This is a genomic window from Streptomyces sp. NPDC026301 (assembly GCF_055567935.1).
Genome location: NZ_JBVHPN010000002.1, coordinates 110,552 through 167,153 on the forward strand (window position 1 = coordinate 110,552; position 56,602 = coordinate 167,153).

The window sequence follows — 56,602 nt, forward strand, 5'->3', positions numbered from 1 at the left end:
GACGAGTTCGCCCTGCACCGCATCAAGCTGGCCAAAGAGGAAGCGCCGACTTGGTTCCAGGGCATCGGCGAGGCGTAAGAGCCGTACGTCCGGGGCCCACGCCGCGGTGTCAACGTGTCACACGGTTACCGGGCTCTCGTACTGATTGGCGGCTCGCCGCTCCGAGGCGGCGCCGTGGATGCCCGTACCACCAGCTTCGGGTCCAGTACCGCCTCCTGCGGCTCCACCCCCTGTCCTTCGAGCCGTTCGACGACGAAGCGCACGGCGCGCTCGGCCAGCAGGGCCGGGTCCTGGCGGACCGTTGTGAGGCCGATGGGCATGAGGTGGGACAGGTGGCTGTCGTCGTAGCCGACGACCGAGAGGTCGTCCGGTACGTCGATGCCGGCCCGGGTGAATGCCATCAACAGGCCCAGCGCGCAACGGTCGTTGCCCGCCAGGACGGCCGTGGGCAGGCTGTCCTCCGCCAGTAGCAGACGGGCCGCCGCGACGCCCGCGTCCTCCGTGTGCCGGCCGGGCAGGACGCGTGTTTCGGCGGCCAGGCCGTGCCGGCGCATCGCCGCGCGGTAGGCGCGGCGGCGCTCGGCCGAGCCCGGGTCGCGGCCGCCGTCGACATGGACGATCCGGCGATGGCCGAGGCCGATGAGGTGAGCCATGGCCTGGCGTACCCCCTTGGCCTCGGCGGTGTGCACATTGTCGATGCGGGCGCCCACGATGCGACGGCCGACCGATGCGGCGACCGTGCGCTGCCCGAGAGCGTCGAGGTAGGCGGGATCCGAGGCGGGGCCGAGCAGGATCAGCGCCTCGCAACGGTGGCTGAGCAGTGCCTCGACGGCCTTCTGCTCGGAGCGGCCGGGGGCGTTGGCGGACAGCAGTACGTCATAGCCGCGCCGTTCGGCCTCCGGGTAGACGGCCTCGACGAGGTCGGCGTCGAAGGGCTGGTGCACGGTGAGCAGCACGCCGAGCGTCCGGCTGCGGCCCCGGGCGAGCAGCCGGGCGGCGTTGTCGGGGCGGTAGCCGAGCTCGTCCGCGACGCGCCGCACGCGCTCGCGGGTTTCCCGGCTCGCCCCCGGGCGGTCGCGGAAGACGAGGGAGACCAGGGCTCTGGACACCCCTGCTTTCTCCGCGACGTCGGACATGGTGGGGCGCCGCTCGCCTGATATGTCCATCTTTGCCCCATCCTTTCGAGCTGCATCACGCGGGAAAGCTCTGCGCAACGACCTATTGACATGACATTTGCGCGAGGGCAATCATACTGCGGACTAGAGCGCGCTAGTAGAGCGCGACAGCCACTGTCGTCGGCCCACTGTCATCGCCTACTGCCCTCGCCCACGGATTCCCGGTCCGAACCCACGGGGCCCGAGGAGTGAGGGGGCGAAGGCGCCGTCGATGTACTGCCCGTCGCCGTCCGTGCCCGCGTCCGCCCGGCCGACTGCGGCCTTCCGGAGCCCGACACCCGATCGATCGGTAGGAGGTGGCCATGGACGTCAGGGACGACGCGATGGCCCACACCGCACCACCCGCCCGCACAGGAGACACACCGCGCCCCGTGACACGCCGGCTGCGGGTCGTCACCGTCATCGCCACCTTCGGTGGACTGCTCTTCGGCTACGACACCGGCGTCATCAACGGCGCACTGCCGTACATGAAGGACGACCTCGGCCTCACTCCCCTCACGGAGGGCCTGGTCACCAGCTCTCTCCTGCTCGGCGCGGCCCTGGGGGCGGTCGTCGGCGGAAGGCTCTCGGACGCCCGAGGCCGGCGCCGCAACATCCTGTTCCTCGCCGTGCTGTTCTTCGCGGGGGCGCTGGGCGCCACACTCGCGCCCGACACCGCAGTGATGATCGCGGCGCGCTTCGTGCTCGGCCTCGCGGTGGGCGGTGCGTCGGTGACCGTGCCGGTGTATCTCGCGGAGGTCTCGCCGGCCGAGCGCCGTGGCGCACTCGTCACCCGCAATGAACTCATGATCGTCAGCGGGCAGTTGCTGGCGTTCACCTCGAATGCGGTCATCGCCCACGTCGGCGGCGAGTCCGGCGGCGTCTGGCGCTGGATGCTGGTGATCGCGACAGTGCCCGCCGTGGTGCTGTGGTTCGGGATGCTGGTGATGCCGGAGAGTCCGCGCTGGCTGGCCGCGCAGGGCCGCTTCAACGACGCCTTCGAGGTACTGAAGCAGGTCAGGTCCGAGCAGCGGGCCGAGGCCGAGCTGGGCGAGGTCACCGCGCTCGCCGTCAAGGACGAGCAGGAGAAGCTGGGGGGCTGGCAGGACCTCAAGTCCACCCCGTGGATCCGCCGGCTGATGTGGGTGGGCTTCGGCATCGCCGTCGTACAGCAGATCACCGGCGTCAATACGATCATGTATTACGGCACGCAGATCCTCACCGACGCCGGGTTCGCCGCGGAAGGCGCGCTGACGGCGAACATCGCCAACGGCGTGATCTCCGTTCTCGCCACCTTCGCCGGCATCTGGCTGCTCGGCCGGGTCAACCGTCGACCCATGCTGATGGCCGGTCAAATCGGTACGACCAGCGCCCTGTTGCTCATCGGCGTCTTCTCGTACACCATGCCGGCGGGCGACGGACGTGCCTACGCCGTGCTCGCCATGACCGTCACCTTCCTCGCGTTCCAGCAGGGCGCGATCTCCCCGGTCACCTGGCTGATGCTCTCGGAGCTCTTCCCGACGCGGATGCGGGCCTTCGGCATGGGCATCGCCGCCGTGGTGCTCTGGCTGACCAACTTCGCGATCGGGCTCGCCTTCCCCTCGCTGGTCTCCGGGGTCGGCATCTCCCGCACCTTCTTCATCTTCGTGGCGTTCGGCCTCCTGGCTCTCGCCTTCGTGAAGCGGTACGTCCCCGAGACCAAGGGCCGCTCCCTGGAAGCCCTCGAAACGGAACTCCGCAACCGCTACTCCTGAATTCCCGCCCTCGGGCCCGCGAGGCGGCGGTCGACCGGGTCCGCCTGTGGCTTCGCCTGGGAGGAACGCGCCCGCGAATCCTCCGCTTTCCTGCCCGACCGCGAATCCTCCGCCTTCATGCCCGACCGCGAATCCTCGCCTTCATGCTCGACCGCATCACCAAGGAGCTTGTGCGATGAAACTGGGTATCTACACGGCGATCCTGCACGACCGGCCCCTCGAAGAGGCACTGTCGGCCATCGCCTCACTCGGACTGACCGGCGCCGAGATCAACGCGGGCGGCTTTCTGCCGGCCCCGCATCTGCCGGTCGACATGCTGCTGTCCGGAGCGTTGACCCCCGAGGCCTATCTGAAGCCGTTCGCCGATACCGGCATCGAGCTCACCGGACTCAACGTCAACGGCAATCCGCTGGACCCCGACCCGGTGGCGGGCCCCGCGCACGCCGCCGACCTGCGGCGCGCCATCCAGGTGGCGGGCCTGCTCGGGATCCGTCGTGTCGTGACCATGTCCGGGCTGCCGGCCGCCGAGGCGAGCGGCACCACCCCGGCCTGGAACGTCAACCCCTGGCACAGCGCCTTCCTCGACTCCCTCACCTACCAGTGGGACACCGTCGCCGTCCCCTTCTGGCGGGAGATCGAGGAGCTGGCCGCCGCCCACGGGGTGCAGGTCTGCATCGAGATGCACCCGCAGAACCTGGTGTTCAACCCGGCGACCTTGAAGCGGCTGGTCGAGCGCACCGACGCGACCCACATCGGCGCCGAACTCGACCCCAGCCACCTCTTCTGGCAGGGCATCGACCCGGTGGCGGCCATCGAGGACCTGGGTTCTCTGGTATTCCACGCCGCGGCCAAGGACACCCGGATCAACGCGGACCGGTGCCGGGTCAACGGCGTCCTGGACGACCGCTTCACCAAGGTCACCGCCAACCCGGTCGGACTCGGCGGCCACCACACCCTCAACCGCTGGCCACAGGACTCCAGCTGGGACTTCGTGGCGGTGGGACGCGGCCACGACGAGGCGTTCTGGGGCCGCTTCCTGGACGCACTGCGGCGGGTCGACCCCGACATGGCGGTGAACATCGAGCACGAGGACATGGAACTGGGGCAGATGGAAGGCCTGGAGGTGGCGGCGCGGACGCTGCTCAACGCGTCAGGAATTCCAGCGGTTCGCAGGAATTGCCAGTAGTTGCCAGTAGTTTCTCGTGTCCCGGGGAAAGTCGGCGATGCATTCCGGCCCGTGGGAAATGCGCAGGTGCCCAGGGGCTTCCGCGCGTCCGTTTCGTATGGTGGCGCAGTGGTGGGGCGCTCGCATGTGGAGTGGGGGAGTCGCTGGTCAGTGGGGGTGTGGGGCCGCCATGCGGGTGAAATCCGGGGGCGGTCGCACCGTTCGGGAGGAAATGCCGGCCCGTGGTCCGCGGCGCGGAATCCGTTTCGGTTCGGGGCGGGCGGTTACCCACGACGTATGGCACGGATAACGCGACCGGGGGGCCGGGAGGGCCCCGCTCGCCGCGCCGGTGAGGGCCCCGGGGAACCGACGGCCCGCATACCCGAGGCGCGGCACGAAGCAGGTACGGAGCCGGTTCCGCGCTCGGAGCAGGCCGACCGGCCGGGACCCGATCCGCTCGTCAAGCGGGCGGCGCCCGACGAGCCGACAGAGCTGCCCAAGAAGTCCTGGTGGGCCGTGCTGCGCGGCACGGTCAAGGAATTCAAGGACGACGAGCTGGCCGACCGGGCGGCGGCGCTGACGTACTACGGCGTGCTCTCGTTGTTCCCCGCGCTGCTCGTACTGGTCTCCCTGCTGGGCCTCGCGGGCGAGTCGGCGGGGCGGCAGGTGCTGGACACGCTGCACCGGCTGGCGCCCGGTTCCGTACGGCAGGTGCTCACCAACGCCGTGACGCAGCTGCAGGGCAACGCCGGGGTCGGCTCGCTGGTGGCGGTCGTCGGCCTGCTGGTCGCCCTGTGGACGGCCTCGGGGTATGTGGCGGCGTTCATCCGCAGCTCCAACGCCGTCTACGACGTCGCCGAGGGCCGCCCGATATGGAAGACCCTGCCGCTGCGGCTCGCCCTGACGGTGGTGCTGATGTTGCTGACCATCGTCAGCGCGCTCATCGTGGTGTTCACGGGCGGGCTCGCGCGGCAGGTGGGCACGGCGCTGGGCATCGGTGACACCGCGCTGATGGTCTGGTCGTTCGCCAAGTGGCCGGTCCTCGTGGTCCTGGTCACGACCATGATCGCGATCCTCTACTGGGGCGCGCCCAACGCGAAGGGCCGCGGCGCTCGATGGGTGACCCCCGGCAGCTTCCTGGCCCTGGTCATCTGGCTGCTCGCCTCCGCGGGCTTCGCGGTGTACGTGGGGAACTTCTCCTCCTACAACAAGACGTACGGGACCCTCGCCGGCGTGATCATCTTTCTCGTCTGGCTGTGGATCACCAATCTGGCCATTCTGCTCGGCCTGGAATTCGACGCGGAGCTGGCCCGCGAACGGGCGGTCGCCGGTGGCCATCCGGGCCAGGAGGAGCCGTACGTGGAGCCGCGCGACACCACGAAGTGGAGCGAGGAGGAACGCCGGCGGGCCGAGGCCCCGGGCGAAGCGTGATCCGCACAACGCGGCCACGGAAAGGCAGGTGATCGGTGATGAGTACTGCGGAGAAATCGGTGACGGACACTTCCGGGAGGACTTCCGGGAACCGGACGACGGTGCGCGGTACGCCCACGTATCCGTCCACGGAGCCGCAGCCGCAGCCGCAGCACACCGAGGAGTCGGTGGGCGAGCTGGTCTCCCGCGCCTCGCAGCAGCTCTCGCAGCTGGTACGCGAGGAACTGCAGCTGGCGCAGGCGGAGATGGCGCGGAAGGGCAAGCGGTTCGGCCTCGGTGGCGGGCTGTTCGGCGGCGCCGGCGTGATCGGCTTCCTCGCGCTGGAAGCCCTGGTGGTCGCCATGATCGCCGCCCTCGCGCTGGTACTGCCGGTATGGGCGTCGGCCCTGATCATCACCGGCGCACTCCTGGCGCTCGCCGGAATCCTGGCGCTGACCGGCAAGAAGCAGGTCGCCCGGGCGACCCCGCCGGCGCCCGAACAGGCGATCGCCGGCGTCAAGGCCGACGTCGCCGAGATGAAGGAGAAGGCCCACCGATGACCGGTAAATCCCAGAACAAGCACGCGTCCGAGTCCCCCACACCGGAGCAGCTGCGGGAGCGGGTGGAGCACACCCGCGAGGAGCTGGGCCGGACCGTCGAGGAGCTGGCCGCGAAGGCGGACGTGAAGGCGCGGGCGAAGGAGAAGGCCGGCGACGCCAAGGCCAAGGCGCAGGACAAGGCCGACGACGCCAAGGCCAAGGTCCAGGACGCCGTCGTGCACTCGCGGGCCCGGATCCAGGACAGGACCGCCCACGCGGCGCAGCGGGGTCCCGTTCCCGTGCTGGTCGTGACCGCCGCCGCGGTCCTCGTCTGGCTGCAGGTACGCCGGCATCAGCAGGGCGGCCGGGCCGCGCAGAGCGGTCACCGCCTCAGTGGGGCCGGCCGTCGCAGTACCCGTACCAGGAGGACCCGATGAACGCAGCGAAGATCGCGTACACGCCCGTCGGGGTGGCGCTGGGCGCCCTCAGCGGCATGATCGCCGGGGCGCTGTTCAAGCAGACGTGGAAGCGGATCGGGCACGAGGAGGACACCCCGAGCGCGAGAGATGAGGACCGTACCTGGAAGGAAGTGCTGCTGGCGGCGGCGCTGCAGGGTGCCATCTTCGCCGTCGTCAAGGCGGCCATGGACCGCAGCGGAGCCACCGCCACGCGCCGCATGACCGGGACCTGGCCGGGCTGAGACACGCGCCGCATGACCGGCCGGTGGGCGAACCGGAGGCCGGTAGGCACTCCGGACGCCTCCGGGATGCGGCCGGCCCGGAGAGCTGGTTCGCTGGGAGGGCCCCGTTTTTCTCGGGCGTGGTGTCTCGGACGTGGTGTCTCGGACGTGCAAGGAGTGATCATGGGCATGGACGGTGAGGTCGGCGGCCGGATCCGGCAGATGCGGGACAAGGCGAAGGAACTGTCGCAGGCCGCGGAACAGGCCAGCGATCCGCAGGACCGCAAGCGGCTCCAGGAGAAGGCGCGCAAGCTGGAGAGCCAGGCGGAGCAGGAGTCGAGCATGGGCAGCGGGGACATCTTCCCGATGCAGTGATGACGGCCGCCGCCCGGCGCGCAGCGGCCCCCGCGTGACGGAAGCGTGGCGGGCTGCCCGGCGGGAGGTCTTTTCCATCCTCTACAGTCACGTCCGTCCGCCACACCCGTGGCGGGCGGACGTTTCCGTGAGCGCGCCGCGCGCCGAGTCCGTGAGTGACGCAGGCCGCCCCGCAGCGTCACCCCATCGCCTTCCCGCAAGGACGGAACTTGAGCGCCATCACCATCGGACAGGCCGTCGTTCTCGGCATCGTGGAGGGGGTGACCGAATTCCTGCCCGTCTCCTCCACCGGGCATCTGAAGATCACCGAAGGGCTGATGGACATCCCGGTGGGCGACAAGGCCGTCGTCGCCTTCACCGCCGTGATCCAGGTCGGCGCGATCGCCGCGGTCTTCGTGTACTTCTTCCGCGACATCGTGCGGTTCCTCACCGCGTGGGGCCGCGGCCTCGCCCACCGCGACCAGCGGGACAACCACGACTACAAGTTCACCTGGTGGGTGATCTGGGCGACGATCCCGATCGTGATCGTCGGGCTGGCCGCGAAGCCGCTCATCGAAGGGCCGCTCGCCTCGCTGTGGGTCGTCGCGGGGTCGCTGATCGTCGGCAGCGGTGTGATGTGGGCGGCGGACCAGATGGGCCGGCACAAGCGCGGCGAGGAGGACACCACCTTCAAGGACGCCATGCTCGTCGGCTGCTCGCAGATCCTCGCGCTGCTCTTCCCCGGCTTCTCGCGCTCCGGCGCCACGATGTCCACCGGGCTGATCCTGGACCTGGACCGGGTCGCCGCCACCCGGCTGTCGTTCTTCCTCGGCCTGCCCTCGCTGACCGGCGCCGGCATCTACGAGCTGAAGGACGCGGTCGGCGGCGGGGTGAGCGTGCTGCCGCTCGCGGTGGGCACGGTCGTCTCCTTCGTCGTCGCGTACGCCTCGATCGCGTGGCTGCTGAAGTTCGTCGCCAAGCACTCCTTCAACGCCTTCGTCGTCTACCGGCTGATCATCGGCGTGCTGCTGTTCGGCCTGCTCGGGGCGGGTGTGCTGAACGCCTGACGGTGGCAGCGGCTAGGCTGGGAAGAGCGGTGATCATGTGCACATGCCAGAGGCCCGCCTCTCCACGCCCCAGCCCTCCACGTCTCCTCCCTCCATGCTGAACGAACCGGTCGACTCCGACGTCGATCTCCACGCCCCGCCGCGCCGCGCCCCACGGCGGCCGCGGCAGGGGCCCGTCGTGGCCGCCGTCGCGCTCGGCGGCGGCGTCGGAGCGGCGGCGCGCTACGGCGCCGCGCTCCTGTGGCCCACCCCCGCCGGCGCCTTCCCGTGGACGACGCTGGCCGTCAACGTGCTCGGCTGCGCGGTCATCGGCGTCTTCATGGTCGTGATCAGCGAGGCCCGGTCCGCGCACCGCCTGCTCCGCCCCTTCTTCGGTACCGGCGTGCTCGGCGGCTTCACGACCTTCTCCACGTACGCCGTGGACATCCAGCGCCTGGTCGCGCACGGGGCGGCCGCCACCGGCCTGGCGTATCTGGCACTGACCCTGCTCGCGGCCCTGGTGGCGGTGTCGACCGCCGCCGCAGGCACCCGCCGTGTCATCTCCTGGAGGCAGCAGTGAGGCTCACCGGCTCCGTCCTGCGCGTCACCGTCCTCGTCGGCGAGAACGACACCTGGCACCACCGGCCGGTGTACTCCGAGATCGTGCACCGGGCCCACCGTGCGGGCCTCGCGGGGGCCTCCGTCTTCCGCGGCATCGAGGGGTTCGGCGCCTCCTCGGTGATCCACACGAGCCGGCTGCTGTCCCTGAGCGAGGACCTGCCGGTGGCCGTCGTGATCGTCGATGCCGAGGACCGGGTACGGGACTTCCTGCCGCAGCTGGACGAGGTGGTCGGCGAGGGGCTGGTCGTCGTCGACGCGTGCGAGGTCGTCCGGTACACCGGCCGCGACCGCGGTGAAGGGGGCCGTGCGCGGTGAACTGGCTGCTCGTGATCGTCGGGGCCATGGCCGGGGCCCCGCTGCGCTACCTCACCGACCGGGCCGTCCAGTCCCGCCACGACACGGTGTTCCCCTGGGGCACCTTCACCGTCAACGTCGTCGGCTGCCTGGTACTGGGGCTGGTGACCGGCGCGGTGACCGCCGGCGGGGCGTCCTCCCAGGTACAGCTGCTGCTCGGCACCGGCCTGTGCGGCGCGTTGACCACGTACTCGACGTTCTCCTACGAGACGCTGCGGCTGGCCGAGGGCGGCGCGCGCTTCTTCGCCGTGGCCAACGCGGCGGGGAGCGTGGTGGCCGGCCTCGGCTCCGCCTTCGTGGGCGCGGGGGGGGGGGGGGGGGGGGGGGGGGGGGGGGGGGGGGGGGGGGGAGGGGGGGGGGGGGGGGGGGGGGGGGGGGGGGGGGGGGGGGGGGGGGGGGGGGGGGGGGGGGGGGGGGGGGGGGGGGGGGGGGGGGGGGGGGGGGGGGGGGGGGGGGGGGTTGTCCCCCCCCCCCCCCCCCCCCCCCGCCGCGGTTTCGGACAACGAAAAACCCCCGGTCCGGATCTCTCCGGGACCGGGGGTCCTCTGTGCGCGAGGGGGGAGTTGAACCCCCACGCCCTTTCGGGCACTGGAACCTGAATCCAGCGCGTCTGCCTATTCCGCCACCCGCGCATGGGTGTTGTCGTTCGATTCTCTCACCGGGGATCCGGGCCCTTCGGTCCGGGTCTTCGGCGGGAGCGCCTTTCGACATGGAAAACATTAGCACGCTGCGAGGGGTGCCTTCACACCCGTTCTCCGCAGGCCACCGCCCCGGCAGGTCATGGACCCGTCAGCCGTGCCGCCCTCCGGGCCGTCACCCGCCCGGCCCCGCCGCGGACATCCAATCCTCCCCGTCGCGTCAGTACGGCGCCCGCCGCAAAGGTCCATCCGTGCACCGCGTGCCCCCTCAACGGCCCCGCCCGCCCGAGGAGGTCGGCAGTTGCGGGACACTGTCGTGCGGCCGCATCTACGATCGCAGTCAGCATCGGACGGCGAGCGTGGGCAACCTTGTGAGAGGCGACACTCGTCCTCTGGGCGGGAAAGGGGAACCAGCTGTTTTCCCGACGCGTGGATACGATCAGTAAGCAGTACAGGGACGACCCTGAAGAAGACTGAGGAAGGAGGTGCCCCGTGGGAGTACTTAAACGCTTCGAGCAGCGTCTCGAGGGCCTCGTCAACGGCACCTTCGCCAAGGTGTTCAAGTCCGAGGTGCAGCCCGTGGAGATCGCGGGCGCGCTCCAGCGTGAGTGCGACAACAACGCCACGATCTGGAACCGCGACCGGACCGTCGTCCCGAACGACTTCATCGTGGAACTGAGCGCTCCGGACTACGAGCGCCTCAGCCCCTACAGCGGGCAGCTCGGCGACGAGCTGTCCAGCATGGTGCGGGACTACGCCAAGCAGCAGCGCTACACGTTCATGGGTGCCATCAAGGTCCACCTGGAGAAGGCCGAGGACCTGGACACCGGCCTGTACCGCGTGCGCAGTCGTACCCTCGCCGCCAGCACGTCCCAGCAGGGAGGCGCCGCACCCCAGGGTGCAGGCGCGGCCCGGGCCGGCCGGCCCGGCGGCGGACACGTGGGCCCGCCCCCCATGCCCTCGTCCCCGCCGCCCGGTGCTCCGCCGGCCGCGCGCCCCACAGCGGGCCCGCAGCCGCAGGCCCAGACCCGGCGCTGGATCGAGATCAACGGCACCCGCCATCAGATCTCGCGTCCGACGCTGGTTCTCGGCCGCAGCACCGACGCCGATGTGCGCATCGACGATCCGGGGGTCTCGCGGCGGCACTGCGAGATCCGGGCCGGATCGCCTTCCTCGATCCAGGATCTCGGGTCGACGAACGGCATCGTGGTGGACGGGCAGCACACCACCCGCGCTACGCTCCGCGACGGCTCGCGGATCGTCGTGGGCAGCACCACCATCGTTTACCGGCAAGCCGAAGGGTGAAGCGGGGGCAATGTCAGAGCTGACCCTCACGGTCATGCGGTTGGGTTTCCTCGCCGTACTGTGGCTGTTCGTCATCGTGGCCGTACAGGTCATCCGCAGCGATCTGTTCGGCACGCGCGTCACGCAGCGCGGCGCCGCCCGTCGCGGGGGCCAGGAGCAGCAGCGAGGCGCACAGCGGCAGACGGCGGCACCGCCGCAGGCGCAGCGTCGCCAGGAGAGCGGACGCGGCGGCAACAACCGCCAGCGCCGCGGCGCTCCCACCAAACTGGTGGTCTCCGAAGGGACCCTGACGGGCACGACGGTCGCCCTGCAGGGCCAGACCATCAGTCTCGGCCGGGCACACGACTCCACGATCGTGCTGGACGACGATTACGCCTCCAGCCGGCATGCCAGGATCTACCCGGACCGTGACGGCCAGTGGATCGTCGAGGACCTCGGGTCCACGAACGGCACCTACCTCGAGCGGACCCGGCTGACGACTCCGACGCCGATCCCGCTGGGAGCCCCGATCCGCATCGGCAAGACCGTCATCGAGCTGCGGAAGTAGTACGACAATGAGCGAGCGGAGCGAGCGAGCCGCGGCGGTCCTCTCGGCCGGCCCGTGCGCGCTCCCGACCGGAGGGTGGGCAGTGTGGCGCGAGACCGGCTGTACCCCGAGCCGACGGGCGAGGTGCGCATGAGTCTGTCACTGCGTTTCGCCGCGGGATCCCACAAGGGCATGATCCGGGAAGGCAACGAGGACTCCGGATACGCCGGCCCCCGCCTGCTCGCCATCGCCGACGGCATGGGCGGCCAGGCCGCCGGCGAGGTCGCCTCCTCCGAGGTCATCTCCACACTCGTCCAGCTCGACGACGACGTGCCCGGCTCGGACATCCTCACCTCGCTCGGCACGGCCGTGCAGCGCGCCAACGACCAGCTGCGCGTCATGGTCGAGGAGGACCCGCAGCTGGAGGGCATGGGCACGACCCTGACCGCCCTGCTGTGGACCGGGCAGCGGCTCGGCCTCGTGCACGTCGGCGACTCGCGCGCCTACCTGCTGCGCGACGGCGTGCTGACGCAGATCACGCAGGACCACACCTGGGTGCAGCGGCTGGTCGACGAGGGCCGCATCACCGAGGAAGAGGCCACCACGCACCCGCAGCGGTCGCTGCTGATGCGCGCGCTGGGCAGCGGTGACCACGTCGAGCCCGACCTCTCCATCAGAGAAGTGCGAGCCGGGGACCGGTACCTCATCTGCTCGGACGGGCTGTCGGGGGTGGTGAGCCACCAGACGATGGAGGACACCCTCGCCAGTTACCAGGGCCCGCACGAGACCGTGCAGGAGCTGATCCAGCTCGCGCTGCGCGGCGGCGGCCCGGACAACATCACCTGCATCGTGGCCGACGTACTGAACGTCGACGACACCGACACCCTCGCCGGGCAGCTCAACGACACCCCGGTGATCGTCGGCGCGGTCGCGGAGAACCAGCACCAGTACGACGACGGCGCCATGCAGACCCCGGCGGGCCGCGCGGCCGAGCTGGGCCGCGGCGGGCGCGGCGACGTGCCCCCGCAGCCGGCCGGCGGCTTCGGCCCGCCCGGGAGCGGCGGCGCGGAGACGGTGCCGCCGCAGGGCGCGTACGGCGCGTTCGTCGACGAGGACTACGCGCAGCCGCGGCGCCGCGGCCGGTGGCTCAAGCCGACGCTGATCGTCGCGCTGTGCCTGGCCGTGGTCGGCGGCGGACTGTACGCGGGGTACCGCTGGACGCAGTCCCAGTACTTCGTGGGTGCCAAGAGCGGGCATGTGGCCCTGTACCAGGGCATCAGCCAGGACCTGGCGTGGTTCTCCATGAACAAGATCGACCAGGACCACCCCGAGATCGAACTCAAGTACCTGCCCGCCTACCAGCGCAAGCAGGTCGAGGAGACGATCGCGGTCGACAGCCGGAACCAGGCTCTGGCCAAGGTCGGCGAGCTCGGCCAGCAGGCCGGCGCGTGCAAGTCCCTGCAGCAGCGGGAGGCCGCGGAGCGCGAGGCGGCCCGCAAGAAGAGCGAACGCCAGGCCGGCGGCACCGCCGGTACGAAGCCGGGCGCGACCGCCACGCCGAGCTCCACGGCCGGACCGGGCAGCGCGACGAGCAGCGCGAGCCCCACTCCCACGCCGTCCACCAGCAACTCCCCCTCAGCGGAGCAGCAGCGGCTGGAAAAGAATTGCAGCACCCAGCAGTGAGGGCGTAGGGGGCCGTTGATCTCATGAGCAGTACCAGTAACACCACCACCATCGGGACGATCGGAGCCCCGAGCCGCCGGAACACTGAACTGGCGCTGCTCGTCTTCGCCGTGATCATCCCGGTGTTCGCCTACATCAACGTCGGGCTCGCCAAGGAGGACACGGTTCCCGCCGGCGTGCTCGGCTACGCCCTGGGCCTCGGCCTGCTGGCAGGCGTCGCGCACCTGGTCGTGCGGAAGTGGGCCCCGTACGCGGACCCGCTGATGCTGCCGATCTCCACGCTGCTGAACGGGCTGGGCCTGGTGTTCATCTGGCGCCTGGACCAGGAGCCGCAGATCACCACGCCGCAGCTGGGCGGGGCGATGGCGCCGGGACAGCTGATGTGGTCCACGCTCGGCGTGGCGCTGTTCCTGGGCGTACTGATCTTCCTCAAGGACCACCGCGTCCTGCAGCGCTACACCTACATCTCGATGGTGGCGGCGCTGGTCCTGCTGATCCTGCCGGTGTTCTTCCCGGCCCGCTTCGGTGCCCGCATCTGGATCACCATCCCGGGCGTGGGCTCGCTGCAGCCGGGCGAGTTCGCGAAGATCATCATCGCGATCTTCTTCGCCGGGTACCTGATGGTGAAGCGGGACGCGCTGGCGCTGGCCAGCCGCCGCTTCATGGGCCTGTACCTGCCGCGCGGCCGTGACCTCGGCCCGATCCTGGTCATCTGGGCGCTGAGCCTGATGATCCTGGTCTTCGAGACCGACCTCGGTACGTCGCTGCTGTTCTTCGGCCTCTTCGTGATCATGCTGTACGTCGCGACGGAGCGGACCAGCTGGATCGTCTTCGGCCTGCTGCTCAGCGGCGCCGGCGCGGTCGCGGTGGCCACCTTCGAGCACCACGTGCAGACCCGTGTGCACAACTGGCTCAACCCCCTGGAACTGCTGAACGGCGGCGTCACCGAGACCGCGCAGGCGATGTACTCCTTCGGCTCCGGCGGCATCCTCGGGTCGGGCCTCGGGCAGGGTTACTCGCGCCTCATCGGCGGTATCGCGCCGAAGAGCGACTACATCCTCGCCACTGTCGGCGAGGAGCTGGGCCTGGCCGGTCTGATGGCGATCATGCTGCTGTACGGCCTGCTGATCGAGCGCGGCATCCGTACGGCGCTGGCCGCCCGCGACCCGTTCGGCAAGCTGCTGGCCGTCGGCCTGTCCGGCGCCTTCGCGCTGCAGGTCTTCGTCGTCGCCGGCGGTGTGACCGGGCTGATCCCGCTGACCGGTATGACGATGCCGTTCCTGGCACAGGGCGGTTCCTCCGTCATCGCCAACTGGGCGCTGGTCGCCATCCTGCTCCGGATCAGCGACACCGCGCGCCGCCCGGCCCCGGCCCCCGCTCCCTCCACCGACGCCGAGATGACCCAGGTGGTCCGACCGTGAACAAGCCCCTGCGCCGGGTCGCGATCTTCTGCGGCCTGCTCGTCCTCGCCCTGCTCGTCCGCGTCAACTGGGTGCAGTTCGTCCAGGCCGACGAACTCAAGAACGATTCCCACAACCGCCGGGTGGCCATCGAGCGGTACAGCATCCCGCGCGGCAACATCATCGTCGGCGACAAGCCGGTGACGGGCTCGACCACCACGGACAGCGGCGACTTCAAGTACAAGCGGACCTACAAGGACGGCCCCATGTGGGCGCCGGTCACCGGGTACGCCTCGCAGGCGTTCGACGCGAACCAGCTGGAGAAGCTGTACGACCCGATCCTCACGGGCACCGACGACAAGCTCTTCTTCAGCCGCACGGTGGACATGTTCACCGGCGAGAAGCAGCAGGGCGGTGACGTCGTCACGACCCTGGACGCCAAGGCCCAGAAGGCCGCCTTCGACGGGCTCGGCAAGCAGAAGGGCGCGGTCGCGGCCGTCAACCCGGAGACCGGCGCGATCCTGGCGCTGGCCTCCACCCCGTCCTACGACCCGTCCAGCTTCTCCGGGATGAGCGACAAGGACGCCAAGTCGTACAACGGGCTGCTGAAGGCGAACAACCCCGACGACCCGATGCTGAACCGTGCGCTGCGCCAGACCTACCCGCCCGGCTCCACCTTCAAGGTGGTCACCGCGGCCGCGGCGCTGGAGAACGGCCTCTACACGGACATCGACGCGAAGACGGACTCGCCGCTGCCCTATTACCTGCCGGACACCGCGCACCAGCCGCTGAACAACGAAGGCAACATCCCCTGCAAGGACGCCAGCCTCCGTGAGGCGCTGCGCGTGTCCTGCAACAGCGTCTTCGGCAAGATCAGCGCCGACCTCGGCAACAAGAAGATGATCGAGGAAGCCGACAAGTTCGGCTTCAACAAGGAACACTTCACGCCGGTCCGCGCGGACGCCAGCATCTACCCCAAGGACAACCGGCCGCAGAACGCCATGGCCGGCATCGGCCAGGCGTCCAACCGCGCCACGCCGCTGCAGATGGCCATGGTCGCCTCGGCCGTCGCCAACGGCGGCACGCTGATGAAGCCGTACATGGTCGACAAGCTGGTCGCGCCGAACCTCAACGTCATCCAGCAGCAGCAGCCGGAGAAGCTCAGCGAGCCCCTGAAGCCGGAGAACGCGCAGAAGCTGCAGGAGATGATGGAGACGGTCGTGAAGACCGGTACCGGCACCACGGCGCAGATCCCGGGCGTCACGGTCGGCGGCAAGACCGGCACGGCCCAGCACGGCGAGAACAACAAGGACAACCCGTACGCCTGGTTCATCTCCTACGCCAAGACCGACAAGGGCACCCCGGTGGCCGTCGCCGTGGTCATCGAGGGCGGCGACACGCTGCGCGGCGACATCGCCGGCGGCAAGCTGGCCGCTCCCATCGCCAAGCGGGTCATGGAGGCGGTACTCGACGGCAACAAGTGACTGCGGTCACGCCCATACCGGTCGCATATCAGGTGGCGGCCGCGGCCGGGCCGCGTCAGGCGTGCCGGGTACGGTATGCCCGAACAGCACACCGCCGGACCACACACAGGTGCGGTCGGGATCGACGGAGAGGGCTGGAGTAGCTATGGAAGAGCCGCGTCGCCTCGGCGGCCGGTACGAGCTGGGCTCGGTGCTCGGCCGCGGCGGCATGGCCGAGGTCTACCTCGCCCATGACACCCGTCTGGGGCGCACCGTCGCTGTGAAGACGCTGCGCGTGGACCTCGCCCGCGATCCGTCGTTCCAGGCCCGGTTCCGCCGGGAGGCCCAGTCGGCCGCCTCGCTGAACCATCCGTCCATCGTCGCGGTCTACGACACCGGCGAGGACTACGTCGATGGCGTCTCGATCCCGTACATCGTGATGGAGTACGTCGACGGCTCCACGCTGCGTGAGCTGCTGCACTCCGGTCGCAAGCTGCTGCCCGAGCGGTCCCTGGAGATGACCATCGGCGTGCTCCAGGCGCTGGAGTACTCGCACCGGGCCGGCATCGTCCACCGCGACATCAAGCCCGCGAACGTCATGCTGACCCGCAACGGCCAGGTCAAGGTCATGGACTTCGGCATCGCCCGCGCGATGGGTGACGCCGGGATGACCATGACGCAGACCGCCGCGGTGATCGGTACCGCGCAGTACCTCTCCCCGGAGCAGGCCAAGGGCGAGACCGTCGACGCCCGCTCCGACCTGTACTCCACCGGCTGCCTGCTGTACGAGCTGCTGACCGTGCGGCCGCCGTTCATCGGTGACTCACCGGTCGCGGTCGCCTACCAGCACGTACGGGAGGAGCCGCAGAAGCCCAGCAACTTCGATGCCGAGATCACGCCCGAGATGGACGCGATCGTGCTGAAGGCGCTGGTCAAGGACCCGGACTACCGCTATCAGTCGGCGGACGAGATGCGCGCCGACATCGAGGCGGCGCTGGACGGGCAGCCGGTCGCGGCCACCGCGGGGCTCGGCGCCGTCGGCTACGACCAGGACCAGCCCACGGCGATGCTGCGGCCGCAGGACCCGGCGGGCGCCACGTCCATGCTGCCGCCGGTCAACCCGGATGACGGCGCTTACGGCTACGACGAGCGCCCGGACCGGCGCCGCGGCCAGAAGAAGAACCGCACCTCCACGATCCTGCTGATCCTGGCGGCGGTCCTGGTACTGATCGGCGCGATCTTCATCGGCAAGGCGATGTTCAGCGGCAACAAGACCAATGGGGACTTCGATGTGCCCAGCCTGGTCGGCAAGACCCTCTCGGAGGCGAAGGAAGCGGGCCGCAACGGCGACTTCGAGGTCGTCAGGGGCGGCAGCAAGACCTGCGACAACGCCAAGAAGGGGCAGGTCACCAAGCAGAACCCGAAGCCCCCGGCGACCATCGGGAAGGGCGACACGGTCACGGTCACGATGTGCACCGGGCCGGCCAAGGTCACCGTGCCGGACGTGCTCGGTTACACCTTCGACAAGGCCAAGTCGATCCTGGAGAACAAGGGCTTCACGGACATCCAGCAGACGACGGAGGAGTCCGACCAGACCCCCGGTCACGTCATCAAGCAGGACCCGGCGGGGCAGGGCGAGGCCGCCAAGGACTCGACGATCACCCTGACCGTCGCGGCCGCGAAGCCGAAGACCTCGGTGCCCGACGTCACCAACAAGCCCTTCGACCAGGCGCAGAAGCAGCTCACCGACCTGGGCTTCAAGGTGACCCGCACCGACCAGGAGTCGGACCAGCCGGCCGACACCGTGCTGTCGCAGGACCCGGCCGGCGGCAGCCAGGCCGAGAACGGCGCCACGATCACCCTGACCGTCGCCAAGGCGGCCGAGAAGGTCCAGGTCCCCGACCTGGCCAACCAGAAGCTCAAGGACGCCAAGAAGTCCCTGACCGACCTGGGCCTCGCGGTCGGCAACATCACCGGGCCGCAGGACGACGACGCGACCGTCGTGGTCTCCGACCCGGTGGCCGGCACGGAGGTCGCCAAGAACACGCCCGTCAACCTCACGACGATGCCCGGCAACAACGGGAACAGCGGCGGGGACGACGGCGGCTTCTTCGGCGGCGTCGGCGGCTGGGGCCGCAACAAGCACTGATCCAGCGGCAGCCGGCACACGAAGAGGGCCCGGGGCACAATGCCCCGGGCCCTCTCGCGTACGCCTGCGGACTAGCGCAGTTCCTTCGGCGGGGTGCGGTCGGCGTCCACCTTCTCGGTGCGGACCAGCTCGCCCCACACGATGTAGCGGTAGCTGGAGGTGTAGACCGGCGTGCAGGTCGTGAGGGTGATGTAGCGGCCCGGCTTGCTCTTGCCGGACTCCTTGGGGGTCTTCTCCAGCACGCCGACGTCGTACTTGGAGGTCTCCGGCAGCGTCGCGAAGACCTTGTAGACGTACCAGGTGTGCTGCGACTCGTAGACGACCGCGTCGCCCTTCTTCAGCTTGTCGATGTTGTGGAACTTGGCGCCGTGCCCGTCGCGGTGCGCGGCGAGCGTGAAGTTCCCCTTCTTGTCCTGCGGCAGCGCGGACTTCACGGGGTCGGTGTAGTAGCCGGCCACCCCGTCGTTGAGCACCTTGCTGCTGGTGCCCTTCTTGACCAGCACCTCGCCGTTCTTCATCGCGGGGACATGCAGGAAGCCGATGCCGTCCTTGGTGTCCAGCTCCTTGCGCTCCGGGCCCTTGGACTCGGACCAGTGCTGCCGCACCCGGTCACCCTGGTGGTGCGCCGCACGGTCGGCGAGGACGTTGGTCCACCACAGCGAGTAGGCGACGAAGAGGCCCATGACCACGCCGGCCGTGATCAGCAGCTCGCCGATGACGCTGACGACCGCGGCGATCCGGCGCCGCGCCCTCCGCGGCGGGGCCGAAGGCGGCGTGCTGGACGTCACGGACGCCTCGGTGTCCTCGACGCCGCGAGCGTCCGCGTCCTGTCCGGTGGCAGTCACCGCGTGATACCCCCTGATGATGCTCAGCTGACGAGCGCATCCGGCTTGCCCTTGCTCCGCGGCCGCTCCTCGACCATCTTGCCCCACACGATCATCCGGTAGGTACTGGTGAACTCGGGGGTGCACGTGGTCAGCGTGATGTACCGGCCGGGACCTGTGAAGCCGGAGCCGGGCGGCACCGGGCCGATCACCCCGGTATTGGAGGGCGAGGTCTGCGGGAGGATGCTCTCCATCTCGTACGTGTAGAAGCGGCTGCGCGTCTCCACGACGATCTTGTCGCCCTTCACCAGCCGGTTGATGTACCGGAACGGCTCGCCGTGGGTGTTGCGGTGGCCCGCGACCGCGAAGTTCCCCGTCTTGTCCCAGGGCATCGCCGTCTTCAGCTTGCCCTCGCCGTAGTGGCCGACCATGCCGTGGTCCAGGACGTCGGGCTTGCTGATGCCCTCGGCGATGGGAACCTTCACGTCGAGCTTCGGGATGTACATGATCGCGAAGCCCTGGCCGGGCGAGAACGCGCCCGCCGCGCGCTTGTCGTCCTCGCTGCCGTCCTTGTCCCACTGCTGCTGGAGGTTGCTGGCCGCGCCGCCCGCCTGGTTGTGCGCCAGGATGTTGGTCCACCACAGCTGGTAGGCGACGAACAGCAGCATCAGCACGCCGAGCGTGATGAACGCCTCGCCGGTCACCCGGCTGACGACGACGCCGACGCTCTCCTTGCGGGCGCGTGCGGCCCGCCGTGCGGCGACCCGCGAGGTCGGCACGGGCTCGGGGGCGGCCTCCGCGGCCGGAGCGGGCCGGCGGGCGCGCTTGCCGCCCCGTTTGGCGGCCGCCTGTGCCGCTCTGCGCCGCGCGGCGCGTCCGCCGGGGGCCGGAGGCGCTGTTTCACGTGAAACAGCGCTCTCGGGCCGTTTCACGGCCTTCGCGTCCGCCTGCCGCAGCGCCATCGTCTCGTCGTCGGCGGGCAGGGACGGCACGGCCGGGGCGATGAGTGTCTCGGCCGCCGCGAGCGCCGCCTCGCTGTACGCACCCGGGTCCTCCTGGGAGTACGCGTACGTCCCGGCCTGTTCATAGGCCGAGAACTGCGGATAGACCGCGGTCGGTTCGTACCCGGCGGCCGGATCCTCGTACCGCGGCTGATCGTAGTACCGCTGGTGCGCTTGGCCGCTGTACTGCTGGTGCGCCTGCTCGTTCCGGCCGGGCAGGGGGTCCGTCAGGGGGTCGCCGAGCTGCCCGACGGCCGCCTCGAACGCGTCGGAGTCGTCGTACGGATCATGAGGTCCGTACGACGACGTGCCTTCGCGCTCGGGGCGGAGTGCGGTCACGCGCCGGCCTTGCCGACCACGGGGGCAAGCCCCGTCGAACGCTCCACCGCTCCCTCGTCACCGCACTCGACCAGCCAGTTGGCGAGCATTCCGTGGCCCCACTCCGTCAGCACCGACTCCGGGTGGAACTGCACGCCCTCCACCCGCAGTTCGCGGTGGCGCACGCCCATCACCAGGCCGGTCTCCGTCCAGGCGGTGACCTCCAGCTCGTCCGGCAGGGTGTCCCGCTCGACCGACAGGGAGTGGTACCGGGTGGCCGTGAACGGCGTGGGCAGCCCCTGGAAGACGCCCTTGTGCTCGTGCGTGACCAGCGACGTCTTGCCGTGCAGCAGCTCGGGGGCGCGGCCCACGACACCGCCGTACGCCACCGCCATCGACTGCATGCCCAGGCACACGCCGAAGACCGGCACGTCGGTGTCCGCGCAGTGCCGCACCATGTCGATGCAGACACCGGCCTGCTCGGGCGCGCCCGGCCCCGGCGAGAGCAGGACGCCGTCGAAGCCGTCCTGTGCGTGCCCCGGCTCCACCTCGTCGTTCCGCCGCACCTCGCACTCGGCACCGAGCTGGTAGAGGTACTGGACGAGGTTGAAGACGAAGCTGTCGTAGTTGTCGACGACGAGGATCTTCGCGCTCATCGGACGGCCTCCATTCCCTGATCCACCGTGACGTCGTTGAAGGGGAGCAGCGGCTCCGCCCACGGAAAGACGTACTGGAAGAGCAGGAAGACGATCGCCAGCGCGAGCACGAGCGAGATGAGTGCCTTCACCCACACGTTGCCCGGCAGATGCCGCCAGATCCAGCCGTACATGCTGTCCCTACTTGCCGATGCCATTGGTCATTTGCCCCACCAGAGTACGGGGCGAGTCCTTGCCGTGTGGCTCAGCTGGGCAATGCCGGCGGCCGTCCCGCGGCCACGGGCGAGGTGGCGTCCAGGTGCGCCCAGGCGATCAGCCGGTGGCTGTGTCCCCACTCCGGCTCGCAGGTCGTCAGGGTGAGGTAACGGCCGGGGCCGTCGTAGCCGGATGTGCGCGGTACGGGGTCGAGGACCCCGATGTCGCTCGGGAGGGTCCGGTAGGGGCGCTTGTCGATGCGGTACGTGAACCACGTCGTGCCGTCGCTGATCACGACCGCGTCGCCGGGCCGCAGCCGCGGGAAGTCCTTGAAGGGGTCGCCGTAGGTGCGGCGGTGGCCCGCGACGGCGAAATTGCCGGTCGCGCCGAGGCGTGCGGTACGGGCGTAGTGGCCGAGGCCCTTCTGCAGGGTGCCGGTGGCGGTGCCCTCCAGGACGGGCTTGGCCCAGTCGCGGCCGAAGCGCGGGATGTACATGACGGCGAAGGACTGGCCGTCCCGGTACGCGGGCTGCGGGGGCGGCGCTTCCGGCGCCTGCTCGCCGCCTCCGGACGCAGGCGGCGCGGGCGCGGCGGCGGGCCCGGCGGACCAGCTCTCCTGGAGCTTGCCCAGCTCCCCGTCCATGGCGCTGTCGGCCCGTACGCCGGTCCAGTACAGGACGTAGACGACGAAGAGCACGATCAGCGTGCCGACGGTGACGCAGAGCTCGCTGAACGTCCTGACGATCAGCCGCACCGTCATCTCCGGGCCCGCCCTCCTGCGCGCCCCCGCGCGCTACGGCTTCACAGGCTGTGCGTAGTGGAGATCCACTGTGCCGGAGTAGCCGGGCAGAGTCATCGTCCCGTGCGGCTCGACTTTCCAGCCGAGGCCGTAGGCGTCGACGTACTGGAGGTAGTTCTGGATGGCGGGCGAGGCGTTCAGGGAGTCGGTCAGCGCCTGGCGGTCGCCCACGGCGGTGACGGTGTAGGGCGGGGAGTAGACCCGGCCCTGGAGGATCAGGGTGTTACCGACGCAGCGGACCGCGCTGGTGGAGATCAGCCGCTGGTCCATGACCTTGATGCCCTTGGCGCCGCCCTGCCACAGCGCGTTGACCACGGCCTGCAGGTCCTGCTGGTGGATGACCAGGTCGTTGGGCTGCGGCTCGGGCACGCCGGGGATCTGGGCGGTGGCGTTGGGCGGGGCGTCGGTGAGGGTGACGGCCAGGCCCTGGCCCGTCACCTTCTTCGTGCCGGCGTTCTTCTCCAGCGCCTGCACCCTGGCCTTGTCGGCGTCGGTGCTGCCGCTGTCCTTGCCGGCGAGGCGGTCGACGTCCGAGCGCAGCGAGGCGTTCCGCTCGTCCCGGACCTTGTTCTTCTGGCTGTGATCCTGGATGAGGTCCGACAGCCGCAGCATGGAGTCGTCCGAGCGCAGGTTCGTGCCGCGCGCGGTGTCGAAGCTGATCCAGAAGAGCAGGCCGGCCAGCGCGAAGACGGCGAGCGTCAACAGGCGTACGGGGCGCAGCCGCAAACGAGAGCGGCGGCCGGGGGAGTCAGCGGAATTGCTCAACGTACCCTTACTCCTTACGACGCCGCGGAAGCACTACGCTAACGGACGCCCCGGGGGGAGCACCCGATCCCCGACCCTCCCGCCGGTGCCGGCCTTTGTACATCCGCGCGGTTACGCAGCGCATCGACAGGAGAGTTCCTCGTGCCGAAGTCACGGATCCGCAAGAAGGACGACTTCACGCCGCCGCCGTCGGCGAAGCAGACCAGTTCGATCAAACTGAACTCAGGGCGGGGCTGGGTCGCGCCGCTGATGCTGGCGATGTTCCTGATCGGGCTGGCGTGGATCGTGTGCTTCTACGTGACCGAGGGTGACCTGCCCGTCAAGGCGATGGGAAACTGGAACATCGTGGCCGGCTTCGGCTTCATCGCGGTGGGCTTCGGCGTCTCCACGCAGTGGAAGTAGCGCCCCCAGCGCAGTCCTGAGCGGGCCCTGAGCGCAGCCCCGAGCGCAAGCTGTACCCAAGACCATCCACACGGTTATCCACAGCCGGGGAAAACTTCAGAAGATCTGTGGATAACCCCTGTGGGGTTGACGCCGGTCACACCGGCGGCGGATGCCGCCGGTGGCCCGCACCACCGCGTTGTACTGGGGAAACGTCCCTGCAGCGGCCCCCCTTGCCGGGATTCTGCACGGTGCGCACAGGGGCCGACACGAGCTGTGGACAAGTGAACGGCCGATCACTCCGGACGGGTGTCCGGGTGGGTCGGCCGGGAGTCCTGTGGCTCCTGTGGGTGATGAGTGGGCTCCACGGCCGGGAGACCCCGAGGGCTCGGCCGCACGAGGCCCACCGGTACGGCGGCCGTCAGCCGGTGAGCTGGAGGGTGCGGACCCCTACCACCGCGACGATCACCAGGAGTGCCAGTACGCAGGCCGCGGCCTGTACGGCGGTCCGGCGGCCGCGTGGCGCGTGCACCATGGCGTACGTCACCGCGGCGCCCACGACCAGGCCGCCCACGTGTGCCTGCCAGGCGATGTTCGGCCACAGGAACGTGAAGGCGAGGTTCAGGCCGAGCAGGATCAGTACCGGCTTCATGTCGTAGTTCAGCCGGCGCAGCAGCACCGCCGTGGCGCCCAGCAGCCCGAAGACCGCGCCGGACGCGCCCAGCGACGGCTGGTTCTGCGCGGCGAGCAGGTACGACAGGGCGCTGCCGCCGAGCCCGGCGAGGAAGTACAGCGCGAGGAACCTGACCCGGCCGAGCGCCGCCTCCAGCGGCGGCCCCAGCCACCACAGCGAGAGCATGTTGAACGCGATGTGCATGGGCTGCTGGTGCAGGAACATCGCGGTGATCAGGCGGTACCACTCGCCGTGCGCGACGCCGACCACGTGCAGCGCGCCGGGGTCGAAGGCCGATCCGACCAGGTCCAGCGCGTTGACGAACGGGTCACCGAAGCGCAGCACCGCGAGGAAGATCGCGACGTTGACACCGATGAGGATCTTGGTGAGCAGCCGCGGGTCGGCGGTGAGCGCACCGCCGGCGACCGTACGCGGGCGGCTCGCGCCCGGCGCGTGGCCGGTCCCGCTGCCGCCGCGTACGCACTCCGGGCAGTGGAAGCCGACCGAGGCGCTGACCATGCACTCCGGACAGATGGGCCGCTCACAACGGGCGCAGCTGATGCCGGTGGCCCGGTCGGGATGGCGGTAGCAGCCCGGCGAACCGTTTCCGCCCGCCGCCGGATCGTTTCCGCCGTGGGCGTCCTGCGGTCCCTGCGGATTGCCTGGCGCCTGCTCCATCGCTTCCCCTCGTCCTCAATGGCGCACGGCCCTGACACGCTGCGCGCCCCGCCTGGTCTACGACCGGGCGGGGCGTCATGGTTCCACGCCGCCCGCGACCGGTCGCGGGCAGGGGTGACCGGACGGGGCCGGCGCACCCGTACGGAGAAGCCTTCCGTACGGCGGGACTCAGCGGGTCTCGATGACGACCTGCTCGATGACCACGTCGTTCACCGGACGGTCGGTGCGCGGGTTGGTCTGGGTGGCCGCGATGGCGTCCACGACCTTCTTGCTCGCGTCGTTGGTGACCTCACCGAAGATGGTGTGCTTGCCGGTCAGCCACGCGGTCGGGGCCACGGTGATGAAGAACTGCGAGCCGTTGGTGCCCGGGCCGGCGTTGGCCATGGCCAGCAGGTACGGCCGGTCGAAGGCGAGGTCCGGGTGGAACTCGTCGGCGAACTCGTAGCCCGGACCACCGGTGCCGTTGCCCAGCGGGTCGCCGCCCTGGAGCATGAAGCCGCTGATCACCCGGTGGAAGACGGTGCCGTCGTACAGCTTGTCCGTGGACTTCTGTCCGGTCGCCGGGTTGATCCACTCCCGCTCGCCCTTGGCGAGTTCGACGAAGTTCTTGACCGTCTTCGGGGCATGGTTCGGCAGGAGCCGAAGTTCGATGTCGCCCTGGTTGGTCTTCAGGGTGGCGTAGAGCTGCTCAGCCACGATCTACCTTCCATAAGTCTTCACTGACGGTTCCCGATCCTCGCACGAACGGGCGCGCCCGTCCCCCGCCGACCACCTCATGCCCGGCGTTCGCACTGATTTCCCACCTCTGGGGGGTTTTCGCCGCCGGTCAGCGGGGACCCGTACATTCCGGTCCGGCCGGCAGCCGTGCGTCCGTGCCGGCCGGACCGACGACAACCGCAGACCGGACCGACGGCGAGCGCAGACAGGGGGCGAGAAACCGCCGAATCCCGATACCGCGGCCGGAAGCCGCCGAAGCGGCGCGCGCCGCGCCGAACCGTGGCATTGTCATCACAAGGCGCCCGAAGTCCGCATTGACCCGGATGCCCGCCAGCACATGCCTTACGTCCGCCGCGCAGGCATGATCTGCAAGCGGGCGGAGAGGCGTATTGCAGACGTGGGCAAGCGCCCCCGAGCCCGGACACGCCACCGATGAGGAGGATCCCGTGACCCGCAAGGACAGCGTGCGCGCCGCGACGGCCAAGGACAGCGTGCGGCACGCCGCGGAGGTGGTGGCTCCGTATGCCGGCACGGCCAAGGACACCGCCGTGCACTTCACGCACGAGGCGCGCACCAAACTGGCCCCCAAGGTGACCGAGGCCGCCCATCAGGCCCGTCAGCAGTACGATGCCCGGCTGCAGCCACGCCTGGAGCACGCCCGCGGCGCCCTGCCCCCGAAGGTGGACGCCGCCGCGACCAAGGCCGCCGCCCGTACGCGTAAGGCCGCCCGGCAGGCCACCGACTACACCGCGCCGCGTGTGGAGAAGGCCGTACGCAGCGCCCGTGCCGCCGCCGAGCCCGCCCGCGAGGAAGCGATGCTGCGCGGGGCCGCGGCCGTGGCGGCGCTGCGCGGCCAGGTCACCGCCGCCGAGATCGACAAGCTCGCCAGGAAGCACCGCCGCCGGGCCCGGACCGGCAAGGCCCTCAAGCGCGTCACGTTGCTCGGCATCCTCGCCGGCGGCGCCTTCGCCGCATGGAAGTGGTGGGACAAGCAGGCCAACCCCGACTGGCTGGTCGAGCCGCCCGCCGCCACCGAGGTCGGCGAGCGCACCCCGCTCAGCGCCGTGGACGGCAGCCCCGGCGCGGTCCTGGACCCCGAGGTACAGGCCAAGCAGGCGGAGTCCGAGGCGGACGAACGCGACGGCGGCCGCGCGTAGGAGCCACCGCACCACGGAACAGTCGCACCGCCGCGGCACGACCGCATCGCCGTAGAACAACCGCACAGCAGAACGCCCCCCGAGCGCTTTCCGCAGCTCGGGGGGCTTTTGCGTGCGCCCGTGGGCGAGCGCGGTGCACGGCCAACTCCCCTGAGCGGCACCGGCTTTCGTCACCGCGACCGATTGACGCCTCGGCATTCACCTGTAATGTTCCGCTGACATGTAAAAGAGTGGTGCTACGCGAGTAAGGGGCTGCAGTCGGTGAAGAAGAGACAGTCGGTCACGGTCACCGTCAAAGTGGCGAGCTGGAGCGCGGCCCACCCCTGGCGGGCCATCGTGGGGTGGTTACTTTTCGTCGTGATCTGCCTCGGCGCGTCCGCCGTCGTCGGCACCCACAGCGCCACGACCGAGGACTACCGGGTCGGCAAGGCCGGCCGGGCGGAGGCGATGGCCACCGAGGGCGGCCTGCAGCGCCGGCCGGTCGAGCAGATCGTCATCGACTCCCCGGCCGGCTCACTGGACCGCGCGGCGGCCCGCGCGGCGGCCGACGACGCCGCCGCGCGGATGCGGAAGCTGCCGCAGGTCGACCGGGTCGAGCATCCGGTCGTCGCCGAGAACGGCGAGGTCCTCATGGTCCAGGTGGTCATGAAGGGCGAGGAGCTCGCCGCGCGCAAGCACGTCGACCCGCTGATCGCGCAGACCGCGGCCGTGCAGCAGAGCCACTCCGGCGTACGGGTCCGGGAGACCGGCGGCCCCTCCATGAGCAAGGGGCTCGACCAGCAGCGCGCCGACGACCTCGCGTTCTCCGAGCTGCTCACCCTGCCGGTCACGGTCATCACCCTGTTGATCGCCTTCGGCTCGGTGATCGCGGCCGGCGTGCCCGTCCTGCTCGCGCTCTCCTCGATCGCCGCCGCGATGGGCCTCTCCGCGCTGGCGTCGCACGTGCTCCCGGACGCCGGCGTCGGCAACAACATCATCCTGCTGATCGGCATGGCCGTCGGCGTGGACTACTCGCTCTTCTACCTCAAGCGGGACCGCGAGGAGCGGGCCCGCGCGGGCGGCGCACTCGGCTCGCAGGCCGTCGTCGAGCTCGCCGCCGCGACCGCCGGCCGGGCCATCGTGGTGTCCGGCCTCGCGGTCATCGTCTCGACCGCGACCCTCTACCTCGCCACCGACGTCATCTTCTCCTCGCTGGCCACCGGCACCGTCATCGTCGTGCTCGTCGCCATGGCCAGTTCGCTGACCGTACTGCCCGCCCTGCTGGCCAAGCTCGGCGCCCGCACGGAACGCCGTACGGCCCGCCGCTCGGCGCAGGGCAGGCGGACCCGGGAGCGCGGCGGCACCGGCAGGGTGTGGCACACCCTGCTGCGGCCGGCCACCCGGCGCCCCGCGCTCACCCTGGTCGTGTCGGTGCTCCTCATGCTGGGCCTGGCGGCGCCCGCGCTCGGCCTGAAGCTGAGCGTGCTGGGCAAGGACACCTTCTCCCGCGACATCCCCGCGGTGCGGACCTATGACCGGCTGACCGCCGCCTTCCCGGAGCTGCTGGTCCGGCACCAGATCGTGGTGCGTGCCGACGCCGGCCGCTCGGCGCAGGTGACACGGGCGCTGGCGGACCTCCGGCGGCGCGCGCAGGCCGATCCGTTGTTCGCCGCGGACGCCGGATCCGGTCCGGTCACCTCCGGCGACCACCGGATCAGCAGCCTGACGCTATCCGTACCGTTCAGGCCCAGCTCCTCACAGGCGCTCGACTCGCTCGACCACATCCGTGCGGACTACCTGCCCGGGACCGTCGGCCGGGTGCCCGGCGCCGAGGCGTACGTCACCGGCGACGTCGCCCGCGACGCCGACTATCTCGACCACCAGAACTCCAAGCTGCCGCTCGTCGTGGGCTTCCTGCTGCTGGTGACGTTCGCGGTGACGGTCATGGCGTTCCGCTCGGTGGTGATCGGCCTGATCGGCATCGCGCTCAACCTGCTCTCCGCTGCCGCCGCCTTCGGCCTGCTGGTCGTGGTATTCCAGGGCGACTGGGCGCAGCACCTCCTGGACTTCCACGCGGCCGGTGCGATCGGGTCCCGGGTGCCGCTGTTCCTGTTCGTCATCCTCTTCGGGCTGTCGATGGACTACCAGGTCTTCGTCGTCAGCCGGATCCGGGAGACGGCGCTGCGCGGAGTGGACACCCGTAAGGCCGTACTGGACGGGATCGGCAGCTCCGCAGGCGTCGTGACCAGCGCCGCGATCGTCATGGTCACCGTCTTCGCCGGCTTCGTCTTCCTCAACCTGGTCGAGATGAAGCAGATGGGCTTCAGCCTCGCCGTCGCGGTCCTGCTGGACGCCTTCGTCGTCCGCATCATGATCCTGCCGTCGGTGCTGACCCTGCTCGGCGGGGCGAGCTGGTGGCCGTCCCGCACGATGCGCAGGGCGCAGGCACGCTCGACCGGAGCGGCTGGTTCCCCGGTACGTGGGGGCCCTCAGCCGGCCGCCTCGCCCGTGCCGCCGTTGTAGAGGTGGAGCGGGCCGGTACGGGCGGAGGGCCGCCTGCGCAACGGGCGCGGGCGGCCCGGCGGGCGCCTGGTCACTCGATTCTGCGCAGCATGTCGTCGATCGAGCCCACCCGGACCTTCAGCTCGGCCAGCTCGGCCCGCAGGGCCTCCTGCCGGGCCACGGCTTCTTCGGCGAGCTTGCGGTACGCGGCCATGGCCACGGCGTCGGCGCGGTGGCGCTGCAGCCTGAAGTGCGCCATCACCGCCGCCGTGATCCCCCCGACGACGATCAAGACGATAGCGATGGCGACGATGGCGCCGGTCATGTGCGAGTCCCCCTCATTGACGTCCTAGCCTTCCGTGTCGGCAGGCCCTTCCGCCTCGCGTGCCTGTTCCTCGTCCGCCTGCAGGGCGTCCAGGATGGTCTGCACATTGAGGCGCAGTTCGAACGGAGCCAGCTCGAAGTACTTCAACGCCTTGCCGTCGTCGGACAGTTCGAGCTGACCGACGACCAGGCCCGCCTTCTCCAGGCGTTCGAGATGCATGTAGAGCAGGGGGCGGGACATGCCCAGCTGCCGGGCCAGTTCACTCACGTACATCCGGCCGCCGGCGAGTCCCGCGATGGCCCGGAGCCGCTGTGCGTGGCCGACCGCGGCGAGGAAGGTCAGGAGTTCTTCGCTGTTCAAGGTCCACCCCCGAAGCTCCGACCGCTCTGCATGTAAGTGAAAGCTTTCACATGGCGGGAAAGGGTGTCAATCCATGGCGGACGCGGACGCGGAAGGTGCCGCGGGGCAGCGGCGAGCACTGGTCACCCCGGCAACGAAAAAAGGCCACCCGGCCAGCGTTTCCGCAGGTCGGATGACCTTTTGAGAGTGGAGCCTAGGGGAGTCGAACCCCTGACATCTGCCATGCAAAGACAGCGCTCTACCAACTGAGCTAAGGCCCCGTCGCGCACCAGAGTACCCGGTGCCCGCTCGCTTTCCCGACCGGGTATCGCTCCGGGCGGTCGCTCTCCGTAGGATGCTTCGCGAGATTCGCGGCAGCGAAGCGAAGGGGAGACGCCATGGATGCAGCACAGCAGGAAGCCACCGCGCGCGCTCGGGAGCTGCAGCGCAGCTGGTACGGAGAGCCGCTGGGGGCGCTCTTCCGTCGTCTCATCGACGATCTCGGGCTCAATCAGGCCCGCCTCGCCGCTGTGCTCGGCCTTTCGGCGCCCATGCTGTCGCAGCTGATGAGCGGCCAGCGCGCCAAGATCGGCAACCCGGCCGTGGTCCAGCGCGTACAGGCCCTCCAGGAGCTGTCGAGCCAGGTCGCCGACGGCAGCGTGTCGGCGGCCGAGGCCACCGACCGGATGGACGAGATCAAGAAGACGGCGGGCGGTTCGGTGCTGAACAACACCACGCAGACGGCCACCACGGGCGCCACCACCGTGCGTCGCGTCGTGCGCGAGATCCAGTCGCTGCTGCGGTCGGTCGCGGCGGCCGGCGACATCATCGAGGCCGCGGACACCCTCTCCGCCACCCATCCCGAACTGGCAGAGTTCTTGCGGGTCTACGGTGCCGGCCGGACCGCCGACGCGGTGGCCCATTACGAAGCGCACCAGAACTAGATAGGCAGACAGCTTGTCGAGGGAGCGGACGCGGCGCCATGGGTGAGGTCTTCGCCGGCAGGTACGAGCTGATCGATCCGATCGGGCGGGGCGGGGTGGGCGCCGTGTGGCGCGCCTGGGACCAGCGGCGCAGGCGCTACGTCGCGGCGAAGGTGCTCCAGCAGAGCGACGCGCATACGTTGCTGCGCTTCGTACGGGAACAGGCGCTGCGCATCGATCACCCGCACGTGCTCGCGCCCGCCAGCTGGGCCGCCAACGACGACAAGGTCCTGTTCACCATGGACCTGGTCAACGGCGGTTCGCTGGCGCACCTGGTGGGCGACTACGGCCCGCTGCCGCCGCGCTATGTGTGCCTGCTGCTGGACCAGGTGCTCTCGGGGCTGGCCGCGGTGCACGCCGAGGGCGTGGTCCACCGGGACATCAAGCCCGCGAACATCCTGCTGGAGGCCACCGGCACCGGGCGGCCGCACGTGCGCGTCTCCGATTTCGGCATCTCGATGCGCAAAGGCGAGCCGCGGCTCACCGAGGCCGATTACGTGGTCGGGACGCCCGGTTACTTCGCGCCCGAGCAACTGCTGGGCGCCGAACCGGACTTCCCCGCCGACCTCTTCGCGGTCGGCCTGCTCGCCCTGTACCTGCTGACCGGCAACAAGCCGGACTCCCAGGCGCTGGTCGAACACTTCACGCAGCACGGTGTGCCCGGCGCGCCCGAGGGCGTCCCCGAGCCACTGTGGCAGGTACTGGCCGCTCTGCTGCAGCCCGATCCCGACGCCCGTTTCAAGACGGCGAACGGCGCCCGCAAGGCGGTCCTCTCGGCCGTCGAGCTGCTGCCCGAGGAGACGGTCGAGGACGAGATCGTCGAGGTCTTCGACCACATCGGGCCGCTGCCCTCCGGGTACGGGCCGGACGGGCCGGTCGGCGGCGCACAGGGCGGCGGACACGGCGACGGCGCGCTGGGCGGTGGTCCGGGCGGTGGTCCGGGCGGTGGTCCGGTGAGTGCCTCCCGGATGCCGGGTACCGGCAGCTTCCCTCCGGTGCCGCCCGTCCCGCAGGAGCCGCCCACCCCCACGCCGACGCCCCTCCCGGCGCCCGGTTCGCAGCCGTACGCGCCACCGGCGCAGCCGTACGGGCCGCAGGTACGGACGTACGAGCCGACCGCCGCGGCGCAGCAGGACCTGCCGCAGACCCGGCCGTACACCGTCGGGCAGCCACGCGTCCCCGGTCGGGCCCCGGCGCCCGCGGGGCCCGGTGCGCAGCTCCCGACGCCTGCCGCACCCCGTGCGCAGCACGCGAAGCCGGCCCGCCCCGGGCCGCCCCCCAAGGTCGCCGTGCCCGTCCTGATCGTCGCGCTGCTGTGCATCGCGGTGGGGATCTGGGCACTGAGCGCGAGCTGACGCGACGCCGCGAACACCCGTCGGAGGTCGCCTAGCCCTGTGGCGGTCGGCTTCCGAACCCCTGTCCGGCGTCCTGAGCGCCGTTCTGAGCGCCGTACGGCCGCTGTCCGGGGACCGGGGCACCCTGGCCCCCCGGCGCGCCCGCAGCGGGGCCCCTGGGCGCCATGGTGATCGCCGCCTTGCGCCGCGACCTCGCCGTCCACACCCCGAGTCCCGCCAGCAACGCCGCACCGGCGCCGATGCCCACGTACCCGACCGTCCGCAGATGGCCGCTGCGCTCCGCCTCGGACGCCGCCCGGCCCGTGCCCGCCATGTCGCGGTCCTCGGAGGTGACGGAGAAGTCGGCCGCCGGCTCCGCGTAATGGGGGCCGGGCTTCGCGGCCCCCTTGAGGCCCACCCGGAGCGTGAGGCCCGCGCCCTTCTTGAAGAACTGCGCGGCGTCCGGGTTGAGCGACACCTCCAGGTAGTACCAGCCCGCGAAGCGCATCGGGCTGACGGCGTCGTCGTCACTGAAGCGATTGCCGTAGTCCACCGGCGCGGTGAACAGCCGCACCGCCGTCTGCTTGCCCTCGTACGCCTTGAAGCTCTCGTCGCTGACCAGGCCGCGCGCCGGGTTGTACGCGGTCAGGCCGAGCGCCTCCGGGACGAACGAGGAGATCCCCGTGCCCGGCTTCCGCGCGGTGCTGGACAGTTCGGCGCTCACGTTCAGCTGCTGTCCCCAGTCCACCGGCACCCGGTAGAAGCGCGTCTCGCCCGGCCTGATGCGGTCCTGCCACTGCCCCACGCCCACCGATGCGGCGTCGTTGAAGCCGGTGCCGCCCGTGACGGACTTCCGCGCGCCCTCCGTGGGCGGCGCGGGCGTGGCACTGCTCCAACTGCCCTTACCGGGCTCGGCGGGCGGCGCACCCGTAAGGCCGGGCTCGGTCATGTAGTGCAGCTCGATCGGCCAGCTGTCGGGACCCGAGGACGCGTTCCCGGGGCGTTCGACCACCGCGTAGTACGGGCCGGGCTGCTGGCACTCCGACACGTCGCCGCCGATCCGGCGGGCGGCGTAATCGGCGATCGGGTAGGCCGTCTTGCCGCCGTGGAACCGCACGTCACCGTCCGGGCCGCAGGTCGTGCCGCTGCTGTCCTGCACGGAGACGGTCAGCCCGTCGGTATAGTCCTCCACCTTCGTGCCCGGCGCGGGCGCGGCCACCGCCGAGACGTAGGCGGTGGAACTGCCGTCCAGATCAAGGGCGTAGAGCTTCTTCTCGCCGCGCTTCAGGGAGTCGGTGTACGTACCGGGGACGATCTCCGGCGCGGCCCCGGTGCTCGCCTTTCCCTGCACGGGTTTGGCATCCGGCGCGGGCGCATACGTGGGCGGCGCGTCCGCCGTGGCCACCCCCGGCAGCACCGCCAGCACGCCGAGCGCCACCGGGCCGGCCAGTCCCCTCCTGATCGTGCGCCGCGTCACCACGTACTACCCCTCATCGTCCCGAGCCCCTACCGGTACCGGCACTGCGCCGCCTGCCGCGCGCCCTCGTGTACGCCACCGCGAGGCCGGCCAGGAGCAGCGCTCCCACGCCGATGCCGGCGGCCCCGATCACCTGACGCGCCGCCCATCCTGCCCCGCCGGCCGCGTCGCTGTCCGCCGGGGCGGCGGAATCCCGTACGGCGGCCGCGTGCGCCTGCGGGCCGCGCTTCGCCGCGCCGAGGACGGCCACGCGCAGGACCACACGGATCCGCGGATTGTCCGCGATCTCCGCGACCTTGGCACCGAGGGTGACCGCCAGATAGAAGTCACCGTCCCGGTGCACGGGGATCACGTTGGGGTTGCTCTCGTAGCGGTTGCTCCAGCTGACGGGGACGGTGCCCATGTGCACCGCGGTGAGCCGCCCGTTGTAGGGCGTCTGCGGGCTGAATTCGCCGGTGCCGCCGCCGACCGGCTGCCGGGCCGGCGTGTAGACCTGCGTCGCGCCGTACGAGGTCTGCGCGCTGTATCCGCGCACGGTGGGTTCGTCGGCGAACTCCACGTCGTAGCGCAGCTGCTGGCCCCAGCCGACCGGGACCCGGTACCAAAGGGTCTGCGACGGCAGGATCCTGTCGCGCCAGACGCCCGCCCCGATCCGGGCGGCGTCGTTGAAGCCGGTGCCGCCGGTGACGCCCTTCGGGGCCCCGGAGGGCAGGACGGCGTCCTTGCCGCCCGCGCCGTACTCCGGCTCCGGCCGGGAGGGCGTGACGCCCTCCTTGAGCGGCTGCTCGCTGCGGTATGTCAGCTCCAGGGGCCAGTGCGCCGCGTCGGACCCGTCGGCGGCCTCGCGCTCGACGACGAGCCAGTAGCGTCCGGCCGGGTCGCAGCTGCCGCTCCCGTCCGCCGCCGGAATCCTGCTGACGCCCGAAGTCAGCGGCGTGGCACCCTCGTTCTGGCCGAACAGCTCGGTGCTGGACTCGCAGGCGCTGTCGGTGCCGTACACGAGCTGGGTGCGCAGCACGGTGGTGGTGTCGACCGCCGCACCCGGGTGCGGGACGGCGGTGGCGGAGAAGTCGGCGGTGGAGCGGCCGTCCAGCCGCACGGCGTAGAAGCGCTTCTCTCCGGGGCCGATGGTGTCCCGGTACTGGCCCGGCGCGATGGCGGGTGCGCCGGAGCGTGCGGGAGTACCGCGCACCCGCTTCCCCTGAAAGCGGTAACCGTCCGCGGAGAGGCTGCCCGCGCGCTGCATCTGGCGGGCGAGGGACGTGGCGTCGGGCGCGTCGTAGTAGCGGCCGTTGCCCGCCTTCGCGACGCACTCCAGCTGCTGGCGGGCCTTGCCGCGCACTTGGAAGCCGATGGTGTCGATGCGCAGGTCGACGCCGGATTTCCCGAGCTGCTGGGCGACCTCGCAGGGCGGCGGGGACTGGCAGGTGTCCTCGCCGTCGGAGATCAGCACGATCGTGCGGCGGCCGGCCGTGCCGCCGGCGCCCCGCGGGAGGTCGGCGGCCGCCTTCTTCAGCGAGAGTCCGATGGGGGTGTCGCCCTTGGGCTCGACGCCCGCCACGGCCTTCTTCAGCCCTGCCCGGTCCAGCGGCCGTACCGGCTGGAGGAGGCGGGTGTCGTGACAGCCGCGGTTCTTGTCCGCACCGTAGACGCGTAATCCGGTGGGGAAACCGTCGGGCAGGGCGTCCGCCAGGGTGCCGACGGCCTTGCGGGCCGCGGCGATCCGGGTGTGCCCGGCGCCGTCCGGCTCCGCCATCGAACCGGAGGAGTCCAGCACCATGACCATGCCGCTGCCGGTCGAGGCCGGGGCCGGGGCCAGGGCTGCGGACGCCTGGGGCGCGCTCACCAGCGTGACCAGCAGGCCCCCGATCAGCGTGGCCGCCGTACCGCAACGTCGTCGTGCCATGCACCTGCCCCCTCGGACCACCCACCAAGTTTGCTACCGCAACCTAGCGGTGTGCTTCCGCAAACTCAAGGCGCGAAGGCGCCACAGTCCCACCACGGCGCCGGACGGATGACGCCCGGCGAACGACGCCGAACAGACGAAACCCCGGTCACCGCGGAGTGCGGCAGCCGGGGTTTCGTGCGTACGTGCTGGGGCTCACACGCCCGAACCTGCGGGCACGGAGTCGGTCGCCTCCGTCCACAGATCCTGCTCGGCGCGATCCGCCTGGATCTGGCGGTACACGAGGAGCCCGCCGATGGCGGCCAGTGCGACCAGGAGAAGCTTCTTCACCGCGCGACCTCGTCTTTCGTTGACGTAGGGGACCTTCGGGGGCCGATGATACACACCGGTCGATATCAATCGGTGACCTAGCCCGACCCCAACTCGCCGGAAGCACAAACGGATCGGCCCGGGCGGAGAAACTCCGTCCGGGCCGATCCTTGCCGGTGGGGCTAACAGGACTTGAACCTGTGGCCTCTTCCTTATCAGGGAAGCGCTCTAACCGTCTGAGCTATAGCCCCTGGCTTGGTGCCGCCTCGCTGGCTGCACCGAAAGATTAGCGCACTTCAGAGCCATGGCCCAAATCGATGACCGACCCGGGCCCGAAAGGCCGCCGACGGCCCCCCGCAGCAGGTCATTCGTCCTCGGCCAGGGTCAGCTCCACGCCGCCCACGAAGCCCGCCGAGAGGTTGTAGATGAACGCCCCGAGCGTGGCCAGCGCCGTCGCCAGCACCACGTCGATCACCGCGATGACACCGGTGAACAGCAGCACCCGCGGCAGCGAAAGGAACGTCTCCAGGTCGAAACCGGAACCGCCGTCGGAGCTGGTGGCCTCGCTGATCGTGCCGCCGACCGTGGTGAAGACGCCCATCGCGTCCATCACCATCCACAGCACCGACACCGCCACCAGCGTGCACAGCCCCAGCGCGATCGACAGCAGGAAGCTGACCTTCATCACCGACCACGGATCGGCCCTGGCCACCCGCAGCCGCGCCTTGCGCGTACGCGGGGTGGTACGGACGCCCGTGCGGGGCACGCGCATGCCCTGCTTGCCCCCGCCGGTCGCGTAGGCCGACGGCGGGCGGTACGGCTGGTCCTCGGTGCCCTGCGGGCGCGGCTCGGGCTGCGGCTGCGGCTGCGCCTCGGGCTGCGGCTGCCTGGTGTCGGTCACGGTTCCCCCCTCGGAGGCGGCCTCCTTGCGGGGGCCGCCGTCAGCATCGGAGCCACGGGCGCTGTCCGTCACGGTCGCGGGCCCGGAGGACGAGCTCCGCTCGTCGCCCGATCCGCCCGCCTGCGCACCCGTGGCTCCACTCACGACCTACTCCTCGCGCTACTCCGCCGCGGGCTCCTCGCCCCCGGCCGCCGGGGCCTGGTCCTGCGCCGCGTCATCGGCCGGCTCGCCCTCGGCCAGCGCCTCGACCTCTTCGGCCTCGCGACCGGCCTCGGCGTTCCGAGCGATACCGACGACGGCATCGCGCTTGCCCAGGTTGATCAGTTGGACGCCCATGGTGTCACGGCCCGTCTCCCTGACCTCGTCGACCCGCGTGCGGATCACCCCACCGCTGAGGGTGATGGCGAGGATCTCGTCGCTCGCCTCGACCACCAGCGCGCCGACCAGCTCACCTCGATCCTCCACGATCTTGGCGGCCTTGATACCGAGGCCGCCGCGGCCCTGGACGCGGTACTCGTCGACGTTCGTGCGCTTGGCGTACCCGCCGTCGGTGGCGGTGAAAACGAAGGTGTTCGCCCGCACCACGTTCATCGAAAGGAGCTCGTCGCCTTCGCGGAAGCTCATGCCCTTCACGCCGGAGGTGGCACGCCCCATCGGGCGCAGCGCGTCATCCGTGGCGGTGAACCGGATCGACTGCGCCTTCTTGGAGATCAGCAGCAGGTCGTCCTCGCCGGAGACCAGCTCGGCACCGATCAGCTCGTCGTCCGAGCCGTCCTCCTGCTCGCGCAGGTTGATGGCGATGACACCGCCGGAGCGCGGCGAGTCGTAGTCCTTCAGCGGCGTCTTCTTCACCAGGCCGGCCTTGGTGGCCAGGACCAGATACGGCGCCGCCTCGTAGTCGCGGATCGCCAGGATCTGCGCGATCTGCTCGTCCGGCTGGAAGGCGAGGAGGTTCGCGACGTGCTGGCCGCGCGCGTCCCGGCCCGCGTCCGGCAGCTCGTACGCCTTGGCGCGGTAGACCCGGCCCTTGTTCGTGAAGAACAGCAGCCAGTGGTGGGTGGTGGACACGAAGAAGTGGTCGACGATGTCGTCCTGCTTCAGCTTCGTGCCGCGCACGCCCTTGCCGCCGCGCTTCTGCGAGCGGTAGTCCTCGGTCTTGGTCCGCTTGATGTAGCCGCCACGGGTGATCGTGACGACGATGTCCTCCTCGGCGATCAGGTCCTCGATGGACATGTCGCCCTCGAAGGGCACCAGCTTGGAGCGCCGGTCGTCGCCGTACTTGTCGACGAGCGCGGTCAGCTCGTCGCTGACGATCCCGCGCTGCCGCTCCGGGGAGGCCAGGATCGCGTTGTACTCGCGGATCTTCGCTTCCAGCTCGTCGTGCTCGGCGGTGATCTTCTGCCGCTCCAGGGCCGCCAGGCGCCGCAGCTGCATCTCCAGGATCGCGTTCGCCTGGATCTCGTCGATCTCCAGCAGGTCCATCAGGCCGCCGCGCGCGTCCTCGACCGTCTGGCTGCGCCGGATCAGCGCGATGACCTCGTCGATGGCGTCCAGGGCCTTGAGCAGACCGCGCAGGATGTGCGCCCGCTCCTCGGCCTTGCGCAGCCGGAACTTCGTCCGGCGGACGATGACCTCGATCTGGTGCGTCACCCAGTGGCGGATGAACGCGTCCAGGGACAGCGTGCGCGGCACGCCGTCGACCAGCGCCAGCATGTTGGCGCCGAAGTTCGTCTGCAGGTCGGTGTGCTTGTACAGGTTGTTCAGGACGACCTTGGCGACGGCGTCCCGCTTGAGCACGATGACCAGGCGCTGGCCGGTCCGCGAGGAGGTCTCGTCGCGGACGTCGGCGATGCCGCCGACCCGGCCGTCCTTCACCAGGTCGGCGATCTTCTGCGCGAGGTTGTCCGGGTTGACCTGGTACGGAAGCTCCGTGACCACCAGGCACTGGCGGTTGTGGATCTCCTCGACCTCGACCACCGCGCGCATCGTGATGGAGCCGCGGCCGGTGCGGTACGCCTCCTCGATGCCCTTGCGGCCCACCACGAGCGCGCCGGTGGGGAAGTCCGGGCCCTTGATCCGCTCGATCAGGGCTTCCAGCAGCTCCTCGTTGGAGGCCTCCGGGTGCTCCAGCGCCCACTGCGCGCCGGCCGCGACCTCGCGGAGGTTGTGCGGCGGGATGTTGGTCGCCATGCCGACCGCGATGCCGGCCGAGCCGTTGATCAGCAGGTTCGGGAAGCGCGACGGCAGGACCGTCGGCTCCTGGTTACGGCCGTCGTAGTTGTCCTGGAAGTCGACGGTCTCCTCGTCGATGTCCCGGAGCATCTCCATCGACAGCGGCGCCATCTTGCACTCGGTGTACCGCATGGCCGCGGCCGGGTCGTTGCCCGGAGAACCGAAGTTGCCGTTGGAGTCCACCAGCGGCATCCGCATCGACCACGGCTGCGCGAGGCGGACCAGCGCGTCGTAGATCGAGGAGTCGCCGTGCGGGTGGTACGTACCCATGACGTCACCGACGACGCGGGCGCACTTGTAGAAGCCCTTCTCGGGGCGGTACCCGCCGTCGTACATCGCGTACAGGACGCGGCGGTGCACCGGCTTCAGGCCGTCCCGCACGTCGGGCAGCGCACGCGAGACGATGACGGACATCGCGTAGTCGAGGTACGAGCGCTGCATCTCGGTCTCGAGCCCGACGGGCTCGACACGCATGCCCACGCCTTCGATGGCGGCGGGCGCGCCCTCGGCGGTCACGCCGTCCGGGGTCACGGGGGGAATCTCGTCGGCCATTGCTGTTCAAAGTCCTTTCGAGCTGCGGCTGTTGTTCGGGCCGACGGGCTCAGATGTCGAGGAAGCGGACGTCCTTGGCGTTGCGCTGGATGAACGAGCGACGTGCTTCGACGTCCTCACCCATGAGCACGGAGAACAGGTCGTCCGCGCGGGCCGCGTCGTCCAGCGACACCTGGCCGAGCACCCGGTGGTCGATGTCCATGGTCGTCACGCGCAGCTCTTCGGCGTTCATCTCACCCAGACCCTTGAAGCGCTGGACCGAGTCGTCCTTGATGCGCTTGCCGGACCGCTTGCCCAGCTCGATCAGCGCGTCGCGCTCGCGGTCGGAGTAGGCGTACTCGAAGTCGTCCCGGCCCCACTTGATCTTGTACAGCGGCGGGCGGGAGAGGTACACGTGCCCGGCCTCCACCAGCGGCCGCATGAAGCGGAACAGGAAGGTGAGCAGCAGGGTGTTGATGTGCTGGCCGTCGACGTCGGCGTCCGCCATCAGGATGATCTTGTGGTAGCGGAGCTTCTCGATGTCGAAGTCCTCGTGGACCCCGGTGCCGAAGGCCGAGATCAGCGCCTGGACTTCCTGGTTCTGCAGGATCTTGTCGACCCTGGCCTTCTCGACGTTCAGGATCTTGCCGCGGATCGGGAGGATCGCCTGGTACTCCGGGTTACGGCCGGACTTGGCCGAGCCGCCGGCGGAGTCACCCTCGACGATGAAGATCTCGCACTTGGTCGGGTCGTTGGACTGGCAGTCGCTCAGCTTGCCCGGCAGCGACGCGGTCTCCAGCAGACCCTTGCGGCGGGTCAGGTCGCGCGCCTTGCGGGCGGCGACACGGGCCGTCGCGGCCTGGATGCCCTTGCGGATGATGTCCGCGGCCTCGTTGGGGTTCCGGTCCAGCCAGTCCGTGAGGTGCTCGTGCGCGACCTTCTGGACGAACGTCTTCGCCTCGGTGTTGCCCAGCTTCGTCTTGGTCTGGCCCTCGAACTGGGGCTCGCCGAGCTTGATGGAGATGATCGCCGTCAGACCCTCGCGGATGTCCTCACCCGTGAGGTTGTCGTCCTTCTCGCGCAGCAGCTTCTTGTCGCGCGCGTACCGGTTGATCAGGCCCGTCAGCGCCGCGCGGAAGCCCTCTTCGTGCGTACCGCCCTCGTGGGTGTGGATGGTGTTCGCGAAGCTGTAGACACCCTCGGTGTACTGGGTGTTCCACTGCATCGCGATCTCCACCGAGAGCATCCGCTCCTTGTCCTCGGCCTCGATGTCGATGACCGTGGGGTGGACCGTCTCGCCCTTGCGGGAGTTCAGGTACTTCACGAAGTCGACGAGGCCGCCTTCGTAGTGGTACTTGACGGTGAGCGGCTTGCCCTCCTCGTCGACGTGCGCCTCGCGCTCGTCGGTGAGCTGGATCGACAGACCCTTGTTGAGGAAGGCCATCTCCTGGAAGCGCCGGGACAGCGTCTCGAAGCTGTACTCGGTCGTCTCGAAGATCTCGCCGTCGGCCCAGAACGTGACCGAGGTGCCGGTCTCCTCGGTGGCCTCGTGCTTGGCGAGCGGCGCGGTCGGCACACCCGCCTTGTAGTCCTGCGTCCAGCGGTACCCGTCCGTCCTGACCTCGACGGAGACCCGCTGGGACAGGGCGTTCACGACGGAGACACCGACGCCGTGCAAACCACCGGAGACGGCGTACCCGCCGCCGCCGAACTTGCCGCCCGCGTGCAGCACGGTGAGCACGACCTCGACGGCCGGCTTCCCCTCGGAGGGGATGATGCCCACGGGGATGCCACGGCCGTTGTCGATGACGCGCACGCCGCCGTCCGCGAGGATCGTGACGTCGATGGTGTCCGCGTGGCCGGCCATCGCCTCGTCGACCGAGTTGTCCACGACCTCCTGCACGAGGTGGTGCAGACCACGCTCGCCGGTGGAGCCGATGTACATACCCGGTCGCTTGCGAACCGCGTCCAAGCCCTCAAGGACAGTGATCGCACTGGCGTCGTACGACTTCTCTTCCGAGGAGCCGCCACTGGCGACGGCAGGAACCCCCTCTTCGGTAGAAGCCGTGATGTTCTCGTTGAGGTCGCCGGAGTCGGCCACGAAGCGCCCTTTCTGGCACAGGCACGAGCCTTCTCCTGCTGCCGGCGGGAAGGCCCCGTGCCGGTCAGGAGCGGCTGCGTCGTTCGACATGTTCCGCGAGTGGGCGGGATTGCTACCAGTCTACCGGTAGCGCCGACACTCATGGGGGTTTGCGGGCGCCTGAGTCCTCACGTGCCGCCCTGAACTGGCGTCCGCCGACTCCCCATATCTGAGACGGGCCCCCAGGACGCTCACACCGGCACTCAGCGCTTCGGGCTGTCAACCTCCGACTACGGTGAGCGGAGTCTCTTCCGTCACACCAGAACATCCGAGGCATCTCGCCCGTACGGAGACCCGCCGCAGAGGCGGTTTCACGTGAAACGGAAGGCTTCGGCCGGGCGCGGTTTCATGGGAAACGGAAGGCTTCGGCCGGGCAGGCGTGCGGTTTCACGTGAAACGGCCGCTCCGCGCCCGCAGGTACGGCTCAGCCGTACGTGTCGCCCGGCCCCGTGCTCCCCGGAGCCCGCAACGAGCCGTACCGCCGGGGCGGGCCACCCGGCCCCAGCACCTTGATGACCTTCACCGACCCGTGCCCGAGGTCCTCGTTCAGCCGCGCCACCAGCGTCGGCGCCAGCAGCCGCAGCTGCGTCGCCCACGCCGTCGAGTCGCACTGCACCGTCAGCACCCGGGCGTCCTCGTCGTACTTCTGCGGCTCACAGTGCTGCGCCACCTCCGCGCCCACCAGCTGCGGCCAGCGCCCCATCACCCCGCCGACCGCGGCCGGCGTCTCCCAGCCACGCTCGGTGATCAGACGATTGATCGCCGCACCCAGCGGCAGCGGATCGCGCCCATCGGCACGCGCACCGGAACGCAGCCCACCCCCGCGGCGGGCCTGCTTCTTCTGCTGCGCGGCCGCGCCCCGCGCCCGCGCCTGCTCCTTCGCGGCCACCAGCGCCTGCCGCGCCAGATCGACCCCGGACAGCTCCGGCGGCTTCGGCTGCTCGGGTCCCGCAGGCTCCTGAGGACCGGACTGCTCACTCACTTACGACACCTTCTCCGCCGTGCCCTCGGAGACCGCGAACCGCGCCCCCGCCAGCACGCCCGGCACATCGTCGTCCACCGCCGCCGTCACCAGCACCTGCTCACCCGGCGCCACCAGCTCGGCCAGCCGCTCCCGGCGGCGCGCGTCCAGCTCGGCGAAGACGTCGTCGAGGACCAGCACCGGCTCATTGCCCTCGGCGCTCAGCAGGTCGTACGAGGCCAGCCGCAGCGCCAGCGCGTACGACCAGGACTCGCCGTGGCTCGCGTACCCCTTCGCCGGCAGCCGCCCCAGCTTGAGGACCAGGTCGTCACGGTGCGGGCCGACCAGCGTCACGCCCCGCTCGATCTCGTTCTTCCGCGCCTCGCCCAGCGCCTCCATGAGCAGCCCGTACAGCTCCTCACGGTTCGACGCCTCCGCCAGCCGCTCGCCCACCGAACCGCGGTACTCCAGCGCGACCGGCCCGCCGCCCGGCGCCAGCTGCTCGTACGCCTTGTCCGCCAGCGGCTGCAGCGTCGCGATCAGGTCCAGCCGCTGCGCCAGCAGCTCCGCACCGACGCGCGCCAGATGCTGGTCCCACACGTCCAGCGTGGACAGGTCCATCTTCCGGCCGCCGTGCCGGCGCGCCAGGGCCGCGCTCTTCAGCAGGGTGTTGCGCTGCTTCAGCACGCGGTCGTAGTCCGAGCGCACGCCCGCCATCCGCGGCGAACGCGCCGTGATCAGCTCGTCCAGGAAGCGCCGCCGCTCGCCCGGATCGCCCTTGACCAGCGCCAGATCCTCCGGCGCGAACAGCACCGTCCGCACGATGCCGAGCACGTCACGCGGCCTGACCTGCGAGGATCTGTTGATCCTGGCCCGGTTGGCCTTCCCCGGATTCAGCTCCAGCTCGATCAGCTGCTGCCGCTCGCCCTGCACCACCTGCGCCCGGACGATCGCCCGCTCCGCACCCATGCGGACCAGCGGCGCGTCGGAGGACACGCGGTGACTGCCGAGGGTGGCGAGATAGCCGACCGCCTCGACGAGATTGGTCTTCCCCTGGCCGTTGGGCCCGACGAACGCCGTGACGCCCGGGTCGAGCGGGACCTCGACCCGGGCGTACGAGCGGAAGTCGGCGAGCGACAGATGCGCGACATGCATGGGCGGCGCCGACCTCCCCCGGCGTAACACTGCTGCGGGTGCTGGGTGGCCCCAGCCCCTGGGATTACTTCTTGTTCTCGACCGCGTGGCCGCCGAACTGATTCCGCAGCGCGGCGATCATCTTCATCTGCGGCGAGTCGTCCTGACGCGAGGCGAACCGCGCGAACAGCGACGCGGTGATCGCCGGCAGCGGCACCGCGTTGTCGATCGCGGCCTCGACCGTCCAGCGGCCCTCACCGGAGTCGGCGGCGAAGCCCCGCAGCTTCTCCAGGTGCTCGTCGTCGTCCAGCGCGTTGACCGCCAGGTCCAGCAGCCAGGAGCGGATGACCGTGCCCTCCTGCCAGGAGCGGAAGACCTCGCGCACGTCCGTGACGGAGTCGACCTTCTCCAGCAGCTCCCAGCCCTCGGCGTACGCCTGCATCATGGCGTACTCGATGCCGTTGTGGACCATCTTCGCGAAGTGGCCCGCGCCGACCTTGCCGGCGTGCACCGAGCCGAAGTCGCCCTCCGGCTTGAGCGCGTCGAAGATCGGCTGGACCTTCGCCACGTCCTCGGCGGCACCGCCGTACATCAGCGCGTAGCCGTTCTCCAGGCCCCACACGCCACCGGAGACGCCGCAGTCGACGAAGCCGATGCCCTTGGCGCGCAGCTCCTCGGCGTGCTTCTCGTCATCGGTCCAGCGGCTGTTCCCGCCGTCCACGACGATGTCGCCCTCGGACAGCAGCTCACCGAGCTCATCGATCGTCGCCTGGGTGGCGGCGCCGGCCGGCACCATGACCCACACGACCCGCGGACCCTGCAGACCGTCCACCAGCTCCTTGAGGCTGGAGACGTCCGCGAGGTCGGGATTGCGGTCGTAACCGATGACCGTGTGGCCTGCGCGGCGGATGCGCTCGCGCATGTTGCCGCCCATCTTGCCGAGACCGACGAGACCGAGCTCCATCAGAGACCCTCTTTGCACATAGTCGTTGCCCTTGTACCTGACCTACGACGAGCCTACGCCCGAAGGGCTGTGCACAGCTGTGGGCTCAGCCGCTCATAAGCCGCAGGTCAACCGCGTCATCCGGGCGGCCGTACGGAGCGCGTCCGTACGGCCTTCCGGGCGTGGCACAGGGCACTGCTCGGAGCTCAGCCCGACAGGCGCACCGGCATGATCAGGTACTTGTACGCGTCGTCCGCCTCGGCGTCGGCGGCCGGCTTGCCGCTCAGCAGCGCGGGCTTGGTCGACGTCGTGAACGCCAGCTGCGCCACCGGCGAGTCGATCGCGGACAGGCCCTCCAGCAGGAAGCCGGGGTTGAAGGCGATCGAGATGTCGTCGCCCTCCAGCTGCGCGTCGACGCGCTCCACAGCCTGTGCGTCGTCGCTGGAGCCGGCCTCCAGGATCAGCACGCCCTGCTCGAAGCTGAGCCGCACCGGGGTGTTCCGCTCGGCCACCAGCGCAACACGCTTGACGGCCTCGACGAACGGAGCCGTCTCGATCACCGCGACGGAGTTGAACTCGGTCGGGAAGAGCGTGCGGTACTTCGGCAGGTCGCCCTCAAGAAGGCGGGTGGTCGTCCGCCGCCCGGCGCCCTCGAAACCGATCAGACCCTCACCGGCGCCGGAGCCGGACAGCGCCAGCGTGACCGTGTCACCGCTGCTCAGCGACTTGGCGGTGTCCAGCAGCGTCTTGGCGGGCACCAGCGCGACCGCGGAGGCGTCCGGGCTCTCCGGCTTCCACAGGAACTCGCGGACCGCGAAGCGGTAGCGGTCGGTCGAGGCGAGCGTGACGGTGTCGCCCTCGATCTCGATGCGGACACCGGTGAGCACCGGGAGGGTGTCGTCGCGGCCGGCGGCGATGGCGACCTGGGCGGCCGCGGAGGCGAAGACCTCACCGGGGACGGTGCCGGTGGCGGTGGGCATCTGGGGCAGCGCCGGGTACTCCTCCACAGGAAGGGTGTGGAGGGTGAAGCGCGAGGAGCCGCAGACGACGGTCACTCGTACACCGTCTGTGGAGATCTCCACCGGGCGGTTCGGCAGCGCACGGCAGATGTCGGCGAGCAGCCGGCCGGAGACGAGGACCGTGCCCTCCTCCTCGGTCTCCGCCTCCACCGAGACGCGTGCCGAGACCTCGTAGTCGAAGCCGGAGAGGCTCAGGGAGCCGTCCTCCGCCTTCAGCAGCAGGCCCGCGAGGACGGGCACCGGCGGACGGGCCGGGAGGCTCTTGGCCGCCCAGGCCACTGCCTCCGCGAGTACATCGCGCTCCACCCGGATCTTCACCGGAAACCGCCTCCTGCTGTTGCTGGCTCTCGCCCTGCTGGCCTTCGTCGTCGGCTGGGTTGCCGGAGACCAGTCTGACGCACACCACCGACAGTCGGTGCGGCTCGGGGTCAAGTCGGGACGAGAGCTCGGAGAGGCCCGGTCCCCAAGTTGTGCACAGCACCCGATTCGAAACGAGTTCCCCGCTACATATCCGTGGTCGTAGTAGTAGGGGCTGTGGAAACCGTGGACAACCGGCTTTTCGCAGGTCAGCGCCCGTTTTTTGTCCACCGAGGGCTGTGGGTGCAGCCGTGGATAAGCCGGCGGTTCTGTGGACCGCCCGACTTTGTGCACACCCGATGCACAGGGGAGGCCGGTTTCTCCCCAGCGCCGTCCCCAGTTTTACCCAGGTTCCCCACAGCCCAACCCGGCACTTTGGTGTGACGGCTTTCACTCGCGCCGGTGAGTGGGGGTGTTGCCTTGCCGAACAGTGGACAGCGGTGTGGACGAGGTGTGTACAACGCCGCTTTACCTGTGGGCGGCCGGTGGACAGTCGCGTGCACACCCTGTGGACGGAAACTTTGTCCACACCCTGTGGATGAAGGTTGTCCGCAATTCCACACCCTGCTGACCTGGGGCGATGTGCTGGCGGGCGGTCTGCTTGTGGATGCTGTTGGGATAACTCTCCAGTCCCCAGGGTGTGGAAGGAAGATTCTCGCCCAATCTGTGGAGGGAAGCCGTGTCCTCGTCAGAAATCGAACAGCGCTGGGGAGTTCGGCGTCGGCCCAAGGGCCGGTTCCACAGCGTGGGGACGGCTCGGGACACCCGGAGGGTCTGTCGTACGGGGTTCTTGAGGGGCACTCAACGACGAAAGGCGCCCCGGGAGTTGTCCCGGAGCGCCCTGTGCGTCCGCGGCCGGCGCCGCCCGCGTCAGCCGTTCTTGATGCGGTTCGTCAGCTCGGTCACCTGGTTGTAGATGGAGCGGCGCTCCGCCATCAGCGCGCGGATCTTCCGGTCGGCGTGCATGACGGTCGTGTGGTCGCGGCCGCCGAAGTGGCCGCCGATCTTCGGCAGCGACAGATCGGTCAGCTCGCGGCACAGGTACATCGCGATCTGCCGCGCGGTCACCAGCACGCGGCTGCGTGAGGAGCCGCACAGGTCGTCCACCGTCAGCCCGAAGTAGTCGGCGGTGGCCGCCATGATCGCGGTGGCGGTGATCTCGGGGGCCGCGTCCTCGCCGCCGGGGATCAGGTCCTTCAGAACAATCTCGGTGAGGCCGAGGTCCACCGGCTGCCGGTTGAGCGAGGCGAAGGCCGTGACCCGGATCAGCGCCCCCTCCAGCTCGCGGATGTTCCGCGAGATCCGGGAGGCGATGAACTCCAGTACCTCCGGCGGCGCGTTCAGCTGCTCCTGCACGGCCTTCTTGCGGAGGATCGCGATACGGGTCTCCAGCTCGGGCGGCTGGACGTCCGTGATCAGACCCCACTCGAAGCGGTTGCGCAGCCGGTCCTCCAGGGTCACCAGCTGCTTGGGCGGCCGGTCACTGGAGAGAACGATCTGCTTGTTCGCGTTGTGCAGCGTGTTGAACGTGTGGAAGAACTCCTCCTGCGTCGACTCCTTGCTCGCCAGGAACTGGATGTCGTCGACCAGCAGGATGTCCATGTCGCGGTAGCGCTTGCGGAACGCGTCCGCCTTGCCGTCGCGGATGGAGTTGATGAACTCGTTGGTGAACTCCTCCGAGCTCACGTATCTGACCCTGGTACCGGGGTACAGGCTGCGGGCGTAATGGCCGATCGCGTGCAGCAGGTGCGTCTTGCCGAGCCCGGACTCGCCGTAGATGAACAGCGGGTTGTACGCCTTGGCCGGGGCCTCGGCGACGGCGACCGCCGCGGCGTGCGCGAAGCGGTTCGACGCCCCGATGACGAAGGTGTCGAAGAGGTACTTCGGGTTCAGCCGCGCGGTGGGCTCACCGGGGCCCGTCGCCGGCGCGGGCTGGGCCGCGAGCGGGCCGGGGGCGCCGCTGGGCGCCGGCAGGTTGCCGCCGGGACGGGCGTGCCGTCCGGGACCGCCCGGCTGATGGCCGTCGGAGTCGCGGTGCTGCGGGGACTGTTCGTACGGGGAGCGCTGGGCGTCGGAGTGCTGCCCGGGGCCGGGGCGGTCGGTGCCCTGCCGGCGGTAGTCATCGGCGTTCTGCGAGCGGTAGTCGTCGCTCTGTGACCGGTAGTCGTCATTCTGCGACCGATAGTCGCCGGGTCCGGGCCGACCGCGCTGCTGGTGGTGCGACGGCGTGGCGTAGGGGTCGCGCTCGGGAAAGCCGCCGAGCCGCTGCTGCTGCCAGCCGTAGTCGTCGTGCCGGCCGGAGTCGTCGCCCATGCCGGAGCGGCGGTCCTCGGAGTGCTGCGGCCAGGCGCCGGGCGCGGGCCGCGGCTGCTGGTGCTGCTGCTGGTACTCGGGATAGGCGGGGCGCACGGTGGGCAGCTCGTCGCTCTGGTGGCCGCCGTGCTGGCCGCCTCCGTGTCCACCCTGGGGGCCCCCTTGAGGACCGTTTTCGTGGCCGTTCTGCCGACCGTAGCTCTGGCGGCCGTCGTAGCTTTCGTACGCGTCATGCGAGAGCTGAGGCTGCTGTGACGGGAGGTGCTGCTGCGGCGGCGCGGGGGACTGCGGCGCCTCAGCGGTGTCGTCGACGGTGATCGCGATGCGGATCGGGCGGCCGCACTCGTGGCTCAGCGCCTCGCCGATCAGCGGTGCGAGCCGGCCTTCCAGTACACCCTTCGCGAATTCGTTGGGTACGGCGAGCAGCGCGGTGTCGGCGACCAGGGCAAGCGGTTGAGTCCGCTTGAGCCAGTCCTGGTCCTTGGGCTTGAGGCTGTCGCTCTCCGCCCGGAGCAGGTGGTCGAGGACCCGCGGCCACACTGCGGCAAGATCTGCAGGGACGTCAGCCACAGAGCACGCTCTCTCACAGGTCCCACGAATGTGTGATTCTCAGGACGGGCGGGAAGGAATCGGAGTTCAGCCACGGTAGTCAGCTGACCCGCGCGTGTTCAAGTTGTTGTCCACAGCCTGTGTACAGCGTGTCCTGTCCTAGAGCCGGTTTGACCGGATGATGCAGCCGCGCGTACCGTGACCAGGTCGAGTTGTCGATGGCTGCTGCCGCCTGCCTCCGATGGGCAAAGATCGCGCCCAGCGATCGTGTAGCGGTGCACTCGGGCGTATGCGAGCTACTCGTGGGCGCACGGTGACAGCCAGTCGACGCCCCACACCTGTCTCGCAAGAGGCAACAATCCTTCCTGGAGCCCCCGAGTGAGCAAGCGCACCTTCCAGCCGAACAACCGTCGTCGCGCCAAGACCCACGGCTTCCGCCTGCGTATGCGTACGCGTGCCGGCCGCGCGATCCTGGCGACCCGCCGTGGCAAGGGTCGCGCCCGCCTGTCGGCCTGACAGCCCGGCTCTAGGTCCATGACGTGCTGCCTACCGAGAATCGGCTGAGGCGGCGCGAGGACTTCGCGGCCGCGGTACGCCAAGGACGCAGGGCTGGTCGCCCACTCCTTGTCGTCCATCTACGCAGCGGTGCAACGGACCCGCACGCAGCGGGGGAAATGGTTCCCCCGACGCGTGCGGGTTTCGTCGTGAGCAAGGCCATCGGCAACGCCGTGGTCCGGAACAAGGTCCAGCGCCGGCTCCGTCACCTCGTGCGTGACCGTCTGGACCGGTTGCCCGCCGGTAGCCTGGTGGTCGTACGTGCGCTGCCCGGCGCGGGCGATGCGGAGTACGACGCGCTCGCCCGTGATCTTGATGCCGCGCTGCAGCGCCTGCTGAGGACCCCCGGGCGGGACCCAGGAGGGGGCGCTCCGTGAAGTACCCGCTGCTGCTGTTGATCAAGTTGTACCAGTGGACCATCAGCCCTTTGCTGGGTCCGGTCTGCAAGTACTACCCGTCGTGCTCCCACTACGGCTTCACGGCCATCGACCGGCACGGCGCGGTGAAGGGAACAGCGCTGACCGCCTGGCGCATCCTGCGTTGCAATCCGTGGTCGCTCGGTGGTGTCGACCATGTACCGCCCCGGAAACATCCGGTCTGGCACCAGCGGCTGAGGAGCCGCTTGGGCGGGCCCGCCGTCCATGAGCCTGCCGCACAGCCCGAGACTCAGCCCAACGCCCAAGGAGCTTGATTCGTGGACACGATCCTGAATCCTCTCTATTACGCCGTTTCCTGGATCATCGTCCAGTTCCATTCGCTGTACAGCCTGGTCTTCGACAAGAACAGCGGCGCGGCGTGGGGTTTGTCCATCGTCTCGCTGGTGGTGCTGATCCGTATCTGCCTGATCCCGCTTTTTGTGAAGCAGATCAAGTCGACGCGGAACATGCAGGCGCTCCAGCCGAAGATGAAGGCGATCCAGGAGCGCTACAAGAGCGACAAGCAGCGTCAGTCCGAAGAGATGATGAAGCTCTACAAGGAGACGGGCACCAACCCGCTCTCGAGCTGTCTTCCGATCATCGCGCAGTCGCCGTTCTTCATCTCGCTGTACCAGGTCCTCAGCCACATCGCGAAGAACCAGACGGTCGGCTTCATCAATCCGTCGCTGCTGGCCAGCGCGCAGAAGGCGCACATCTTCGGCGCCCCGCTGTCCGTGAAGTTCATGGACTCGGCGTCCAAGGTCGAGTCGCTCGGTGCCTCGCTCACCGACGTGCGGGTCGTCACGGTCATCATGATCGTCCTGATGTCGGCGTCGCAGTTCTACACCCAGCGCCAGCTGATGACGAAGAACGTCGACCTCACGGTGAAGACGCCGTTCATGCAGCAGCAGAAGATGCTGATGTACGTCTTCCCGATCATGTTCGCCGTCTTCGGTATCAACTTCCCCGTCGGTGTCCTCGTGTACTGGCTGACCACCAACGTGTGGACGATGGCCCAGCAGATGTTCGTCATCCGCCGTAACCCCACTCCGGGCAGCCGGGCCTACACGGAGCGCCAGGAGCGGCTGCGTGCCCAGGGCAAGCTGAAGGAGGACCCGGCGGAGGTCGAGGCGAAGCAGGCCGCCGAGGAGGCGCGCCAGAACCGCCAGCAGCCCAAGCGTCAGACCAAGTCCCGGCGGCAGACCGCGGCCCCGGCCGGCGGCGGTGCGCAGGCCCGCACCCGGGCCGGTGCGCAGGGCGGGCAGTCGGACTCCACGGCCAAGGGCGGCGAGACCAAGCAGTCGCTGCAGAAGGACTCGGGCCAGAAGGCGGACTCCGCGAAGAAGTCCTCCGAGGGCGGCAAGCCCAAGGGCAGCTCGGCCTCCGGTTCCTCCCGTAACGCCAAGTCCGGACAGCGCAAGGGCCAGCAGCGGCCCAAGCACCCGTCCAAGAAGTAGAAGGAGTCTTTCGTGACGGACACGACCCCTGCCGCCGAGGGCACCGACACCATGTCCCGGCTGGAGCAGGAGGGCGAGATCGCGGCCGACTACCTCGAGGGCCTGCTGGACATCGCGGATCTCGACGGTGACATCGACATGGACGTCGAGGCCGACCGTGCCGCGGTGTCGATCATCAGCGACTCCACCAGCCGTGATCTGCAGAAGCTCGTGGGCCGGGACGGCGAGGTGCTGGAGGCGCTCCAGGAGCTGACCCGGCTGGCGGTGCACCGGGAGACCGGCGACCGCAGCCGTCTGATGCTGGACGTCGCCGGCTACCGCGCGCGCAAGCGCGAGGAGCTCGCGGAGCTGGGCGCCAAGGCGGCCCAGGAGGCGAAGACCTCGGGCGAGCCGGTGAAGCTGAAGGCGATGACGCCGTTCGAGCGCAAGGTGGTGCACGACGCCGTCGCGGCGGCCGGGCTGCGCAGCGAGTCCGAGGGCGAGGAGCCGCAGCGTCGGGTTGTCGTGCTCCCGGCCTGATTCTCCGGCACTCGCGCGTGTCTTTGGCCCCGTCTGTTCGCAGGCGGGGCCACGTCTTGTCAGCCTTCTGCGAGGCTCGGAACCGTATCCGGGCACCCGGCAGGATCAGCAGTTCAGAGGAAGGGCGGTAACCGTGACGGAGTCAGCGGCGGAGCTTCCTGCGGCGCCGGATGCGGCGCGGGAGTTTTTCGGTGAGCGCTTCCCGGAGGCCGTGCGGTACGGCGAGCTGCTCGCCGACGCGGGCGTACGGCGTGGGCTGATTGGTCCGCGTGAGGTGCCGCGGCTGTGGGAGCGGCACCTGCTGAATTGCGCGGTGCTCTCCGAGGTGGTCCCCGAGGGCGTCTCGGTGTGTGACGTGGGCTCGGGCGCCGGGCTGCCGGGCATTCCCCTGGCGCTGGTGCGGCCGGATTTGAAGATCACCCTGCTGGAGCCGCTGCTGCGGCGGACGAACTTCCTGCAGGAGGTCGTGGAGCTGCTGGGGCTGGATCACGTGACCGTGGTGCGGGGCCGGGCCGAAGAGGTGATGGGCAAGATTCCTCAGGTCCACGTGGTGACCGCGCGTGCCGTGGCGCCGCTGGACCGGCTGGCCGGCTGGGGTGTTCCGCTGCTGCGGCCGTACGGCGAGATGCTGGCGCTCAAGGGCGACACCGCGGAGGAAGAGCTCAAGGGTGCCAGGGCGGCGCTCAGCAAGCTCGGCGTGGAGTCGACGTCGGTGGTGCACGTCGGCGAGGGCGTGGTGGATCCGCTGTCCACGGTCGTGCGCGTGGAGGTGGGCGAAAGCCCCGGCGGCGTCCGCTTCGCGGCCAAGCGCGCCAAGGCGAACCGCGCCAACCGGCCGACCAGGGGTCGTCGGCGTTAGATCGCCGCGGCACCGCACCAGACGCAGACAGGAGCGCTTTCCGTCCGCCGGCGGGAAGCGCTCCTGTTCTGTCTGTACGGGGGCGTCGCTCGAACCGACGAGGGCCGTGCTCCATACAAACCACCAAAACGACATAAGCCGGAGTGTCGCGGGGGAATGGGACACGGCGCTGGCATCGTGTTTCACGTGAAACGTCGCTCCCTGCTGCATGGAATCATCAGTCGAGGTCGTGCGGCTGCCGCACCGCGTGGCCACCGACCCGGTCGGGTCACGGATGTATCCACAGAGGAGGATTCATCCACAGGAGACAGGGCCTCGCTGGTTCGCGACACCGAAACCATGGCAGGCTCTGAGCATTGCGAGCCTGAAGTCGAGGAGAGTGAATCCGTGCGGTCCGACGCCAATATCGCGGGACCGATGACCGATCCGGTCCCCGGTCCCCGTAGCGAGTCGCTCGGGGAAGACGTTTCACGTGAAACGCCGCCTCCCATGGACGACACCCCGATCGGTCGTGCTGCTCAGTTGGCAGTCCAGGCGCTGGGCCGTGCGGGAGAGGGGCTGCCCCGCCCCGAACAAACCCGGGTCATGGTGGTGGCCAACCAGAAGGGCGGGGTCGGCAAGACCACGACCACGGTGAACCTGGCTGCCTCACTCGCCCTGCACGGGGCACGAGTACTGGTGGTGGACCTGGACCCACAGGGCAATGCCTCCACGGCCCTGGGGATCGACCACCACTCCGAAGTCCCTTCCATCTATGACGTGTTGGTGGAGAGCAAGCCACTTTCCGACGTGGTTCAGCCGGTGCCGGACGTGGAGGGGCTGTTCTGTGCGCCCGCCACGATCGACCTGGCCGGCGCGGAGATCGAACTGGTCTCGCTGGTGGCCCGGGAGAGCCGGCTGGACCGGGCCATCAAGGCATACGAGCAGCCGCTGGACTACATCCTCATCGACTGCCCGCCCTCGCTCGGCCTGCTGACGGTCAACGCGCTGGTAGCCGGGGCCGAGGTGCTGATCCCGATCCAGTGCGAGTACTACGCGCTGGAGGGCCTGGGGCAGCTGCTGCGGAACGTCGATCTGGTCCGGGGCCATCTCAACCCCAAGCTTCATGTGTCGACGATCCTGCTGACCATGTACGACGGCCGGACCCGGCTCGCCTCCCAGGTCGCCGACGAGGTGCGCAGCCACTTCGGCAGCGAGGTACTGAGAACCAGCATCCCCCGCTCCGTGCGCATCTCTGAGGCGCCGAGCTACGGGCAGACGGTGCTCACCTATGATCCGGGCTCCAGCGGCTCGCTGTCCTATCTCGAAGCGGCGCGTGAGATCGCGCTGCGCGGGGTCTCCGGGACGGCCGGTCAGGGGCTCAGCGTGACCTATGAATCACAGCACAGCATGTCGGAGGGGAATCAGTGAGCGAACGACGTAGAGGACTGGGCCGCGGGCTCGGTGCGCTGATCCCCGCGGCACCGCAGGGTTCGGACAGCGCCGGCCCGGCGGTGGGACGGGGGACGACATCGCCGTCGGCGGTGCCGGTCATGACGCCGGAGCGAGGTGTCGCCGCAGCCAAGGTGGCGGCGATTCCGGACGCTGCCGTTTCACGTGAAACGGAGGCACCGGCTGAGCCGGAGGTGAAGGAAAAGGGGAGCGAGGAGGTCGCCGGGGCGCACTTCGCCGAGCTGCCGATCGACTCGATCGTCCCGAATCCACGGCAGCCGCGGGAGGTGTTCGACGAGGACGCCCTGGCGGAGCTGATCACTTCCATCCAGGAGGTGGGCCTGCTCCAGCCGGTCGTCGTACGGCGGACGGGCCCGGAGCGGTACGAGCTCATCATGGGAGAGCGCCGCTGGCGGGCATGCCGCGAGGCCGGCCTGGAGCGGATCCCGGCGATCGTCCGGGCGACGGACGACGAGAAGCTGCTTCTGGACGCGCTGCTGGAGAACCTCCACCGGGCTCAGCTGAACCCGCTGGAGGAGGCGGCGGCCTACGACCAGCTGCTGAAGGACTTCAACTGCACGCACGATGAGCTGGCGGACCGGATCGGGCGGTCGCGCCCGCAGGTCTCCAACACGCTGCGGCTGCTGAAGCTGTCGCCGTCGGTGCAGCGGCGGGTCGCCGCGGGGGTGCTCTCGGCCGGTCATGCGCGGGCGCTGCTGTCCGTGGAGGACTCCGAGGAGCAGGACCGGCTGGCGCACCGCATCGTGGCCGAGGGCCTCTCGGTGCGGGCGGTCGAGGAGATCGTGACCCTGATGGGGTCCACGCCCAAGAGCGCGTCGCGGGCGAAGGGGCCGCGGGCCGGTACCCGCGTCTCGCCCGCCCTGACCGATCTGGCCTCGCGGCTCTCGGACCGGTTCGAGACGCGGGTGAAGGTCGATCTCGGCCAGAAGAAGGGCAAGATCGTCGTGGAGTTCGCCTCGATAGACGATCTCGACCGCATCCTCGGCACGCTGGCTCCCGGAGAGGGACGGGTGCTGGACAAGCACCCGGAGGAGGACAGCGACGAGGCGTGAGCGGACGCCGCCGTCCGCCGGGAGGGCGGGCCGTGTGCCGGTGAGGTGACCGGAACACGGCCCGCCCTTTGCCTTTTCGCGGTACCCGGGTTCATGTTGTCCCGGTTACGATGCGTTCGGGTATGGCACGCATCCACTCGGAGTCACCTCACGACGAGGAGAGGCCATGCGATCGGTGAGCCGCACCGGATTGATGGCAGCGGGGTTCGGCCTGGGGGCAGTCGGCGGTTTCGTCGGCGGCCTGCTCAGCGAGCGCGGTCCGCTGACCGCATCCGGAGGTGCGGTGGGCGAGGGAAGTGAGGACCTGGCTTCATGGGGCGTCGGCTCGTACCGCTCACGCTGGACAACCTTCCGGATGTCCCCAAGCGCTGCCGCTCGTGTGTCTTCTGGGAGCTCGACCCCGTCAGCGGTGAGGCCGCGGTAAAGAGCGGCCGGCCCGAGCTGGAGAAGGAAGCGTGGATCTCCGCCGTACTGCTGGAGTGGGGCTCCTGCGGCCGGGTGGTCTATGTGGACGAGGTCCCGGTCGGCTTCGTGCTGTACGCGCCTCCGGCCTACGTGCCACGTTCCACGGCCTTCCCGACGAGCCCGGTCTCCCCCGACGCCGTGCAGCTGATGACCGCCTGGCTGATCCCCGGCTATCAGGGCCAGGGGCTGGGCAGAGTCATGGTCCAGACGGTCGCGAAGGATCTGCTGCGGCGGGGCTTCAAGGCGATCGAGGCGTTCGGCGATGCGAAGTGGAGGGAGCCGGCGTGCGTGCTGCCCGCCGATCATCTGCTCGCGGTCGGCTTCAAGACCGTACGGCCGCATCCGCGCTACCCACGACTGCGCCTGGAGCTGCGCACGACCCTGTCGTGGAAGGAAGACGTGGAACTCGCGCTGGACCGACTTCTGGGTGCGGTCCAGAAGGAACCGGTACTCCGGCCCCTGTAGCGCGGACAGCGAAACGGGCCCGCCCCGAAGGGCAGGCCCGTTTCACGTGAAACATGGTGCGGAGATCAGGCGAGGTAGTCCGACAGGTCCCGCTCGATCGCAGCCTTGGGCTTGGCGCCGACGATGGTCTTCACGACCTCGCCGCCCTGGTAGACGTTCATGGTCGGAATCGACATGACGCCGTACTTGGCGGTGGTCGCGGGGTTCTCGTCGGTGTTGAGCTTGGCGATGACGATCTCATCGTGCTCCGCGGCGATGGCCTCCAGGGAAGGGGCAACCTGACGGCACGGGCCGCACCAGGTGGCCCAGAAGTCGACGAGTACCGGCTTGTCGCTCTTGAGGACGACCTCTTCGAAGTTGGCGTCCGTCACGGTCACCGTGGCACCGGCCATGGCGTTCTCCTTACTCAGTGGGTGTGAACAGCTCTGATGTTCGCGGTCAGGCGGTGGGGGTCTGCGCGGGCTCGGCAGGGGTCTGCTCGGGCTCGGCCGGCTCGCCGTCGGTGAGCGAGGCGAGGAAGCGCTCGGCGTCCAGGGCGGCGGAGCAGCCGGTGCCGGCGGCGGTGATCGCCTGACGGTAGGTGTGGTCCACGACGTCACCGGCGGCGAAGACGCCCTGGATGTTGGTGTGGGTGCTGGGCGCGTCCACCTTGAGGTAGCCGTCGTCGTCCAGCTTCAGCTGGCCCTTGAACAGCTCGGTGCGCGGGTCGTGGCCGATGGCGATG

Annotated in this window: 55 protein-coding genes, 3 tRNA genes and 1 pseudogene (2 of these 59 cut by a window edge); 32 read left to right on the forward strand and 27 right to left on the reverse strand. The window is 69.9% G+C overall.

Annotation, left to right across the window (positions count from 1 at the left end):
- A protein-coding gene (locus tag ACZ4MH_RS03600) for an NUDIX hydrolase (RefSeq protein WP_351600465.1) crosses the window boundary here: on the forward strand, positions 1-78 show its end. Its footprint begins 402 nt before the window's first position; only the last 78 of its 480 coding nucleotides appear in the window; the start codon falls outside the window, past its left edge; the stop codon is at positions 76-78.
- Positions 79-125: 47 nt separating this feature from the next.
- On the opposite strand, the gene ACZ4MH_RS03605 is transcribed toward ACZ4MH_RS03600, so the two are convergent.
- Entirely contained in the window at positions 126-1,166 is a 1,041-nt protein-coding gene (locus ACZ4MH_RS03605; protein WP_351600467.1) for a LacI family DNA-binding transcriptional regulator, read from the reverse strand.
- A 311-nt stretch (positions 1,167-1,477) separates the two neighbouring features.
- Between ACZ4MH_RS03605 and ACZ4MH_RS03610 the strand changes: the two genes are divergently transcribed.
- The 11 genes and pseudogenes from ACZ4MH_RS03610 to crcB (ACZ4MH_RS03660) form a co-directional block, all read left to right on the forward strand.
- On the forward strand, positions 1,478-2,908 hold the full coding sequence (locus tag ACZ4MH_RS03610) for a sugar porter family MFS transporter (protein ID WP_351600469.1): 1,431 nt from the start codon (positions 1,478-1,480) through the stop codon (positions 2,906-2,908).
- 175 nt (positions 2,909-3,083) lie between these two features.
- Positions 3,084-4,094 (forward strand): sugar phosphate isomerase/epimerase family protein, encoded by a 1,011-nt coding sequence (locus tag ACZ4MH_RS03615; RefSeq protein ID WP_351600471.1) that lies wholly within the window; start codon positions 3,084-3,086, stop codon positions 4,092-4,094.
- A 276-nt stretch (positions 4,095-4,370) separates the two neighbouring features.
- Positions 4,371-5,504 (forward strand): YihY/virulence factor BrkB family protein, encoded by a 1,134-nt coding sequence (locus ACZ4MH_RS03620; protein WP_351600473.1) that lies wholly within the window; start codon positions 4,371-4,373, stop codon positions 5,502-5,504.
- A 59-nt stretch (positions 5,505-5,563) separates the two neighbouring features.
- Positions 5,564-6,043, forward strand: a complete 480-nt coding sequence (locus tag ACZ4MH_RS03625; protein WP_467753972.1) for a phage holin family protein — start codon at positions 5,564-5,566, stop codon at positions 6,041-6,043.
- Positions 6,040-6,459 carry a DUF3618 domain-containing protein gene (locus ACZ4MH_RS03630; RefSeq protein ID WP_351600475.1) on the forward strand — a complete coding sequence of 140 codons (420 nt, stop codon included), beginning with the start codon at positions 6,040-6,042 and terminating at the stop codon, positions 6,457-6,459. The genes ACZ4MH_RS03625 and ACZ4MH_RS03630 overlap by 4 nt, the downstream gene beginning before the upstream one ends.
- Complete coding sequence (locus ACZ4MH_RS03635; protein ID WP_030251036.1) at positions 6,456-6,722, forward strand: DUF4235 domain-containing protein; 267 nt, start codon at positions 6,456-6,458, stop codon at positions 6,720-6,722. Before ACZ4MH_RS03630 ends, ACZ4MH_RS03635 begins: the two co-directional genes overlap by 4 nt.
- A gap of 162 nt (positions 6,723-6,884) precedes the next feature.
- Positions 6,885-7,076, forward strand: coding sequence for a DUF6381 family protein (locus ACZ4MH_RS03640; RefSeq protein ID WP_351600478.1), 192 nt, complete (start codon positions 6,885-6,887; stop codon positions 7,074-7,076).
- A gap of 209 nt (positions 7,077-7,285) precedes the next feature.
- Complete coding sequence (locus tag ACZ4MH_RS03645; protein ID WP_351600479.1) at positions 7,286-8,122, forward strand: undecaprenyl-diphosphate phosphatase; 837 nt, start codon at positions 7,286-7,288, stop codon at positions 8,120-8,122.
- A gap of 94 nt (positions 8,123-8,216) precedes the next feature.
- Entirely contained in the window at positions 8,217-8,681 is a 465-nt protein-coding gene (gene crcB / locus ACZ4MH_RS03650) for a fluoride efflux transporter CrcB (protein ID WP_467753976.1), read from the forward strand.
- Positions 8,678-9,037: a DUF190 domain-containing protein gene (locus ACZ4MH_RS03655; RefSeq protein ID WP_351596992.1), complete on the forward strand. Its 360-nt coding sequence runs from the start codon at positions 8,678-8,680 to the stop codon at positions 9,035-9,037. Before crcB (ACZ4MH_RS03650) ends, ACZ4MH_RS03655 begins: the two co-directional genes overlap by 4 nt.
- A pseudogene (gene crcB / locus ACZ4MH_RS03660) lies at positions 9,034-9,381 on the forward strand (fluoride efflux transporter CrcB); the annotation flags it as partial. The gene ACZ4MH_RS03655 and the pseudogene crcB (ACZ4MH_RS03660), both read left to right, overlap by 4 nt.
- A gap of 243 nt (positions 9,382-9,624) precedes the next feature.
- On the opposite strand, the gene ACZ4MH_RS03665 reads toward crcB (ACZ4MH_RS03660), so the two are convergent.
- Positions 9,625-9,708, reverse strand: a tRNA-Leu gene (locus tag ACZ4MH_RS03665).
- 498 nt (positions 9,709-10,206) lie between these two features.
- Between ACZ4MH_RS03665 and ACZ4MH_RS03670 the strand changes: the two genes are divergently transcribed.
- The 6 genes from ACZ4MH_RS03670 (at position 10,207) to pknB (ending at position 18,240) form a co-directional block, all read left to right on the forward strand.
- The gene (locus ACZ4MH_RS03670) at positions 10,207-11,019 is read left to right on the forward strand and encodes a DUF3662 and FHA domain-containing protein (RefSeq protein ID WP_351586818.1); all 813 of its coding nucleotides are present in this window, start codon (positions 10,207-10,209) and stop codon (positions 11,017-11,019) included.
- 10 nt (positions 11,020-11,029) lie between these two features.
- Entirely contained in the window at positions 11,030-11,566 is a 537-nt protein-coding gene (locus ACZ4MH_RS03675) for an FHA domain-containing protein FhaB/FipA (protein ID WP_351586820.1), read from the forward strand.
- A gap of 129 nt (positions 11,567-11,695) precedes the next feature.
- A complete protein-coding gene (locus ACZ4MH_RS03680) occupies positions 11,696-13,228 on the forward strand; it encodes a PP2C family protein-serine/threonine phosphatase (protein WP_351586822.1) in 1,533 nt (510 codons plus the stop codon).
- A 23-nt stretch (positions 13,229-13,251) separates the two neighbouring features.
- Complete coding sequence (locus tag ACZ4MH_RS03685) at positions 13,252-14,649, forward strand: FtsW/RodA/SpoVE family cell cycle protein (protein WP_351586824.1); 1,398 nt, start codon at positions 13,252-13,254, stop codon at positions 14,647-14,649.
- On the forward strand, positions 14,646-16,112 hold the full coding sequence (locus ACZ4MH_RS03690) for a peptidoglycan D,D-transpeptidase FtsI family protein (protein WP_351586826.1): 1,467 nt from the start codon (positions 14,646-14,648) through the stop codon (positions 16,110-16,112). The genes ACZ4MH_RS03685 and ACZ4MH_RS03690 overlap by 4 nt, the downstream gene beginning before the upstream one ends.
- Positions 16,113-16,257: 145 nt before the next feature.
- The gene (gene pknB, locus ACZ4MH_RS03695; RefSeq protein WP_351586828.1) at positions 16,258-18,240 is read left to right on the forward strand and encodes a Stk1 family PASTA domain-containing Ser/Thr kinase; all 1,983 of its coding nucleotides are present in this window, start codon (positions 16,258-16,260) and stop codon (positions 18,238-18,240) included.
- A 71-nt stretch (positions 18,241-18,311) separates the two neighbouring features.
- On the opposite strand, the gene ACZ4MH_RS03700 is transcribed toward pknB, so the two are convergent.
- The 6 genes from ACZ4MH_RS03700 to ACZ4MH_RS03725 form a co-directional block, all read right to left on the reverse strand.
- Positions 18,312-19,085 (reverse strand): class E sortase, encoded by a 774-nt coding sequence (locus ACZ4MH_RS03700; RefSeq protein WP_467753981.1) that lies wholly within the window; start codon positions 19,083-19,085, stop codon positions 18,312-18,314.
- 23 nt (positions 19,086-19,108) lie between these two features.
- Positions 19,109-20,404 carry a class E sortase gene (locus ACZ4MH_RS03705; RefSeq protein ID WP_351586830.1) on the reverse strand — a complete coding sequence of 432 codons (1,296 nt, stop codon included), beginning with the start codon at positions 20,402-20,404 and terminating at the stop codon, positions 19,109-19,111.
- Positions 20,401-21,039 (reverse strand): aminodeoxychorismate/anthranilate synthase component II, encoded by a 639-nt coding sequence (locus ACZ4MH_RS03710; RefSeq protein ID WP_351586832.1) that lies wholly within the window; start codon positions 21,037-21,039, stop codon positions 20,401-20,403. The genes ACZ4MH_RS03705 and ACZ4MH_RS03710 overlap by 4 nt, the downstream gene beginning before the upstream one ends.
- Complete coding sequence (locus tag ACZ4MH_RS03715) at positions 21,036-21,212, reverse strand: hypothetical protein (RefSeq protein WP_351586834.1); 177 nt, start codon at positions 21,210-21,212, stop codon at positions 21,036-21,038. The genes ACZ4MH_RS03710 and ACZ4MH_RS03715 overlap by 4 nt, the downstream gene beginning before the upstream one ends.
- A gap of 71 nt (positions 21,213-21,283) precedes the next feature.
- Positions 21,284-21,994, reverse strand: coding sequence for a class E sortase (locus ACZ4MH_RS03720; RefSeq protein WP_351586836.1), 711 nt, complete (start codon positions 21,992-21,994; stop codon positions 21,284-21,286).
- A gap of 33 nt (positions 21,995-22,027) precedes the next feature.
- Positions 22,028-22,798 carry a DUF881 domain-containing protein gene (locus ACZ4MH_RS03725; protein WP_351586838.1) on the reverse strand — a complete coding sequence of 257 codons (771 nt, stop codon included), beginning with the start codon at positions 22,796-22,798 and terminating at the stop codon, positions 22,028-22,030.
- A gap of 141 nt (positions 22,799-22,939) precedes the next feature.
- On the opposite strand from ACZ4MH_RS03725, the gene crgA reads away from it, so the two are divergent.
- A complete protein-coding gene (gene crgA / locus ACZ4MH_RS03730) occupies positions 22,940-23,200 on the forward strand; it encodes a cell division protein CrgA (protein WP_351586840.1) in 261 nt (86 codons plus the stop codon).
- Between the two features lie 400 nt (positions 23,201-23,600).
- On the opposite strand, the gene ACZ4MH_RS03735 is transcribed toward crgA, so the two are convergent.
- Together ACZ4MH_RS03735 and ACZ4MH_RS03740 are read right to left on the reverse strand one after the other, a co-directional pair.
- Positions 23,601-24,530, reverse strand: a complete 930-nt coding sequence (locus ACZ4MH_RS03735; protein WP_351586842.1) for a rhomboid family intramembrane serine protease — start codon at positions 24,528-24,530, stop codon at positions 23,601-23,603.
- Between the two features lie 168 nt (positions 24,531-24,698).
- Entirely contained in the window at positions 24,699-25,226 is a 528-nt protein-coding gene (locus ACZ4MH_RS03740) for a peptidylprolyl isomerase (RefSeq protein WP_351586844.1), read from the reverse strand.
- A gap of 467 nt (positions 25,227-25,693) precedes the next feature.
- Between ACZ4MH_RS03740 and ACZ4MH_RS03745 the strand changes: the two genes are divergently transcribed.
- Both ACZ4MH_RS03745 and ACZ4MH_RS03750 read left to right on the forward strand, forming a co-directional pair.
- On the forward strand, positions 25,694-26,404 hold the full coding sequence (locus ACZ4MH_RS03745) for a DUF5324 family protein (RefSeq protein ID WP_351586846.1): 711 nt from the start codon (positions 25,694-25,696) through the stop codon (positions 26,402-26,404).
- A gap of 261 nt (positions 26,405-26,665) precedes the next feature.
- Positions 26,666-28,906 carry an MMPL family transporter gene (locus ACZ4MH_RS03750; RefSeq protein WP_351586848.1) on the forward strand — a complete coding sequence of 747 codons (2,241 nt, stop codon included), beginning with the start codon at positions 26,666-26,668 and terminating at the stop codon, positions 28,904-28,906.
- 70 nt (positions 28,907-28,976) lie between these two features.
- Here the strand turns inward: ACZ4MH_RS03750 and ACZ4MH_RS03755 are convergent, their stop codons facing one another.
- The 3 genes from ACZ4MH_RS03755 to ACZ4MH_RS03765 all read right to left on the reverse strand — a co-directional run bounded on the left by ACZ4MH_RS03755 (position 28,977) and on the right by ACZ4MH_RS03765 (position 29,830).
- The gene (locus tag ACZ4MH_RS03755; protein ID WP_351586850.1) at positions 28,977-29,210 is read right to left on the reverse strand and encodes a hypothetical protein; all 234 of its coding nucleotides are present in this window, start codon (positions 29,208-29,210) and stop codon (positions 28,977-28,979) included.
- A gap of 24 nt (positions 29,211-29,234) precedes the next feature.
- Positions 29,235-29,570: an ArsR/SmtB family transcription factor gene (locus ACZ4MH_RS03760; RefSeq protein WP_351586852.1), complete on the reverse strand. Its 336-nt coding sequence runs from the start codon at positions 29,568-29,570 to the stop codon at positions 29,235-29,237.
- A 187-nt stretch (positions 29,571-29,757) separates the two neighbouring features.
- Positions 29,758-29,830, reverse strand: a tRNA-Ala gene (locus tag ACZ4MH_RS03765).
- 117 nt (positions 29,831-29,947) lie between these two features.
- Here ACZ4MH_RS03765 and ACZ4MH_RS03770 point away from each other — a divergent pair.
- Together ACZ4MH_RS03770 and ACZ4MH_RS03775 are read left to right on the forward strand one after the other, a co-directional pair.
- Positions 29,948-30,493, forward strand: coding sequence for a helix-turn-helix domain-containing protein (locus ACZ4MH_RS03770; protein WP_351586854.1), 546 nt, complete (start codon positions 29,948-29,950; stop codon positions 30,491-30,493).
- A gap of 38 nt (positions 30,494-30,531) precedes the next feature.
- Positions 30,532-31,887, forward strand: a complete 1,356-nt coding sequence (locus ACZ4MH_RS03775) for a serine/threonine-protein kinase (RefSeq protein WP_351586856.1) — start codon at positions 30,532-30,534, stop codon at positions 31,885-31,887.
- A gap of 31 nt (positions 31,888-31,918) precedes the next feature.
- Here the strand turns inward: ACZ4MH_RS03775 and ACZ4MH_RS03780 are convergent, their stop codons facing one another.
- The 12 genes from ACZ4MH_RS03780 to dnaA form a co-directional block, all read right to left on the reverse strand.
- Positions 31,919-33,346: a hypothetical protein gene (locus ACZ4MH_RS03780; RefSeq protein ID WP_351586858.1), complete on the reverse strand. Its 1,428-nt coding sequence runs from the start codon at positions 33,344-33,346 to the stop codon at positions 31,919-31,921.
- Positions 33,347-33,356: 10 nt separating this feature from the next.
- Complete coding sequence (locus ACZ4MH_RS03785) at positions 33,357-35,249, reverse strand: vWA domain-containing protein (RefSeq protein ID WP_351586860.1); 1,893 nt, start codon at positions 35,247-35,249, stop codon at positions 33,357-33,359.
- Positions 35,250-35,444: 195 nt separating this feature from the next.
- The gene (locus tag ACZ4MH_RS03790) at positions 35,445-35,579 is read right to left on the reverse strand and encodes a DLW-39 family protein (protein ID WP_003958712.1); all 135 of its coding nucleotides are present in this window, start codon (positions 35,577-35,579) and stop codon (positions 35,445-35,447) included.
- Between the two features lie 156 nt (positions 35,580-35,735).
- Positions 35,736-35,809: transfer RNA gene (locus ACZ4MH_RS03795), tRNA-Ile, on the reverse strand.
- 113 nt (positions 35,810-35,922) lie between these two features.
- Positions 35,923-36,603 (reverse strand): DUF3566 domain-containing protein, encoded by a 681-nt coding sequence (locus ACZ4MH_RS03800; protein ID WP_351586862.1) that lies wholly within the window; start codon positions 36,601-36,603, stop codon positions 35,923-35,925.
- A gap of 15 nt (positions 36,604-36,618) precedes the next feature.
- A complete protein-coding gene (gyrA, locus tag ACZ4MH_RS03805) occupies positions 36,619-39,243 on the reverse strand; it encodes a DNA gyrase subunit A (protein WP_351586864.1) in 2,625 nt (874 codons plus the stop codon).
- A gap of 49 nt (positions 39,244-39,292) precedes the next feature.
- Entirely contained in the window at positions 39,293-41,323 is a 2,031-nt protein-coding gene (gyrB, locus tag ACZ4MH_RS03810; RefSeq protein WP_351586866.1) for a DNA topoisomerase (ATP-hydrolyzing) subunit B, read from the reverse strand.
- Positions 41,324-41,786: 463 nt separating this feature from the next.
- Complete coding sequence (locus tag ACZ4MH_RS03815) at positions 41,787-42,344, reverse strand: DciA family protein (protein WP_351586868.1); 558 nt, start codon at positions 42,342-42,344, stop codon at positions 41,787-41,789.
- Positions 42,345-43,478 (reverse strand): DNA replication/repair protein RecF, encoded by a 1,134-nt coding sequence (recF, locus tag ACZ4MH_RS03820; RefSeq protein WP_351586870.1) that lies wholly within the window; start codon positions 43,476-43,478, stop codon positions 42,345-42,347.
- 64 nt (positions 43,479-43,542) lie between these two features.
- Complete coding sequence (gnd, locus tag ACZ4MH_RS03825) at positions 43,543-44,421, reverse strand: phosphogluconate dehydrogenase (NAD(+)-dependent, decarboxylating) (RefSeq protein ID WP_351586872.1); 879 nt, start codon at positions 44,419-44,421, stop codon at positions 43,543-43,545.
- A gap of 185 nt (positions 44,422-44,606) precedes the next feature.
- Entirely contained in the window at positions 44,607-45,737 is a 1,131-nt protein-coding gene (dnaN, locus tag ACZ4MH_RS03830) for a DNA polymerase III subunit beta (protein ID WP_351586874.1), read from the reverse strand.
- Between the two features lie 909 nt (positions 45,738-46,646).
- Positions 46,647-48,659: a chromosomal replication initiator protein DnaA gene (gene dnaA / locus ACZ4MH_RS03835; RefSeq protein WP_351586876.1), complete on the reverse strand. Its 2,013-nt coding sequence runs from the start codon at positions 48,657-48,659 to the stop codon at positions 46,647-46,649.
- 357 nt (positions 48,660-49,016) lie between these two features.
- Between dnaA and rpmH the strand changes: the two genes are divergently transcribed.
- From rpmH to ACZ4MH_RS03880, 9 genes are all read left to right on the forward strand, one after another.
- Complete coding sequence (gene rpmH / locus ACZ4MH_RS03840; RefSeq protein ID WP_030354375.1) at positions 49,017-49,154, forward strand: 50S ribosomal protein L34; 138 nt, start codon at positions 49,017-49,019, stop codon at positions 49,152-49,154.
- Between the two features lie 23 nt (positions 49,155-49,177).
- The gene (gene rnpA / locus ACZ4MH_RS03845) at positions 49,178-49,570 is read left to right on the forward strand and encodes a ribonuclease P protein component (RefSeq protein ID WP_351586878.1); all 393 of its coding nucleotides are present in this window, start codon (positions 49,178-49,180) and stop codon (positions 49,568-49,570) included.
- Positions 49,567-49,884 (forward strand): membrane protein insertion efficiency factor YidD, encoded by a 318-nt coding sequence (gene yidD / locus ACZ4MH_RS03850; RefSeq protein WP_351586880.1) that lies wholly within the window; start codon positions 49,567-49,569, stop codon positions 49,882-49,884. Before rnpA ends, yidD begins: the two co-directional genes overlap by 4 nt.
- 3 nt (positions 49,885-49,887) lie before the next feature.
- Complete coding sequence (gene yidC, locus ACZ4MH_RS03855) at positions 49,888-51,066, forward strand: membrane protein insertase YidC (protein WP_351586882.1); 1,179 nt, start codon at positions 49,888-49,890, stop codon at positions 51,064-51,066.
- 51 nt (positions 51,067-51,117) lie between these two features.
- Positions 51,118-51,585, forward strand: coding sequence for a Jag family protein (locus ACZ4MH_RS03860; RefSeq protein WP_467754180.1), 468 nt, complete (start codon positions 51,118-51,120; stop codon positions 51,583-51,585).
- A gap of 133 nt (positions 51,586-51,718) precedes the next feature.
- Positions 51,719-52,444 (forward strand): 16S rRNA (guanine(527)-N(7))-methyltransferase RsmG, encoded by a 726-nt coding sequence (gene rsmG, locus ACZ4MH_RS03865; protein ID WP_351586886.1) that lies wholly within the window; start codon positions 51,719-51,721, stop codon positions 52,442-52,444.
- Between the two features lie 339 nt (positions 52,445-52,783).
- Positions 52,784-53,854, forward strand: coding sequence for an AAA family ATPase (locus ACZ4MH_RS03870; RefSeq protein ID WP_351586888.1), 1,071 nt, complete (start codon positions 52,784-52,786; stop codon positions 53,852-53,854).
- Positions 53,851-54,948 carry a ParB/RepB/Spo0J family partition protein gene (locus ACZ4MH_RS03875; protein ID WP_351586890.1) on the forward strand — a complete coding sequence of 366 codons (1,098 nt, stop codon included), beginning with the start codon at positions 53,851-53,853 and terminating at the stop codon, positions 54,946-54,948. Before ACZ4MH_RS03870 ends, ACZ4MH_RS03875 begins: the two co-directional genes overlap by 4 nt.
- Before the next feature lie 312 nt (positions 54,949-55,260).
- Entirely contained in the window at positions 55,261-55,878 is a 618-nt protein-coding gene (locus tag ACZ4MH_RS03880; protein WP_351586892.1) for a GNAT family N-acetyltransferase, read from the forward strand.
- Between the two features lie 65 nt (positions 55,879-55,943).
- Here the strand turns inward: ACZ4MH_RS03880 and trxA are convergent, their stop codons facing one another.
- On the reverse strand, positions 55,944-56,270 hold the full coding sequence (gene trxA / locus ACZ4MH_RS03885; protein ID WP_351586894.1) for a thioredoxin: 327 nt from the start codon (positions 56,268-56,270) through the stop codon (positions 55,944-55,946).
- Between the two features lie 46 nt (positions 56,271-56,316).
- Positions 56,317-56,602: the 3' end of a thioredoxin-disulfide reductase gene (trxB, locus tag ACZ4MH_RS03890; protein WP_351586896.1), read on the reverse strand. It continues 707 nt past the right edge of the window; 286 of the gene's 993 nt are visible here — the last part of the coding sequence; its start codon lies off the right edge, out of view; the stop codon is at positions 56,317-56,319.

Coding starts and splice junctions, on each gene's coding strand:
- ACZ4MH_RS03870 (WP_351586888.1), top strand. CDS start 52,784: ATGGCAGGCTCTGAGCATTGCGAGCCTGAAGTCGAGGAGAGTGAATCC.
- ACZ4MH_RS03720 (WP_351586836.1), bottom strand. CDS start 21,994: ATGACGGTGCGGCTGATCGTCAGGACGTTCAGCGAGCTCTGCGTCACC.
- ACZ4MH_RS03610 (WP_351600469.1), top strand. CDS start 1,478: ATGGACGTCAGGGACGACGCGATGGCCCACACCGCACCACCCGCCCGC.
- ACZ4MH_RS03710 (WP_351586832.1), bottom strand. CDS start 21,039: ATGAGCGCGAAGATCCTCGTCGTCGACAACTACGACAGCTTCGTCTTC.
- pknB (WP_351586828.1), top strand. CDS start 16,258: ATGGAAGAGCCGCGTCGCCTCGGCGGCCGGTACGAGCTGGGCTCGGTG.
- gyrA (WP_351586864.1), bottom strand. CDS start 39,243: ATGGCCGACGAGATTCCCCCCGTGACCCCGGACGGCGTGACCGCCGAG.
- recF (WP_351586870.1), bottom strand. CDS start 43,478: ATGCATGTCGCGCATCTGTCGCTCGCCGACTTCCGCTCGTACGCCCGG.
- ACZ4MH_RS03770 (WP_351586854.1), top strand. CDS start 29,948: ATGGATGCAGCACAGCAGGAAGCCACCGCGCGCGCTCGGGAGCTGCAG.
- ACZ4MH_RS03605 (WP_351600467.1), bottom strand. CDS start 1,166: ATGGACATATCAGGCGAGCGGCGCCCCACCATGTCCGACGTCGCGGAG.
- ACZ4MH_RS03615 (WP_351600471.1), top strand. CDS start 3,084: ATGAAACTGGGTATCTACACGGCGATCCTGCACGACCGGCCCCTCGAA.
- ACZ4MH_RS03715 (WP_351586834.1), bottom strand. CDS start 21,212: ATGTACGGCTGGATCTGGCGGCATCTGCCGGGCAACGTGTGGGTGAAG.
- ACZ4MH_RS03675 (WP_351586820.1), top strand. CDS start 11,030: ATGTCAGAGCTGACCCTCACGGTCATGCGGTTGGGTTTCCTCGCCGTA.
- ACZ4MH_RS03775 (WP_351586856.1), top strand. CDS start 30,532: ATGGGTGAGGTCTTCGCCGGCAGGTACGAGCTGATCGATCCGATCGGG.
- ACZ4MH_RS03680 (WP_351586822.1), top strand. CDS start 11,696: ATGAGTCTGTCACTGCGTTTCGCCGCGGGATCCCACAAGGGCATGATC.
- ACZ4MH_RS03635 (WP_030251036.1), top strand. CDS start 6,456: ATGAACGCAGCGAAGATCGCGTACACGCCCGTCGGGGTGGCGCTGGGC.
- trxA (WP_351586894.1), bottom strand. CDS start 56,270: ATGGCCGGTGCCACGGTGACCGTGACGGACGCCAACTTCGAAGAGGTC.
- ACZ4MH_RS03735 (WP_351586842.1), bottom strand. CDS start 24,530: ATGGAGCAGGCGCCAGGCAATCCGCAGGGACCGCAGGACGCCCACGGC.
- ACZ4MH_RS03630 (WP_351600475.1), top strand. CDS start 6,040: ATGACCGGTAAATCCCAGAACAAGCACGCGTCCGAGTCCCCCACACCG.
- crcB (WP_467753976.1), top strand. CDS start 8,217: ATGCTGAACGAACCGGTCGACTCCGACGTCGATCTCCACGCCCCGCCG.
- ACZ4MH_RS03785 (WP_351586860.1), bottom strand. CDS start 35,249: ATGGCACGACGACGTTGCGGTACGGCGGCCACGCTGATCGGGGGCCTG.
- ACZ4MH_RS03860 (WP_467754180.1), top strand. CDS start 51,118: ATGTCCCGGCTGGAGCAGGAGGGCGAGATCGCGGCCGACTACCTCGAG.
- ACZ4MH_RS03685 (WP_351586824.1), top strand. CDS start 13,252: ATGAGCAGTACCAGTAACACCACCACCATCGGGACGATCGGAGCCCCG.
- ACZ4MH_RS03620 (WP_351600473.1), top strand. CDS start 4,371: ATGGCACGGATAACGCGACCGGGGGGCCGGGAGGGCCCCGCTCGCCGC.
- gnd (WP_351586872.1), bottom strand. CDS start 44,421: ATGGAGCTCGGTCTCGTCGGTCTCGGCAAGATGGGCGGCAACATGCGC.
- ACZ4MH_RS03880 (WP_351586892.1), top strand. CDS start 55,261: ATGGGGCGTCGGCTCGTACCGCTCACGCTGGACAACCTTCCGGATGTC.
- ACZ4MH_RS03640 (WP_351600478.1), top strand. CDS start 6,885: ATGGGCATGGACGGTGAGGTCGGCGGCCGGATCCGGCAGATGCGGGAC.
- ACZ4MH_RS03755 (WP_351586850.1), bottom strand. CDS start 29,210: ATGACCGGCGCCATCGTCGCCATCGCTATCGTCTTGATCGTCGTCGGG.